This window comes from Streptomyces sp. NPDC058086, assembly GCF_042885015.1.
GTDB lineage: Bacteria > Actinomycetota > Actinomycetes > Streptomycetales > Streptomycetaceae > Streptomyces.
Map to the genome: position 1 here is coordinate 1 of NZ_JBHVST010000003.1, position 56,322 is coordinate 56,322.

The window sequence follows — 56,322 nt, forward strand, 5'->3', positions numbered from 1 at the left end:
TTATATTTTCGTGGCCCGCTTAATTTGTTTATTAGACACTTCTTCTGCCGGTCCCCATTCGGGAATGTGGGGGGGGGGCGGTTTCCCCCCCCCGCCCCCGTCGTATACGAACCCGAACGCCCCCCGCGGTCACAACGGCTGCTGGAGGAAGGCGATGAGTGCGGCCGTGAGTTCCGCGGGGGCGTCCTCCTGGACGAGGTGCCCCGCTCCGGCGATCGGTTCGAATTCGGCCCGGGCGATCTGCCGGTGGAAGGCCGCCTGGCCGGGGCAGTCCAGCCAGGGCTCGCTCGAAGACGTCGGCGTGCTCGCCGACGAGCCGGTAGAACGGGGAGCCCCACGGTGCCGGCGCGACCGGATCCACCAGGGCGAGGGCCCGATAGCGAGCGCCATGCAGCAGATGGGTCCGAAGGGCGACGGCACCGCCGAAGTCGTGGGCGACCACGAGCGGTTCCGTGAGGCCCCAGTGGCTCAGGAGCTCGATGAAGACCCGGTCCTGGGCGGCCAGGGACACGTCCTGGCCCGCGGCCTTCTCGGAGGCCCCGTAGCCGGGCATGTCCCAGACGAACACCTGATGGTGCCGGGCGAGCGAGCGGGCGAGCGCACGCCGGTCGTACGAGGAGAAGGGGGTGTCGTGCAGCAGGACGACCGGTGGCCGGCCGGGGTGGCCCAGCCGGTCCCAGCGGACGTCACCGGAGGCGCTGGTGAAGGTTCGGGTCAGTCGCCAGTCGGTTTCGGGTGCCACGCCCCTCCTGGTTCAGTCGCCCAACCGGTCCAGCAGGGCGCGGCGCCACCGTTCGGTCTCGGCGATCTGGTTGAACGTGAACACATGCAGGCCCGCCACCCCGGCCGAGGGCGCGGAAAGCGCCTCGGCACTGCGGGCGAGCAGCCGGTCGGGCGAGTAGCCGCCGGGGGTCGCGAACCGCAGGAACCACGAGGCGTGCTTGGTGAGGAAGCGCGTCGACTCCCCCACCCCGATCTTCGTCGCCATGGCCAGCAGCTTCGCCCGCTGCACGGGCCCCGCCACGCCCACATGGACGGGCAGGGTGACGTCGCGGCGCCGTATGCGGCCGACCCAGTCACCCAGCACGCGCGGATCGAAGCAGAGGTTGCTCACGATGTACGTGGCGTGTGCACGCTTGTCCCACATGGCCTGGATGGTGAGGTCGTCGTGGATGAGCGGATGGCTCTCGGGATAGCCGGTGATGCCGACGCGCGCGAAGGGGCTGCCCAGCTCGCTCAGCCTGCGCAGCACCGGTAGCGCCCCGTCGTAGGCCCCGGCCGGCGGATCGGCGTCGCCGGCCGGGACGAAGACGTCGTCGACACCCGTCTCCCGGAGCCGGTCGACGACATCCTTCAGATGCGCGTCGTCCCGCAGCAGCCGCGCGGGCACGTGCGGGACGACGCGGTAACCGTGCGCCGCCAGCCGGCCGACGAGGTCGAGCGTCGGCTCCAGGCCCTTGACCGGAGACGCCGTCACGGTGACGACGACGTCGCGCGGGACATGGGCGAGGACCTTGTCCTCGGTCGCCTTCGCGGGCAGTACCTCGTAGCGGACGCTCGACAGCAGCGCCCTGAAGTGTTCGCCGTCCAAGGGTTACCCGGCCTGCTTCTGGGCGTCGCGGTACCGGTAGTACGCGGCCTTGGAGGCGGGCAGCGGCTCCTTGCCGAGGATGAGGTCGGCCGCCTTCTCCGCGATCATCATCACCGGCGCGTAGATGTTGCCGTTGGTGACATAGGGCATCACCGACGCGTCGACGACGCGCAGCCCCTCCACGCCATGCACGCGCATGCTGGTGGGGTCGACGACGGACATCTCGTCGGTGCCCATCTTGCAGGTGCAGGAAGGGTGCAGGGCGGTCTCGCCCTCCTTGGCGACCCAGGCGAGGATCTCCTCCTCGCTCGCCACGGACGGGCCGGGCGAGATCTCACCGTCGTTGTACGGGGCCATGGCGGGCTGGTTGAGGAGCTCGCGGGCGACCCGGATCGACTCGACCCACTCGCGGCGGTCCTGCTCGGTGGACAGGTAGTTGAAGCGCAGCGCCGGGTGTTCCTGCGGGTCCTTGCTCTTGATCTTCACCGAGCCGATGGCGTCGGAGTACATGGGCCCGACGTGCACCTGGTAGCCGTGGCCGCCGGCCGGCGAGGAGCCGTCGTAGCGGACCGCGATCGGCAGGAAGTGGAACATCAGGTTGGGGTAGTCCACGTCCTCGTTGCTGCGGGCGAAGCCGCCGGCCTCGAAGTGGTTGGTCGAGGCGGGGCCCTTGCGGAAGAGCCATTGCAGGCCGATGAAGGGCGCGCGCCACTTCGCCATGTACGGCTGCATGGAGACGGGCTGCTTGCAGGCGTACTGGATGTACACCTCCAGGTGGTCCTGCATGTTCTCGCCGACGCCCGGAAGGTCGTGGACGACGTCGATGCCGAGCGCGCTCAGTTCCTCGGCGTTGCCGACTCCGGAGAGCTGGAGCAGCTGCGGGGAGTTGATCGCGCCGCCGCAGAGGATGACCTCGCGGGCGCGCACCTGCTGGACCTTGCCGCGGCGCCGGTACTCGACGCCGACGGCCTTCTTGCCCTCGAAGAGGACGCGGGTGACCAGGGCGCGGGTGGTGATGGTGAGGTTGGGCCGCTTCTTCACGGGCTTGAGGTACGCCTTCGAGGCCGACAGCCGGCGGCCGCGGCTGACGTTGCGGTCGAAGGGGGCGAAGCCCTCCTGCTGATAGCCGTTGACGTCGTCGGTGCGGGGGTGGCCCGCCTCCTGGACGGCCTTGAGGAAGGCGGTGAACAGCGGGTTGGAGGCGGGGCCGCGTTCGAGGACGAGAGGGCCGTCGTGGCCGCGGAACTCGTCGTCGGGGTCGGCCGCGAGACAGTTCTCCATCCGCTTGAAGTACGGCAGACAGTGCGCGTAGTCCCAGGACTCCATGCCGGCGTCGGCCGCCCAGCGCTCGTAGTCCATGGGGTTGCCGCGCTGGAAGATCATGCCGTTGATGCTGCTGGAACCGCCCAGCACCTTGCCGCGCGCGTGATAGATGCGCCGGTCGCCCATGTGCGGCTCGGGTTCCGACTCGTACTTCCAGTCGTAGAACCGGCTGCCGATCGGATAGGTCAGCGCCGCGGGCATGTGGATGAAGACGTCCCACGGGTAGTCCGGCCGGCCCGCCTCCAGGACCAGCACCTGGTTGCCCGGGTCGGCGGAGAGTCGGTTCGCCAGTGCGCTGCCGGCGGATCCACCGCCGACGATGACGAAGTCGTATTGCAGGGGAGCCATGGTGCCTCGTCTCGCTCGCGCCGTAGATACGCGAGGCATGCTAGTACGAGTATCGCTATACGCACCAGGTTGCGAGCAACGCAACTTGCAAGGTCTGCGTTTCCGCGCTGTTACTTGCGCTGGTGTTGTTTACTGCGCGTATAGTTTCGCTGTGAGCAACTACAGTCCAGATATTGAAACGACAGGTTCGCAGTCCGGCGGGGTGCAGTCCGTCGACCGCGCCATCAGCGTGCTGGAGATCCTGGCCCAGCGCGGCGAGGCCGGCGTCAGCGAGGTGGCCGCCGAGATCGATGTTCACAAGTCGACCGCGTTCCGACTGCTCGGCGCCCTGGAGGCGCGCGGTCTGGTGGAGCAGGCGGGCGAGCGCGGCAAGTACCGCCTCGGCTTCGGCATCGTACGCCTGGCCGGCGCGGTCACGGGACGCATCGACATCACCCAGCAGGGCCGCCAGGTCTGCGAGCGCCTCGCCGAGGAGATCGGCGAGACCGTCAACATCGCCGTGATGCAGGAGCACTACGCGATCAACCTCTACCAGGTGCGCGGCCCGGGGGCCGTCACCGCGCACAACTGGGTCGGCCAGCTGACCCCGCTGCACGCCACCTCCAGCGGCAAGATCCTGCTGGCGCACCTGCCCGCCAAGGAGCGCACCGCGCTGGTGTCCGAGGCCGGCCTGAAGAAGGTGACCCCGCACACCCTGACCTCGAAGACGAAGCTGGAGAAGAACCTCGCCGAGGCCCGGGAGCGCGGCTACGCCTGGACCCTGGAGGAGCTGGAGATCGGGCTCCACGCGATGGCCGCGCCGGTGCGCGACCGGGACGGCGAGGTCATCGCGGCACTCAGCGCCTCCGGACCCGCGTACCGGTTCACCGAGGAGCGCCTGCACGAACTCGCTCCGGTGCTGGTCAAGGGCGCGGAGGAGATCAGCCATCGGATGGGTTACCTGGGCTGACCCGCCCAACTACGGCCGGGGAGTACCGAGGCGCTCGTTCACCCAGTCGTGGAAGGCGCCGATGTGGTGTTCGCTGGGCACCAGCACCCCGCCCTTGGCGTACATCCGGGAGCTCATCCCGGGCTGCGTGCGCTCGCACGCGTCGAAGTCCTGGCGGTTGACCCGGTCGAAGAGTTCCACGGACCGGCTGACGTCCTTGCCGCTCTCGACGACGTGCGGAAGATACAGCCAGTCGCACTCGACGATCGTGCGGTCGACGGCCACCGGGTACATCCGGTGGAAGATCACGTGGTCGGGGACGAGGTTGATGAACACCTGCGGCTTGACGGTGATCGCGTAGTAGCGACGGTCCTGGTCCTCCGCCACCCCCGGGATGCGGTCCAGGCCCTCGGAGCCGTCGACAGTGAAGCCCTGGACCTCCTCACCGAACTCTGCACCGTGACCCACGTAGTACTGAGCCGCATAACCGTCCGCGAACTCGGGGAGCACCTCGGTGAGTTCGGGGTGGATCGTGGCGCAGTGGTAGCACTCCATGAAGTTCTCGATGATGAGCTTCCAGTTCGCCTTGACGTCGTAGACGATCCGCTTGCCGACCGAGAGGTTGTCGATGTCGTAGTGCTCGATCGACTCCACGTCGCCGAGCCGGCCGACGACCTCGCCGATGACGTCGTCCTCGAAAGAGGGCGGGTTCTCCGTCAGGCAGACCCAGACGTAGCCGAGCCATTCGCGGGTGGTCACGCTCACCAGGCCGAACTCGGTGCGGCCGACGTCGGGCATCTTCGTGAGGTTGGGCGCCGCGACGAGCTTGCCGTTCAGGTCGTACGTCCAGGCGTGGTACGGACACTGGAAGGCACGCTTGACCTCGCCGGCCTCCTCGGTGCAAAGCTTGGCACCGCGGTGCCGGCAGACGTTGAAGAAGGCGCGTACGGAGTTGTCCCGCGCACGCGTGATCAGGATGCTCTCGCGGCCCACCTCTACGGTCCGGAAGGCACCGGGCTTGGCCAGGTCCGAGGAACGTACGGCGCAGAACCACATCGTTTCGAAGATGCGCTCCTGCTCCTGGGCGAAGATCCCCGGATCCGTGTAGGAGGAGCCGGGGAGGGTGGCGATCAGACTGTCCGGCAGGCTGGTCGAGGTCACGGTGCACTCCTCGGGAAACGTCGTGGAGGGGCCATTCACGCGCCGGGAAGAACGACTCCGGACGGCGTTGTGCATGGAGCAACGCTGCGTGCCATGTGCAACCGCAGCATGAAATGACTCAGGGGCCGTGTCAAGAGCTCGCGGCGGCGAGCTGCTTGCGCCAGCGGGTGAACAGCCGAGGCTGGTTCATCCCGAGCACGGCGACCGGAACTCCGGCGCGCCGGTAGACGGCCAGGACGTCGCGGTCGTCCGCGGCGCCCGCCTCGATGGTCACACTGTCGGCGGCTGCCGCGTGACCGGCGAACTGGATCTTCACGCCGTACTGGTCGGACCAGAAGTACGGCGGCCGGGGCACACCCGGTTCCACCGCTCCGCCCGCCAGCAGTGTGGCGATCGCGGCGTCGGGACGCTCGCGCGCACCGGTCCAGTGCTCGACGCGGCGGTGGGCGCCCGCGCGGGGGTCGTACCAGTTGGCGCAGTCGCCGACCGCGACCACGCCGGCCAGGCTGGTGCGGCCGTCGGCGCCGCACTTGACGCCGTTGTCGAGTTCGACGCCGGATCCTTCCAGCCACTCGACACACGGGCGTGCGCCCACACCGACGACGACGAGGTCGGCGGGGATGCTGCGGCCGTCCTCGAGCAGGACGGCCTCGACCCGGGCCTCCCCGCTCAGTCCCTTGACGCCGACGCCGCACAACAGCCGTACGCCATGGTCCGCGTGGAGGGCGGAGACGATGCCGCCCATGACCTCGCCGAGCGGTCCGGCCAGCGGCGTCGGGGCCGCCTCGACGACCGTCACGTCCAACCCGAGGGCGTAGGCGGTGGAGGCGACCTCGGCGCCGATGAAGCCGCCGCCGATCACCACCAGCCGTCCGCCGCAGGCCAGTTCGTCCCGCAGGGCGCGGGCGTCGTCCAGGGTGCGCAGGGTGTGCACTCCGGCCAGGCCTTCGGACCCGGGCAGAGTACGCGCCACTGCGCCGGTCGCGATGACGATGCCGTCGGCGCGGACCTCCTGTCCATCGGCGAGCCGGACGGCACGGTCCGCGCGGTCGAGTCCGGTGGCGCGGATGCCGAGCAGCCACTCCGCCCGCAGGTCCTCGTCGTCGGCCTCCAGGGCGAGTTCCGCCTCGCCGAGGGTGCCGGCCAGGAACTCCTTGGAGAGCGGGGGCCTGTCGTACGGGCGGTGGAGCTCGTCCCCGATGATGACGAGCCGCCCGCCGTAGCCCTGCTTCCGCAGCGAGCGCGCCGCCGACAGACCGGCCAGCGAGGCACCCACCACGGCGACGGTCCTCACGCGGAACCCCCGGCCAGCCGGGCTGCGACGCAGGGCGGCAGGTTGGGTGCCTCCGTGGACAGCCGGACGTAGATCACGCCGTCCTCGACGACGACCTCGTGTGTCCGGACCGGGAGCTTCGCCGGCGGGGAGTCGACCGCGCCGGTCCTCAGGTCGAACTTCGAAGCATGCAGCGGGCATTCCACCTCGCAGCCCTCCAGCCAGCCGTCGGCGAGCGAGGCGTCCTGGTGGGTGCAGGTGTCGTCGATGGCGAAGAGTTCGCCGTCGTCGGTGTGGAACACCGAGACCGGCGGATCTGTGTCGAGCCGGTGGGCCTCTCCTCGCGGGAGATCCGCGAGACGGCACGCGGGAATCATCATGACACCTCGGTGCGTATAGCGAAACGGATTGCGGTAAGCGCAACATCAGTTTGAGGTCGGCCAGAACCCTTGTCAAGGCATCCAGAGGGCACTCCGAGCCGTTTATCACGTTGCGTAACACGGAACTCAATTCGCATAGAACAACAACAGCCCGCCGCATCGGCTCGCGACGGAGGCGAGCCGAGGGCGGGCGGGTGAGGGGCGCGAGTGGGCGTCAGAAACCGCGGCCGATCCACTCCTGGAGATGCGGGGCCTCGCCGGCGACGGTGGTCGTCCCCCCGTGTCCGGTGTGCACGACGGTGTCACCCGGCAGCGTCAGCAGCCGGTCCCGGATCGACTCGATGATGGTCGGGAAGTGGCTGTACGACCGTCCCGTCGCCCCCGGTCCACCGGCGAACAGCGTGTCGCCGCTGAAGAGGGCCGTCAGGGCCGGTGCGTACAGGCAGACCGCGCCGGGCGCATGGCCCGGCGTGTGCAGCACGGTCAGCTCGATGCCGGCCACCGTGAGGCCCTGGCCGTCGGTCAGTTCGGCGTCCGGCGCCTTGTCGGGGTGGGTCTGCTTCCACAGCGGCAGGTCGTCCGGGTGGAGCAGGATCGGGGCGCCGGCGCGCTCCGCGAGTGCGGGCGCGGCGTCGATGTGGTCGTTGTGGGCGTGGGTGCACACGATCGCCCGCAGGGTGCGCCCGCCGACGGCGGCGGCGATGGCCTCGGCGTCGTGCGCGGCGTCGATGACGATCACCTCGTGGTCGTCGCCGACGATCCACACGTTGTTGTCGACGTCCCAGGTGCCGCCGTCCAGGGAGAACGTTCCCGAGGTGACGAGGTGTTCGATGCGGGCGGCCATCAGAGGACCACCACCGAGCGCAGCACGTCGCCGCCGTGCATCCGCTCGAACGCCTTCTCGACCTCGTCCAGCGCGATGGTCTCCGTGACGAACGCGTCCAGGTCCAGCCGACCCTGCTGATAGAGGTCGACGAGCAGCGGGAAGTCGCGGGAGGGCAGGCAGTCCCCGTACCAGGAGGACTTGAGCGCTCCGCCGCGGCCGAAGACGTCCAGCAGTGGCAGTTCCAGTTTCATCTCCGGGGTGGGCACACCCACGAGGACGACCGTGCCGGCCAGGTCGCGGGCGTAGAAGGCCTGCTTGTACGTCTCCGGGCGACCGACCGCCTCGATCACGACGTCGGCGCCGAAGCCGCCGGTCAGCTCGCGGATCGCCTCGACCGCGTCGGCGTTCCTGGAGTTGACCGTGTGGGTCGCGCCCAGCTTCTTGGCCGTCTCCAGTTTGTGGTCGTCGATGTCGACGGCGATGATCCTCGCCGCGCCCGCCAGGTTCGACCCGACGACCGCCGCGTCCCCGACGCCACCGCAGCCGATGACCGCGACCGTGTCACCGCGGCCGACGTTGCCGGTGTTGATGGCCGCACCGATGCCGGCCATCACGCCGCACCCCAGCAGACCGACGGCGGCCGCCGACGCGGCCGGGTCGACCTTGGTGCACTGTCCCGCCGCCACCAGCGTCTTCTCCGCGAACGCGCCGATGCCGAGCGCCGGGGACAGCTCGGTGCCGTCGAGCAGAGTCATCTTCTGCTTCGCGTTGTGGGTGTTGAAGCAGTACCACGGCCGTCCGCGCAGGCACGCCCGGCACTGCCCGCACACCGCACGCCAGTTGAGGATGACGAAGTCGCCGGGTGCGACATCGGTGACACCCTCCCCCACCGACTCCACGACACCCGCGGCCTCATGGCCCAGCAGGAAGGGGAAGTCGTCGTTGATGCCGCCCTCGCGATAGTGCAGATCGGTGTGACAGACCCCGCAGGCCTCGATCTTCACCAGAGCCTCGCCCGGTCCCGGGTCGGGCACGATGATCGTTTCCAGGCTGACGGGGGCGCCCTTGCCCCGCGCGACGACAGCACGAACCTGATGTGTCATGGCCACTCCTCGGCTGGTCGAGACTTGAATCAGATGTTGCTCATTACGGCACACATCTCATGTGCCGCAACACAGCATCGTGGAGTGCCGACCGGGGGTCAAGGAGCCCGACGGGAGTTCCCGCAGCTGGGCGGCTTCGCGGGTCCGATGCGGAGTTCGAAGTCGCCGTCGTACTGCTCATGGCCGGCCATGACGGTCGTTTCGATGGCCTCCTTGCCCTTCCGCCCGCGGATGATGAGCGGGTCGTGGCGCAGCTCGCGGGTGAGCGCGATACACAAACCGACCATCAGCAGAGTGAAGGGGGCCGCCGCTGGATGGTGAGGTTCTGCAGTCCGGTGAGCGCGTCGCCCCCGCCACCGCCGACGAGCAGCATGACCGCGGCGACCACCCCGGTCAGCACACCCCAGAACACCACGACGGCCCGCGTCGGTTCCAGGGATCCGCGCTGCGAGAGCGTCCCCATCACGATCGAGGCGGCGTCGGCGCCGGAGACGAAGAAGACAGCGACGAGGATCATCACGACGACGCTCGACACCGTGGCGATCGGGTATTGCTGAAGCACGTCGAAGAGCCGGCCCTGGGCTGTCGCGGCCTCGCCGAGGGCCTTCTCGTCCCGCGGGTGCATGGCCGAGCCGCCGAAGATCGCGAACCACAGCTGGCTGACCGCGCTGACCACCAGGATGACGCCGCCCACGAACTGCCAGATGGTCCGGCCCCGGCTGATGCGCGCGATGAACATGCCGACGAAGGGCGTCCAGGAGATCCACCGGGCCCAGCGGAAGGCCGTCCAGCCGGACGTCCAGTCGGCGGCTCCCTCACCGCTCGATGCCTCGGTACGCCCTGCCGTCTGGGTCAGATCGCCGAGCAAGGCGCCGATGGAGGTGGGCAGCAGATCAAGGATGAAGATCGTCGGCCCGACGAGGAACACGAAGACCGCCAGGGTCACCGCCGGCACCATGTTGATGTTGGACAGCCACTGGAATGCCCTCGCCGATCTCGGACAGCGCCGAGGCGGCGAACGCCACGGTCAGCACCGCGATCACCGCGACCAGCAGGCCGGTGCCTACAGATCCCATTCCATCCAAGTCCGGTGATGCCTCTGCCGATCTGCAGGGCGCCGAGCCCCAGAGAGGCCGCAGAGCCGAAGAGGGTGACGAAGATGGCGAGGATGTCGATGGCCCGGCCGCCCCAGCCGTTCGCCCGCTTCTCACCGATCAGCGGGGTGAACACGGCGCTGATCAGCTGTCGGCGCCCGCGACGGAAGGTGCTGAGGGCGATGGCCGGGCCCACGACCGCCTACATCGCCTACGGGTGGAGCGTCCAGTGGAAGAGGGGGGTGACCATGGCGGTCTCCAAGATCCAGAACGTGCGGATGCCCACCGCGAGTTCACCCGTGCCGCGGTCGGCATCGACCCAGCCGATGCCGCCGCAGTACGGGCCGCGCGGCACGGTCTCCAGTGCCTCGATGACACGCAGCGCGCTGGACTTGGGGGCGCCCGTCACGGACTCTGGCGGGAACGTTCCGGCGAAGAGTTCCGGCCATCCGACGCGTTCGGCGAGTTCGCGGTCCGGCCGGTGCCCTTGATGGGGCCGGACTCCACTGTGCGGCCGGCACGGCGGAGGAAGAGTTCGGGCGAGGCCGTCGCGATCTCCACACCATGCGCCGGCAGGCGCACCGTGCCGGCGTACGGGGCTGGATTGCCGCGTGCCAGCAGGGCGGTGAGGGCGTCGACGTCCGCGTGCTCCGGGTCGGGCAACGGCGCGGACAGGACCCGGCACAGGTTGGCCTGGTAGACCTCACCGCACGCCGTACGTCCCCGAAACGCGCGCACACCAGGCGCCCCTCGAAGTCCGCGACCACGGCCCAGAAATCGACGGAGTCGAGGGCCGCGGGATCGCTGGTCACGTCCCGGAGATCGGTGGCGACGAGTCGCCGAAGCGGGCCAGAGGGGCAAGACCGTACGCTCTTCCGCTCATCGGTCACACCTCCCTGTACATCAGGCCGGTTCGAGCCGGACGACGATGGACTTCGACGTGGGCGTGTTGCTGATGTCCGCCGTGGAGTCGAGGGGCACCAGGACGTTGGTCTCAGGGAAATAGGCGGCACAGCACCCCCGGGGCGTCGGGTACGAAACCGCCCGGAAGGCCGGTGCCCTGCGCTCCACGCCGTCCCCGTACTCGCTCACGATGTCGACGAGGTCCCCGTCGGCCAGGCCTCGGTCGGTGAGGTCGTCGGGATGCAGGAAGAGGACGCGTCGCCCCTGGTGGATGCCGCGGTAACGATCGTCCAGGCCGTAGATGGTGGTGTTGTACTGGTCGTGGGAGCGGAGCGTCTGCAGCAGCAGCCGGCCTTCGGGGACGTGCGGTCTCTCCAGCGGGTTGGCGGTGAAGTTGGCCAGGCCGGTGGAGGTGGTGAACCGGCGCTCGTCGCGCGGCGGGTGGGGCAGCGCGAAGCCGCCCGGCTCCCGTACCCGGGCGTTGAAGTCCTCGAAGCCGGGGATCACGCGTTCGATGCGGTCACGGATGCGGTCGTAGTCCGACTCCAAGTTCTCCCACGGCACCTGGGAGCCCGCTTCCCCGAGGGCCGCCCGTGCCATACGGCAGATGATCGCGACCTCGCTGAGCAGGTGCTCGGAGGCGGGCTTCAGCCGCCCCCGGGAGAGGTGCACCATGCTCATGGAGTCCTCCACCGTCACCAGCTGCGGCCCGGCCGGGCGCAGATCGGCTTCGGTCCGGCCGAGGCAGGGCAGGATGAGCGCCTGCTCCCCGGCGATGACGTGCGAGCGATTGAGCTTGGTCGAGATCTGGACGGTGAGGCGACAGCGCCTGAGCGCCTGTTCGGTCAGGTCGGTGTCGGGGGCCGCGGCAACGAAGTTGCCGCCCAGCGCGACGAAGACCCGTACCTGGCCGTCGCGCATGGCACGGATGCTCTCCACCGCGTCGTGGCCGTGGTGGCGCGGGGGCGTGAACGCGAACTCGGTGCCGAGCGCGTCCAGGAACGCGTCGTCCGGCTTCTCGTAGATGCCCATCGTCCGGTCGCCCTGCACGTTGGAGTGACCGCGTACCGGGCAGAGGCCGGCGCCCGGGCGGCCGATGTTGCCGCGGAGCAGAAGGAAGTTCACGACGTCCCGGATGGTGGGCACCGAGTGACGGTGCTGGGTGAGCCCCATCGCCCAGCAGACGACGATCTTCTCGGCGGCCAGGACATGGCCGAACGCGGCCCGTATCTCTTCCTCGGGCAGACCGGTGGCCTGAAGGATGTCGTCCCACGAGGCCTTGCGGGCTTGCTCGGCGAACTCCTCGAAGCCATGCGTGTACCGGTCGATGAAAGCGGTGTCGAGGACCGTGCCGGGCGCCTCGTTCTCCGCCTCCAACAGCATGCGGTTGAAGGCCTGGAACAGCGCCTGGTCTCCACCCAGCCTGATCTGCAGGAACTGGTCCGCCAGCCGGGTGCCGCCACCGAGGACACCGGAGGGCCGCTGGGGGTTCTTGAACCGGAGCAGCCCGGCCTCGGGCAGGGGGTTGACCGCGATGACGCGGCCGCCCCGCCGCTTGGCCTCCTCCAGCGCGGAGAGCATACGGGGGTGGTTGGTGCCCGGGTTCTGGCCGACCACGAGGATGAGGTCGGCCTCGTGGAGGTCTTCCAGGCTGACGCTGCCCTTGCCGATGCCGATGGTCTCCGTCAGAGCCGATCCGCTCGACTCGTGGCACATGTTGGAGCAGTCCGGCAGGTTGTTGGTGCCGAGCATCCGGACGAAGAGCTGATAGACGAACGCGGCCTCGTTGCTCGCCCGTCCGGAGGTGTAGAAGGCGGCCTGATCGGGGTGATCGAGCGCGGCGAGTTCCCGGGCGACGACTGCGAACGCGTCGTCCCAGGAGATCGGCCGGTAGCGGTCGCTGCCCGCCGGGCGGTACATGGGGTGAGTGAGGCGCCCCTGCTGCCCGAGCCAGTAGTCGCTACGGGGCAGGAGTTCCTCCAGGGTGTGCTCGGCGAAGAAGTCCGGGGTGACACGGCGGACGGTGGCCTCCTCGGCCACCGCTTTCGCGCCGTTCTCACAGAACTCCGCCCGGTGCCGGTGCTCCGGCTCGGGCCAGGCGCAGCCGGGACAGTCGAAGCCCTTCTTCTGGTTGACCTGGAGCAGAGTGAGCAGGCCGCGGCGAGCCCCCATCTGTTCGCCGGCGTGCCGCAGCGAGGAGGTGACCGCGGGGATACCGGCGGCGTACTCCTTCGGTGGGCCGACCCTCAGACGGGCGTCACCGGGGTCCTCAGCAGGTGGCTTACGGGTCATCTGTAGCGCTACTCCGCGGTGTAGGGAACCAGAGCCATGCCAGTGCCGTCGCCGGGCATCGCGGCCCGTCGCGCGGAGAGCCGCAACCGAAGATCAGGCAGTTTCACATTGAGCAACAGTAGCGTTATACGCAACTAGTCCAAGGAAGCCCTACCGACGACCTCCTGTCAAGGCCGATGACCGCGAAGGCGGTGTCGAGTCGATCCACTCGCTGTCCGAGATGAACGAGCGCGTGGTCACCGGCACGTGCCCCTTCGCGGCCGACGTGCTGGGGGTGACGATGCTGGTGGAATGCGGCGGCACAAGATGATCACGGTAGGGCGTGAGTACAACCGCCTCGAGAGATGTACGGCGAGCTGTAAGAGCGCCCGAGGGCCCTTGTGTACGTGCTCCCGCCGGGCAAAAACCCATGGCGGAGGAGGATGGACGACCGGCTGGCCGATGGCCGACGAGTTCGAGTCCATGGCCCATGGCCCATGGCCCATGACAACCCTTGGCACTGGATCGTGGCCAGTACGGCTTGAAACGTGCCGGTCGGGCAGGTGGGCACCATCACGGTGACCGTCTCACGCTCGGTCAACCTGTCTCTTCCGCTGCCCGGCGTCCCTGATGCCCGCACCCTCACGTCGACCGCAGCCTCCGTCGTGCACCAGTACCGGCAGGTCGCACGAGAGCTGTTCGCCGCCCAGGACGCCTGCACGGGCGAGCGGCAGATGGTGATCCTCGCCCGTGCACCGGGGCACGACTACCTCCGGGACGGAGGTAGAGGCGCCCACGGCCTTGAAATCGCCTTCACCGACGCGGAGTCAGCCGACTTCTCCATCGACCGAGCGGGGCGCAAACACGTCGGCACAGCCTGCCGGGCCGGTCGCGTGCGAGAAGGTCCCGTTGGCCGCAGCAAGCAGCGGAGCCCCGTCAGTGGCGGGTGGTAGTCCAGGAACCGGTCGACAGAGCGCGTGACGAAGGGCTGGGGACTGTGCGGAAGCGAGCCCTGGAGCACGCTGGGGACGAGGACTTCGCCCCGTCGGTAACCCACCGCCCATGACGCATGGATCGCGCAAGAATTTGCGCGCCTTGCGTTCGCTTGCGTTCTCGGAGCGCAAGCCCGCAACCGCCGCCGAGTCGCGGACCGGACCGTGCGGGCCGGTAAAGCTGGCCCCGACGCCTGCCAGTTGACCGCTTCAGCGGCTCGGATGTGGAGCCCGCGCCGCCATCACTCCTGAGTGATGGGTGATTCTGGTGAATATTGTGCCGTTCCGGCTGTAGACCCACCCATATTGCTCTGCAATATTTCGATGAAACAACGCAAAATACTGCCTCGCGGTGCCCTTAGAAGATCTTCTCCGTCAGGTCGGCTCCTGCCGCCTGAGCGCATTGCACCCCGCTCCGCACTGATCGTCCTGCACCTTTCTGCACCACTCCGCCAGGAATGAGCCGCCCTCGCCGCCCCACCGGCGCGCGAGCCTCCGCAGGAAGTGACCCCGCATGACTCGACACAAGCAGAGATCCACAAGGCGCCGCGCGGCGACCGCCGCGCTCGCCTCCGTCGTCATGGTTCTGGGCCTGCCCGCCGTCGGCGCACACGCTGCCGGCGGCCCCAACGCCGCCGCGGAAGCCGTGACCACGGCGGGCAGCACCCGTGGCGCGCACGCCGCCGCCAACGTCACCGACGGCGACACCGACACCTACTGGCAGGCCGGAAAGAAGTCGGCCCAGTGGGTGCAGACCGACCTCGGGCGGAGCAAGCGCGTCCGCCAGGTCGTGCTGCGGCTGCCCGAGCACTGGCAGACCCGTAAGCAGACGCTGGCGCTCCAGGGCAGCGCCGACGGGAAGAGCTTCGCCACGCTCAAGTCGTCGGCGCAGTACGTCTTCAGCCCCGGTAACGACAACACGGTGAAGGTCTCGATCCCCGCGACTCTCGCCCGGTACGTACGGGCCGACTTCAGCGCCAACTCGGTCGCCGGCACCGGTCAGCTCGCCGAGTTGCAGGTCCTCACGACCGCCGCCACGACCCCCAATCTCGCCCAGGGCAAACCCTTCAGCGAGAGCGGGCACGCCGACGTCTACGGCGCGGCCAACGCCGGTGACGGCAACCGCGACACCTACTGGGAGAGCACGAACAACGCCTTCCCGCAGTGGCTCCAGGTCGATCTCGGCTCGTCGGTCAAGATCAACCAGGTGACGCTGCGGCTGCCCAGCGGCTGGCCGAGCCGCAGCCAGACCTTCAAGGTCCAGGGTTCGACCGACAACCAGAACTTCACCGACCTCACGGCCTCGAAGGCGTACACCTTCGACAGCACCAACGACCAGTCGACGGCCATCTCCTTCGACACGACCACCACGCGGTACGTGCGCGCGCTGTTCACCGCCAACACCGGCTGGCCCGCCGGGCAGGCGTCCGAGCTGGAGGTCTACGGGCCGGCGACCGGCGACACCCAGGCGCCCACCGCTCCGTCCAACCTGAGCTACACCGAGCCTGCCACCGGGCAGATCAAGCTGACCTGGAGCGCGGCCACCGACGACACGGCCGTGACCGGCTACGACATCTACGCCAACGGCCAGTTGCGGGCGAGCGTCGCCGGGAACGTCCTGACCTACACCGACACCCAGCCGGCCGGCAGCGACATCACGTACTTCGTGCGGGCCAAGGACGCGGCCGGCAACGTCTCCGCCAACAGCAACAGCGTCACCCGCAAGGGATCGAGCGGCGACACCCAGGCCCCGACCGCGCCCGGCAACCTCGCCTACACGCAGTCGGGCAGCGACGTGAAGCTCACCTGGCAGGCATCGAGCGACAACGTCCAGGTGACCGGCTACGACGTCTACGCCAACGACCAGCTCGTCAAGTCCGCGGCGGGTGACGTCACGACGTACACCGACACCCCGTCGCCGACGGCCACGGTCACCTACTACGTGAAGGCGAAGGACGCCGCCGGGAACGTGTCGGTGGCGAGCAACAGCGTCACCCGGGCCGGTTCCGGTTCCGGCTCCGACCTCGCCCAGGGCAAGCCCATCGAGGCCTCCTCGTACACCTTCACCTACGTCGCCACGAACGCCAACGACGGCCAGGTCAGCACCTATTGGGAGAGCGGGGGCGGCGCCTACCCGGCCACTCTCACCACCAAGCTGGGTGCCAACGCCGACCTCAGCCAGGTCGTCGTCAAGCTCAACCCCGATGCCGCCTGGTCCACGCGCACGCAGAACATCCAGGTGCTCGGCCGCGACCAGGACGCGACGGCGTTCACCAGCCTCGTGGCCGCGAAGGACTACACGTTCACCCCGGCGAGCGGCAACACGGTGACCATCCCGGTCTCCGGCTCCGCCGCCGACATCCAGCTCAAGTTCGCCTCCAACACCGGTGCCCCCGGTGCGCAGGTCGCCGAGTTCCAGGTCATCGGCACCCCGGCCGCCAACCCGGACCTCAAGGTCACCGGCATCACCAACTCGCCCGCGGCCCCGGTCGAGTCGGACGCCATCAGCCTGACGGCGACCGTCACCAACAGCGGCAGCAAGCCGTCCAAGGCCACGGACCTGAACTTCACGCTCGGCGGCACCAAGGCCGCCACCGCGGACGTCCCGGCCCTCGCGGCCGGCGATTCGACGACGGTCACGGCGAGCATCGGCACCCGGGATGCGGGCAGTTACCCGGTCGGCGCCGAGGTGGACCCGTCGAACAAGGTCATCGAGCAGAACGAGGCGAACAACGTCTTCACCCGCTCCGACGCCCTCGTCGTCAAGCCCGTCTCCAGCTCGGACCTGGTCGCCGCTCCGGTCGCCTGGACGCCTTCCAGCGCCTCGGCGGGCGACGACGTCTCGTTCACCGTCGCGATCAAGAACCAGGGGACGGCGGCCTCGGCCTCCGGCGCCCACAACGTCACGCTGACGGTCCAGGACTCCAACGGCGCCACCGTCAAGACGCTCACCGGCTCCTACAGCGGCGCCATCGCGTCCGGCCAGACGACCGCACCGGTCGGCCTCGGCTCCTGGACGGCCGCCAACGGCAAGTACACCGTCAAGACGGTGATCGCCGACGACGCCAACGAACTGCCGGTCAAGCGAGCCAACAACACCACCACGCAGGCCCTGTTCGTCGGCCGCGGCGCGGACATGCCGTACGACATGTACGAGGCCGAGGGCGGCACCGTCGGCGGCGGCGCCAAGGTCGTCGGCCCGAACCGCACGATCGGCGACATCGCGGGCGAGGCGAGCGGCCGCAAGGCGGTGACCCTCACCGGGACCGGCCAGTACGTCGAGTGGACCACCCGGGCGGCCACCAACACCCTGGTGACCCGCTTCGAGATCCCGGACGGCACCGACACGACGCTCAATGTCTATGTGGACGGCCAGTTCCTCAAGCCGATCGACCTCACATCGAAGTACGCCTGGCTCTACGGCAACGAGACCTCTCCGGGTAACTCGCCCGGCTCCGGTGCCCCGCGCCACATCTACGACGAGGCGAACCTGCAGCTCGGCAGGACCGTTCCGGCCGGCTCCAAGATCCGGCTCCAGAAGGACGCGGCCAACACCTCCACCTACGCCATCGACTTCATCAACACCGAACAGGCGACGGCGATCCCGAACCCGGACCCGGCCGCCTACACGGTCCCGGCCGGCTTCTCCCACCAGGACGTGCAGAACGCGCTCGACAAGGTCCGCATGGACACCACGGGCAAGCTCGTCGGTGTCTACCTGCCCGCCGGTGACTACGAGACCTCCAGCAAGTTCCAGGTCTACGGCAAGGCGGTCAAGGTCGTCGGAGCCGGGTCGTGGTTCACCCGATTCCACGCCCCCGCCTCGCAGGAGAACACCGACGTGGGCTTCCGTGCCGAGGCCACCGCCAACGGCTCGTCGTTCACCGGCTTCGCCTACTTCGGCAACTACACGTCCCGGATCGACGGTCCGGGCAAGGTGTTCGACTTCTCCAACGTCTCGGGCATCACCATCGACGACATCTGGGTCGAGCACATGGTGTGCCTCTACTGGGGCGCCAACACCGACAACATGACCATCAAGAACTCCCGCATCCGTGACACGTTCGCCGACGGCATCAACATGACGAACGGTTCCACGGACAACCACGTGGTCAACAACGACGCCAGGGCCACGGGCGACGACAGCTTCGCACTCTTCTCGGCGATCGACGCGGGCGGCGCCGACGAGAAGAACAACCTCTACGAGAACCTGACGTCGACGCTCACCTGGCGCGCGGCCGGTATCGCCGTCTACGGCGGCTACAACAACACCTTCCGCAACATCCGGGTCGCCGACACCTTGGTCTACTCCGGCATCACGATCTCCTCGCTGGACTTCGGCTACCCGATGAACGGCTTCGGGACCGATCCGACGACGATCGAGAACGTCTCCCTGGACAGAACGGGCGGCCACTTCTGGGGCTCGCAGGTCTTCCCGGCCATCTGGGCGTTCTCGGCCTCCAAGGTCTTCCAGGGCATCCGGGTCAACGACGTCGACATCGACGACTCCACCTACGGAGGAGTGATGTTCCAGACCAACTATGTCGGCGGCCAGCCGCAGTTCCCGGTGAAGGACACGATCTTCACCGACATCTCCATCACCAACTCCAAGAAGAGTGGGGACGCGTTCGACGCGAAGTCCGGGTTCGGCATCTGGGCCAACGAGCTGCCCGAGCCCGGTCAGGGACCCGCCGTCGGTGAGGCCACTTTCCGCAACTTGCGGATGAGCGGCAACGCGGAGGACATCCGCAACAAGACCACCACCTTCCAGATCAACGTCCAGTAGCTCCCGACAGCACCGCATCGACCGGGGCCGCCCTTCACAAGGGCGGCCCCGCTTCGCCATGACCGTGGCGAGCTGGAGAAGTACCTGGGTGTCGCCTATGTCGGCGGTCTTCCGGGCGAACCGTTCAGCCGCTATTCGGTCCGGTGCGATCGACACGTCCTTCCGCGCCGTCGGCGTGCCGGCCGGCCCCTTGGCGAGGACATCGAGTGGGTCCGGGTGCCCGACCAAGCGCTCCAGCTCTTCATCGGATCTGCCCGTGGGCTGGTGGGTGCACGGTCGGTGGCCGAGAGGCTGATCGTGAACAGGCCGGCGGCGACCAGTAGTTGGCTCACGGCGAAAGCGGCGAGGCACGCGGTCAGGCCGGCCGGGTGCGGCGAGCCGGCAGCAGGCGCAGGGGCGCGCCGGCCCTGCGCCGGAGCAGTTCGAGCGCTGCCGCCAGTTCCGCCGCGCGCACGTCCTCCGGATCGGCGGCAGAAGGCCCACTCTCCGTACCGCGTGCGCGCAGAGCGCTCGTGACCTGCTCGCTCGGCCCAAGACAGCGTCCACCCGCTCGCGTTCCGGTGATCCGACGGGCGCGAGTCCGTCGACACGCGCCCGCAACGAGGCCCGCGCGACAAGCGTGCTCGGCCCCGCGGCTTCAGCCGCACCGGCGGGAGTTCGGGGCGGGCAGCGGAGCGCCGTCACGGCCCCGTCCACTTCCCCGAAGCGAGTCCCCTCCAGCCGGCCCTTCCGACCGCCCCCGATGCCCTGCTGGGAGCGCCCGATGCAGTTCACGACGAGGGCCTCGCGGCCATCGAGCAGCAGCTCAGCCGCGCCCCCACCGGCATTCATGACCACATCCGCCGGCTACCCGTCGGATCCGCCGTGGACATCACCGTGCGACTCCGCCGACCCCAGTTGGACCAGACCAATCCTGTCCGAATCGTTGACATGTACGTCACCCGCCGCAATTCTGAGAGCGCTCTCAACGAGAACCGGACGGCTCCACTCCGCCGGAATCCACCTCGTTGGAATCCCCCCACCCAAGGAGAGAGCGAGTGCCCAGAAGGCTCAGGAGTCTCAAATGGCATGCCCTGGCTGTGGCTGCGGCCACCGCCACCACGGCGCTTCTCACGTTCGGCGCCCCCTCCGACGCGAACGCGGCCGTCCCGACGACGATCCCACTGAAGTTCACGAACAACTCCGGCCGCAGCGAACCCGTCTACATCTACGACCTCGGAACACTCCTCTCGACGGGCCAGCAGGGCTGGGCCGACGCGAACGGCACGTTCCACGCCTGGCCCGCCGGCGGCAATCCGCCGACGCCCGCGCCCGACGCCTCGATCACGGGACCGGCCAACGGTCAGTCGATGACGATCCGGATGCCCAAGTTCTCCGGCCGGATCTACTTCTCCTACGGCCAGAAGCTCGACTTCCGTCTGACCACCGGCGGTCTGGTGCAGCCGGCCGTGCAGAACCCGAGCGACCCCAACCGCAACATCCTCTTCAACTGGTCCGAGTACACGCTCAACGACTCCGGGCTGTGGATCAACAGCACCCAGGTCGACATGTTCTCGGCCCCGTACGCCGTCGGGGTCCAGCTCGCCGACGGCAGTACCAAGAACACCGGCCACCTCAAAACGGGCGGCTACACCGGGTTCTTCAACGCCCTGCGCGGTCAGCCGGGCGGCTGGGCCAATCTGATCCAGACCCGGTCCGACGGCACCGTCCTGCGGGCACTGGCTCCCGGTCACGGCATCGAGGCGGGCGCGCTGCCGGGCGCCGTCATGGACGACTACGTCAACCGCGTGTGGCAGAAGTACAGTTCGTCGACGCTGACGGTGACGCCGTTCGCCGATCAGCCGAACACGAAGTACTTCGGGCGGGTCTCCGGTGACGTCATGAACTTCACCAACAGCGCCGGAGCGGTCGTCACCAGCTTCCAGAAGCCCGACTCGGACAGCATCTTCGGTTGCTACAAGCGGCTGGACGCCCCCAACGACCTGGTACGTGGCCCCATTTCACGCACCCTGTGCGCGGGCTTCAACCGCTCCACGCTTCTCACCAACCCCAACCAGCCGGACACGAGCTCGGCGAGCTTCTACCAGGACACGGTGACCAACCAGTACGCCCGCAAGATCCACGCGCAGATGGCCGACGGCAAGGCCTACGCGTTCGCCTTCGACGACGTCGGCAACTACGAGTCCCTCGTCCACGACGGCAACCCCCAACAGGCGTACGTCACGCTGGACCCGTTCAACTGACGGATGCCGAAAGGCTAGTCGGACACCGGGCAGGTGGTCCGCTTCACGAGGTCGTGCCAGCCGGACTCCAGGCGTTCGAGGGGCATCCCGCACTGTCGCGTCAGGTGGTGGATCAGGGCGGGTTCCAGGTAGCCCATGAGGGTCTGGGCCAGAAGAACGCTGTCCGCGCCGGGCACGGCCTCGCGCAGGAGCATGGCGACGTGCGTGAAGCGGACGCGGTACGGGGCGGAGCTGAAACGGCGGGAGGCGTCCGGCTCGGCGGCGATGTACAGGTCGAGCCGGTCGTGGATCTCGCGCAGGACCCGGCAGCCGAAGGCGTGCAGGCGGTCCGCCGGTGACGCGCCGGGGCCGAGAGGTGGCGGGCCGCTGAGGAAGGCGGCCTGGAACCGCTGCTCGGTGTGGTCGAGCAGGGCCATCAGCAGGCCGGTGCGGTCACCGAAGCGCCGGAAGACGGTTCCCTTGCCCACCGAGGCCGCGACGGCGACGGCCTCCATCGTGACATTGGCGACCCCGTGCTCCTCCACCAGGCGGGTGGCGGCCTCCAGCAGCCGCGCGCGGTTGCGCGCGGCGTCGGCGCGGAGCTGCGGCGCGGCAGGCCCGACGGTCAGCTCCAGCGGGACCGGAGCTCCCGAGGGTTCCTGCCCCCTCGGGAAGGGCGGAAGTGGGGTGGACATGAACACAGCGTAACGGCAGACGGGGGCAACTGGACCCTGGTCCGTTTAGCTGCTACAACATTAAACAGACCAGCAAGCGGACCTCGGTCCGCTTTATTGCCGCAATGTTTCGTCCCCGGGAGTTCCCCATGTCCGTACGCATCCTCGCGCTCGTCGGCAGCCTTCGTGCCGGCTCCCACAACCGCCAGCTCGCGGAGGCGGCCGTCAAGCTCGCCCCCGAGGGCGCGGAGATCGAGCTGTACGAGGGGCTCGCCGAGGTCCCGTTCTACAACGAGGACCTTGACGTCGAGGGCAAGGTGCCTGCCGCCGCCACCGCCCTGCGCGAGGCCGCGGGCCGCTCCGACGCCTTTCTGCTCTTCTCGCCGGAGTACAACGGCACGATCACGGCCGTCCTGAAGAACGCCATCGACTGGCTGTCGCGTCCGTACGGCGCCAGCGCCTTCACCGGCAAGCCCGCCGCCGTGGTCGGCACCGCGTACGGTCAGTTCGGTGGCGTCTGGGCGCAGGACGAGGCCCGCAAGGCCCTCGGGATCGCGGGTGCCGCCGTCCTGGAGGACCTCAAGCTCTCCGTTCCCGGCTCCGTGGTCCGCTTCGCCGAGACCCACCCGGTCGACGACGCCGAGGTCGCCGCCCAGCTCACCGAGGTCGTCGCCCGCCTGCACAGCGAGATCGACGCGCCCAGCGCCTCCTGACACGCCTCCCCAGGGCCGGTCCGGTGCACCGGACCGGCCCTTCGCGCGTTCCCGGCAGCCGCCGAACCGCCCCCATCGGTCCCCGGATGTCAGCGATCTTGGCGGAACCAAACCCTCCGGGCCAAGATGCCCGCATGAAGGGTGATCTCTTTTCCAGTGACCACATGGTGCAGCCCGCCGTCACGCCGGGCATGACCATCCAGAACGCCAAGTCGATCAAGTACGCCGTCAACGGCCACATGCTCGCGCGCCAGGGGGCGATGATCGCCTACCGGGGGAATCTGCAGTTCGAGCGCAAGGGCCAGGGCGTCGGCGGCATGCTCAAGCGGGCGGTCACCGGCGAGGGACTGCCGCTGATGACGGTGCGCGGGCAGGGCGAGGCCTGGTTCGCGCACGAGGCGCAGAACTGTTTCATCATCGACATCGAGCCTGGCGACCTGTTCACCGTGAACGGGCGCAACGTCCTGTGCTTCGACTCCACGCTGTCGTACGAGATAAAGACCGTGAAGGGCGCGGGCGTCACCGGCGGCGGCATCTTCAACAGCGTCTTCAGCGGTCACGGCAGACTGGGGCTGATCTGCGAGGGCAACCCGCTGGTGATACCCGTCTCACCGCAGCAGCCGGTGTACGTCGACACGGACGCGGTCGTCGGCTGGACCGCGCAGCTCCACACCTCGCTGCACCGCTCGCAGTCGATCGGCTCGATGATCCGCGGCGGCTCGGGCGAGGCCGTACAGCTGAAGCTGGAGGGCGACGGCGTGGTCGTCGTACGGCCGAGTGAGGCGACTCCGCAGAAGGCACAGCAGCACTGACGCCGGGAGAACGGCCGAAAGGGGCCCCGCCGCCGGGCGGGGCCCCTTCTTCTTGTTCTTCTTGTTGTTCTTGTCCCGTCCGTCAGCGCCCTGCGGCCGGGGTGTTGGCGGTGGTGACATTGACGGCGGCCCACGCCGCGTCCACCGTCCGGTACTCGGTGCTGGTCGCCCCGTACATGTCGGCGGCGGCCTTGAGGGTCGCGGTCCGCGCGTCGTGGAAGTCGGTCGTGGAGACCATGTAGCGGGTCAGCGCGCGGTAGAAGATCGCGGTCGCCTTGGCGCGTCCGATGCCGGTCACCAGCGAGCCGTCGTACGTCGGCGAGTCGTACTTCACACCGCCGATCGTCTTGCGGCCACTGCCCTCGGCGAGCAGGTAGTACGCGTGCGAGGAGACGCCGGAGCCGGCGTGCACCTCGGTGTCGTACGTCGCGGGCGACCAGTAGTCGATGGTGCCCTCCAGCTTGTCCAGGGAGGGGTGGTCGAGGCGGCGCAGGAACTTCTGGGCGAGGCCCAGCTTCTCGCCCATGAGGTAGTTGGGCGGGTTCTTCGGGTTGTTGGCGGAGAACTCGACGTTGGACCCGAAGATGTCGGCGAGGGACTCGTTGAGTGCGCCCGGCTCGCCGTACTGGTTGCCGTGCGCGTCCACCCGGGTGGGTTCGAGGGCGGCGGTGGCGTCGACGACGCCGTGGGTCAGCTCGTGGCCGGTGACGTCCAGGACGACCAGCGGCTTCTTGAACATGTCGCCGTCACCGTCGCCGTAGAGCATGCAGCCGCACGTCGAGTCCCAGAAGGCGTTGCCGACCTTGCGGCCGAAGTGGACCATCGCGCGGGCGCCGGTGCTGTTGTTCTTGATGCCCTTGCGGCCGAAGGTCTTCTTGTAGAAGTCCAGCGTCTGGGTGATGCCGTACTGGGCGTCGACCGCGGTGGTGGTCCGGTTGGCGGTGGTGCCGGTGCCCCACTTGTTGGTGGTGCTGGTGAACTTCGTGCCGCGCGAGAAGGCTTCCAGTTCCGCGCCCTTGGCGTCCCGGGTCTCGGTGTTCCACCGGGTGGGGTCCTTGAGGAGGAAGCTGGTGCGGGCGGTCTGCGTGGTGGTCAGCGTCACCTTGCCGGCGAAGAGGGAGGTGCCGCTGCCGGTGGCCTTGACCGGGTAGCGGGCGGCCGCCGTCACGCCGAGGAGGCCGGACGGCTGGGTGGCCACGCCCGTCACCGGGCTCGCCGTCTCGCCCTTCTCGCGCAGCGTCTTCTCCAGGCGCGGCGAGATGAACTCGTCGCTGTCGGGGGTGTTGCTGCGGATCCGGCCGTTCTGCGCGTCCACGACGACCGTGCGGGAGCCGCCGGCCTCGGTGGTGTCGCTGTCCGTCACGCGCACCTGGTAGGCGAGGGCGGCGGCGCCGTCGCGGGCGTCGACGACGAGTGCGGCGCTGCCCGCGTCGCCCTGGGCGACCGCGGCGGCCTTCTGCTCGGCCTGCTGGGGCGTCAGCTTCGCCTCGGTCGTGGCCGGCTTGACGGCGTGGTCGGCGGCCCGGGTCACGCCCAGGTAGGCGGACTGCTTGCCGAGGTGGACGACGAGGTCGCCGCCGAGCACCGGGAGCCCTTGGTGGCTGCGGACGAAGCGGACGTGCTGCTTGCCGTCCGGGTCCGTCATGACGTCCGTGGCCCGCAGGGTGTCACCCGGGCCGACACCGGTGGCCGGGGCGTGGGCGAACGCGGCGGCCCGGGCGGCCTCCACCGGCGAGGAGGCCGAAGTCGCGGTGCGGGCGGGCGAGTCGGGCGCCGCGAAGGCGGGGCCCATCGGAAGCGTGGCCGCCGTCGTCACCGCGACGGCGATCGCCACGCGGCGTATGTGGGGTCTACGCACTGAGTTCCTTCGAACGGGGGCGGTCGGCGTCGCCAACCGCCCTGAGGCACGGCGCCGTTGAACGCCGTGGGGGCTGTCGGGCCCTCCCGACAGATGCGACGAGGGGGGCGGTGGTTGCCCGACGAGGTCCACCAACCCGCACATGTGATCGACGTCGCAGCGCCTCCGGCCCACAGTGGGGGGAGCCGGAGGCGGGCAGGTGTCAGATCGTGCGGTGGGCGAGGGAGGAGAGGAGCGTCCGCAGGTCCGTGGCGGGACGTGGGGCCAGGGAGGCTTCCGTCAGCAGGGTGTCCGCCGCGGTGAGATGGCGGCGCGCCGCGCCGAGGGCCGCCGAACGACCGCCGGCCCGCTCGATCAGGGTCGCAGCCCGGCGTACGGCGCCGTCGTCGAGGACGGCGGCGGAGTTGAGGAGTTCGGCGAGCGCGGAGCGGCCCGGCGCGGCCAGGGCGGCGAGAACGGGGAGGGTCTTCTTCCCGTGCCGCAGATCACCGTGCACCGGCTTCCCCGTGACGGCCGGATCGCCCCAGATGCCGAGCAGATCGTCGGCGATCTGGAAGGCCACCCCGAGATGGCGTCCGGCGCGGTCCAGGGCGGCGGCGGTCTCCCGCGGCGCGCCCGCCAGCCCGGCGCCGAGGGCCAGCGCGCAGCCGAGCAGGGCACCCGTCTTGTGCTCCGCCATCGCCTCGTACTCCCCCGCACTCACCGCGTCGGGGCCGGTCCACGGGCGGTGGGCGAACAGGAGGTCGTCGGCCTGACCACGGACCAGGTCGCGCGAGGCCCTCGTCAACCACCGTACGGCCGCCGCGGCCTGGGAGTTCGCGGGCGCCGCGGTGAGGGTCTCGACGGCCAGGGCGAAGAGCGCGTCGCCGGCGAGGACAGCTGGGCCGGTGCCGTATGCCTTCCACACCGCTGGGCGGCCGCGGCGCATCACGTCGCCGTCCATGATGTCGTCGTGCAGGAGCGAGAAGGTGTGCAGCAGTTCCACCGCCACCGCGCCCGGCACGCCCGCCTCGGCGGAGCCTCCGGCCGCCTCGGCCCCGAGCACGGCGAGTGCCTGCCGTACGCCCTTGCCCTGGCGATGGGTCGCGGGGGCGCCGCCGACCTCGCAGCGGCCCAGCGCGTAGCCGGCCATCTCCGCCACCCAGGGGTGCAGCCCGTCGATCGCCTCCGCGAGGGCCGGGGCGACCAGTTCGCGGCAGCGCGCCAGGATCTCCGGGGCGGCGGGCGGTGCCGTCAGGACCGTACGGGGAGAGGTCATCGGGCGGCCTCCGTGTCCGCGCCCTCCGCCGGGGCGAGGCCGAGTTCCGTCCGCGCCCGTTCGACCATCGCCCGGGCGTGGCGCAGCCCGATGCCCTCCAACACCTTGGCCAGTTCGGTGAGTTCGGCGGCGGTCTCGGCGTGATCGCGGCCGAGCCTGGCCAGGGACTTGACCAGCCCGAGCCGGGACAGCGCCCGTCCGCGCGGCTCGCTCATCGCCTCGAACTCCGCCAGTGCCTGCGCGTAGAGGTCCCGGGCCCGCTCATAACGCCCGGCCCGGTAGAGGACGTTGCCGCGCATCTTGTGGTTGTAAGCGAGCGCCCCGGACAGGTTCATCGCCCGGCAGGACACCTCGGCCTCGCTCAACAGTGCCAGCGCGCGGTCCGGGTCCCGGTCGCGTACGGAGACGATGTCCGCGAGGCCGCGCAAAGCCCAGGCGTGGCCGCGCCGGTCCTCGGCGCGCGCGGAGATCTCGGCCGCTTCCTCAAACATGGCGTACGCGGTGTCGTAGGCGCCGGTGTTGCGGTGTATCTGCGCGATGCCCTCCAGGGCCCACACGGTGTGGCGGGCCTCGCCGCGGCTGCGGGCCTCGGCCAGCAGCTGTTCGTGCAGGGCGGTCACGGCGGCGTAGTCGCCCTGGATACGGCCGGTCTCCGCCATGCCCGCCAGGGAGTAGCCGCGTACGACGACGTCCCCGGCCTGCTTGCCGAGTTCGGCGGCCAGTCGCAGCAGCCGCCAGGCCAGCGGGAACGCCCCGCGCTGGCGGGCCAGGGTGCCGCCGCTCCACAGCGCCCATGCCATCGCGCCGGTGTCCCCGGCCTCGCGGGCGGTGCGGTAACTCGCCTTCCACGCCCGGTCGGCGTCGGCCACCTGTCCGAGCCTGCGGTGCGCCTCGGCGACCGCCAGGCCCGAACGGGCCGCCTCGGCACGGGCACCCACGCGCTCGGCGGCGCGCAGCTGCTCGGTACCCGCCGCCAGGACATCGGTCAGCGAGGAGTTCACGGACAGGGTGGTCAAAGCGCCCTGGTATTCCGGGGCGAAGGCCTTGCCGTACATGGATCCCTTTCGATCGGCCGACTTTCACGGGTAGGCGGCATCCGGCGACTCGACTATGCACCTCACGTATACACGCCTTGTATACACGGAGCGTATAGTGTGCTGGATTTCCACTCGGGAATCCGTGCTCCGTCGCGGTTGTCACGTCGCCCACCCGTTGCCGATCAAGACGGCGACGGCGTGCGCCAGGTTGCCTGCCGCGAAAAAGAAGCGCGAACCGCCCTCGTCGCAGGCATAGTTGGGCCCCGTGTCAGACAGAGAACCAGAAGCGCAAACGATCCCCGAAGGCCCGATGCGTCCCGGCGAGTTCCCGATCGACGCCTCGCTCGTGCGACGACTGCTGGCCGCGCAGTTCCCACGGTGGGCCGAGCTGCCCCTGAAGCGCTTCCCCTCGGCGGGTACCGTCAACGCCCTGTACCGGCTCGGCGACGACCTGGCCGTACGCCTCCCCCGGATCGCAGGGGGCGCCGAGGACGTGGGCAAGGAAGCGCACTGGGTGCCGCGGCTCGCCCCACTGCTCCCGGCCGCCGTCCCCGAGATCCTCGCCACCGGCACCCCCGGCGAGGACTACCCGTGGCCCTGGATGGTGCAGCGCTGGCTCGACGGCGAACCCCCGCGTGCCGGCCGTCTCACCGATCCGCTGGCCCTGGCCGCCGACCTCGGCGCCTTCGTGGCCGCGCTGCGCCGGGTCCGGCTGCCCGACGGGCCGACCGCCTACCGGGGTGTGCCCCTGTCCACCGTCGATGCCACGACACGCGCCGCGCTCGACGAGCTGCGCGGCACGATCGACACATCTGCCGCCACGGCCGCCTGGGAGGCGGCGCTCGCCGCGCCCGCGTGGACCGGTCCGCCCATGTGGGTCCACTCCGACCTGATGCCCGGCAATCTGCTCGCCCGCGGGGGCCGGCTCGACGCCGTACTGGACTTCGGCACCGTCGGCGTCGGCGACCCGGCCTGCGACCTCATCCCGGCCTGGAACCTGCTCCCCGCCAAGGCGCGGGACACCTTCCGGCAGGCGGCGGGCGCCGACGACGCCACCTGGGCACGGGGGCGCGGCTGGGCCCTGTCCATGGCGCTCATCCAGCTCCCGTACTACCGCGTCACCAATCCGGTGATCGCCGCCAACGCCGAGCACGTCATCCACGCGGTCCTCACGGAGGCCGACATCCTCGCGGAGGCCGGTGTCAGGCCCTGAGCATCACAATGGAACGTATATTCGAATACGGAGTACGCTGGGGGCATGTCCACGCACCTCCAGGGCTCGCTGTTCGACCAGACCGACGAGCTCCACCTCAGTCAGTTGAACGCGCTGCGCCGGACGGCCCTGGGCGACGGGGCCTGGATCGACCTGTTGCCCGGATGGCTCAGCGGCGCCGACGCCCTGTTCGCACGGCTCGTCGACGAGGTGCCGTGGCGGGCGGAGCGGCGGCAGATGTACGAGCACGTGGTGGACGTACCGAGGCTGCTCGCGTACTACCGGGCGGGCGACGCGCTGCCGCACCCGATCCTCGACGAGGCGCGACAGGCGCTGTCCGAGCACTACGCCCGTGAGCTGGGCGAACCGTTCACCACCGCGGGCCTGTGCTACTACCGGGACGGCCGCGACAGCGTGGCCTGGCACGGGGACCGGATCGGGCGGGGCGCTCGGGAGGACACCATGGTCGCGATCCTCTCCGTGGGCGCTCCGCGCGACCTGTTGCTGCGCCCGCGCCGCGGCGGGGAGACCGTACGGCGCCCGCTCGGACACGGCGACCTGATCGTGATGGGAGGCTCCTGCCAGCGCACCTGGGAGCACGCCATTCCCAAGACGGCGCGGGCGGCGGGGCCTCGGATCAGCGTCCAGTTCCGTCCGAACGGCGTGAACTGAGACGGAGGCGGGCGTTCGTGTCCGGCAGCGCCCTTCGCCTCACGGCGTCAGGAGGGCCTGGACCGTGGGGCCGTACCGGTCGACGATGTCCTCGATCGCGGTCGCGCGCAGCCGGGTGCCGCGTGCGATGCCGTACATCGCGCCGAGGCCGAGCAGTGTGCCGACGGCGAGTTCGGCGCGCAGGTCCGCGTCGGGGCCGCTCAGCCGCAGGGCGAGGCGGTCGCTGACCTGGGTGCGGAAGTTGGCGCGCATGATGTCGCCCTGGTCGCCCTGGCGCGGGGCGAAGATGATCCGCAGCACGGGGTCGGCTCCTCGCTCGGTCTGGCCGACGAGCACCTGGCGGACCATGTGGGGCCCGAGGCGGTCCAGGGGTGCGTCCAGGAGGGCGGCGGCGTCCGTCTCGAAGGACATCACGCGCCCGAAGAGCGCGTCCTTGTTCCCGAAGTACTTGAGGATCAGCGGAGCGCTCACCCCCGCCCGGTCGGCGATCGCCTTGAGCGTGATGTCCGCGTGGGCGTGCCGGGCCATCAGATGGCGGGCCGCGCGGAGGATGGCCGCCTTCGTGGCCTCGGCGTCGCGGCGCGGTGGGGCGATCGGGGTCGCGCTGAGGCCGGGGGGCGGAGTGGACACGGTGCTCAGGCTCCTTCGAATGCCTCGTCCCGAGGCGCGTCCGAACTGCCGGAGGCCCGTCGGGTGTCACGGAGGGTGGGGTCGCCGGGTATGACGAGGGCGGCGGCACAGGCCACCAGTGCGACCGTACCCGCCATGGCGAAGGCCAGCAGATAGCCGTGCAGCGTGGGGATCGGGGCGCCGCCGACGAAGCTGGTGTGGTGGACCAGGATGGCGGCGACGGCGGCGCTGCTCACGGCCTGGCCGACGGTGCGCATCAGCACGTTGACACCGTTCGCGGACGCGGTCTGCCCGGCGGGCACGGCGCGCAGGATGAGGGTGGGCAGCGCCGAGTAGGAGAACGCCGTGCCCATCGCGCAGACCGCGGAGCCCAGCAGGATCACCAGCAGGCTGTGGCTGTTGATGATGCGTATGCCGTAGCCGGCGGCGATGACCAGGGTGCCGAGGGCCAGCGTCACCCGGGCACCGCGGGCCGCCGAGATACGCGCCGAGACCGGCGAGAGCAGCAGCATGATCACCCCGCCGGGCAGCATGACCAGGCCCGTCGCCACGATGGACAGTTCGAGGCCGTAGCCGGTCGCCTTGGGCGCCTGTACCAGCTGCGCCGTCACCAGGGAGTTGGCGTAGAAGGCGAAGCCCGTCAGGAGCGCCGCGATGTGAGGCAGGGCGACGCGGGGGCTGGTCGCCAGTTTCAGGTCGACCAGGGGGCGTGCGGCACGCAGTTGCTGAGCCCACCACAGGCCGAGGACGCAGACGCTCCCGACGAACAGGCCGAGGATCCGGGGGCTGGTCCAGCCCCACTGGCCGCCCTGTGACACCCCCAGCAGCAGACAGGAGAGCCCCAGGGCCAGGCCCAGCGCGCCGGTCATGTCGAAGCGGCCCGGCTCGCGGACGGGCGACTCGCGCACCGCCCACCAGGCCAGCGCCGTCCCGACGGCGCCGATCACGGTCGTCCCCCAGAACATGACGTGCCAGCTGGCGTACTGGACCACCATCGCGGCGATCGGGAGGCCGAGGGCGGCGCCGATCCCGACGGTGGAGCTCATCAGCGCCACCGCGGAGCCCGTGCGCTCGGGCGGCAGTTCGTCCCTCAGGAGACTGATCGACAACGGTACGACGGCGGCCGCGGCCCCCTGCAGGGCTCGGGCCGCGATGAGTATGCGGATGTCGGACGTGAGGGCGCACATGAGCGAGCCGACCGTCATCATCCCCAGGGCGATCAGCAGCACCTTCTTCTTGCCGTACATGTCGCCGGCGCGGCCCAGCACGGGGTTGAGCACCGCTCCGGTCAGCAGCGTCGCCGTCACCATCCAGGACACGGCACCCGCCGACGCACCCGTCAGCCGCGGCAGGTCGGGCAGCAGCGGCACGACCACCACCTGCATGACGGCCATGAGACTCCCGCCGAGCGCGAGGACCGGGACCGTCAGTCGGTCACGCAGTGCCACCATGAACTCTCCAGAAGTCGGCGCGAAGAGGGGGGTGAATAGCAATTCACCATAGCTGGTGAATCGCCATTCACCCAATGGGCTCCCTACTTCAGGGGCACGGCTTCGGCGTAGTCGGATGGCGTCCGATTCATGGCTGAGCGAGGTCGACTTCGGCAAGATCGAAACCCTTCGCATCGCGCCATGCCGCGGGAGGGGCGGCGGTATCCCACCATGGTGCGAAATCGCCGCCCGCCCTCCGACCCAACCCTTGCTACACCTATCGAGATTCGATAGATTCCCATCGTAGCTCGATGGAAGGATGGGTCATGGGAAAGCTGACAGTGCGCGCGCTGCGCGCCGTGCTCGTGGTGGTGCTCACCGGCACCGTGTTCGTACAGGCATTGATGGTGTGGGCGTTGGTCAGCGGGAGCGACCCGGAGGACGGCTCGCTCCCGCTGACCCCGCTGCGCGTGATCACGATCCTGGGCATCGGGGCGGCCCAGGTCGCCCTGGTCTGTGTATGGCGACTGGTGACGATGGTGCGACGCGGAACCGTGTTCTCCCACGCCGCCTTCCGGTACGTGGACGTCATCATCGGCGCGATCGTTGCGGCTGCTCTCGTGTGGTTCGCGGTCACGGGCATCAATGCGCCCGGCCAGCGGGACGACCCGGGCGTCACCCTCATCATGGGCGGGGTCGGCGTGGCCATCCTGGGGGTCGCGCTCATCGTGCTCGTGCTGCGGATGCTGCTCGCCCAGGCCGTCGCGCGCGACGTCGAAGCGGCGCAGATGCAGGCCGAGTTGGACGAGGTGATCTGATGCCGATCGCCGTCGACATCGACGTGATGCTGGCCAGGCGGAAGATGTCCGTGGGCGAGCTCGCAGACCGCGTAGGGATCACGCCCGCCAACCTGGCGGTACTCAAGAACGGCCGCGCCAAGGCGGTGCGCTTCGCGACGCTCGCCGCGCTCTGCGAGGTGCTCAAGTGCCAGCCGGGCGACCTGCTTCGCTGGGAGGCCGAGGACACCGCGGGCGAATGAACCGTGGCTGCCGACACGTCATCGCCGATCCCGCTTGCCTTTGACCGACTCCGCGAGCATCCCGGGGCCGCACCCGGGGAGATCCCGGGCCTGCTGGAGCGTCTGGCCGAGGTGCCCGACCCTCGCGATCCGCGCGGCGTACGGCACGCTCCGGTCGTCATGCTTGCGCTGACCGCGTGCGCGGTTCCGGCCGGAGCGACCTCCCTGTAGACGGTGATGTCGCGGGACGGGTCCTGGCGCTTCATCAGGTCCTGGCACTTCATCAGGATCGAGAAGTACAGGCTCGCGGGTCCGCCACCGACGCACGCGATCTTCACGCGCACTCCCATTCCTCACGTAAAGCGGTCAATTGATCACGTAGAGTGACAAGCGGGTGCGACCCCCGCGGTTCGCGCCAGCTTGCGGGCGTGAGCCGCGCCACCCACCGCCGGCCGGCCCGGGAAGATCATCGCCGGAGCGTCCACCGGCCGGAGGAATTCCGCCTTCCGGTCGCTCGCGGGCACCCTCACAACAAGATCATCTTCGTTCAACCTTGCACGACATTTACTTAATTGTCCTGATCGTGGCCAACCGACATCCGGCGATTTCTCCCGCTCTCCGACGAACCGATAGGCATATCGGGTCATCGACCGAGCTTGATCGCAGGAGGTCTCCGCATGCCGGAACTCACCCGCCGCCGTGCCCTCGGGGCCGCGGCCGCCCTCGCCGCCGCGGCCGGCACCCAGACCGTCACCGTGGCCAGGGCCTCGGACATCGGACACCACGGCGGGCCCGAGGCCTTCGACGAGGTGTACCGGGGCCGTCGCATCACGGGCCGTGCCGCCGGCGGCGGCGGCCACCACCATGAACACGGCGCCGGGTACGCGGTGTTCATCGACGGGGTCGAGCTGCATGTGATGCAGAACGCCGACGGCAGCTGGATCAGCGTCGTCAGCCACTACGACCCGGTGCCCACCCCGCGCGCCGTCGCCCGCGCCGCGGTCGTGGAACTCCAGGGGGCACCTCTCGTCCCCCTCGGCATGCCCATGCCCATGCCCATGCCCATACCTCAGCAGTGACCCAGCCCCGTCAGCGCACCGTGGAGTCCCGCACATGACCGTACGCAAGAACCAGGCGAACCTGACCGCCGACGAGAAGCGGCGTTTCGTCGACGCGCTCCTCCAGCTGAAGCGCAGTGGCCGGTACGACGCCTTCGTCACCACGCACAACGCGTTCATCCTCGGTGACACGGACAACGGCGAACGGACGGGCCATCGTTCGCCCTCCTTCCTGCCCTGGCACCGCAGATTCCTGCTGGAGTTCGAGCGGGCGCTGCAGTCCGTGGACGCCTCCGTCGCCCTCCCGTACTGGGACTGGAGCACCGACCGTTCGCCCCGTTCCACCCTGTGGGCCCCCGACTTCCTCGGCGGCACCGGGCGCAGCCTGGACGGCCGGGTGATGGACGGCCCCTTCGCGGCCTCCGCGGGCAACTGGCCGATCAGCGTGCGCGTCGACGGCCGTACGTATCTGCGGCGTTCGCTCGGCAGCGGCGTCCGTGAGCTGCCGACCCGCGCGGAGGTGGACTCCGTGCTCGCCATGGCGACGTACGACATGGTGCCCTGGAACAGTTCCTCGGACGGTTTCCGCAATCACCTCGAGGGCTGGCGCGGCGTCAACCTCCACAACCGGGTGCACGTCTGGGTCGGCGGCCAGATGGCCACCGGTGTCTCCCCCAACGACCCCGTGTTCTGGCTGCACCACGCCTACATAGACAAGCTCTGGGCCGACTGGCAGCGCCGCCACCCCGCCTCCGGCTATCTGCCGCTCTCCGGCACTCCCGACGTCGTGGACCTCGACGAGACCATGAAGCCGTGGAACGACGTGAAACCGGCGGACCTGCTGGATCACACCGCGTTCTACACCTTCGACACCGTCTGACCGCGCGTTCACAGACCCGTTCCCGGTCGCCTCTCCTCACCGGGAGGGGCGACCGGGCCTCACACCTCTCGTCCACGCGTCCTCCACCAGCCAGCCGTCCGCGTACCCGATCCGTACGTACGTCGCGGTCGTGGCCGTCTCGCCCTGACGCGGCAGGACAACGGGGCGCTCGGTGAGGACGACGGCGCCCTCCAGGCGCCACCAGGCGCCCACCTGGTACAAGGCCTCCTGCAGGGCTTCCAGCGCGCGTGAGCCGGGCAGCCCGGCGGCGGCGAGCATGCGGCGCCAGTGGATCAACTCCCTTACGGCGGACCAGCTGTCCAGCCTGCCGCCGAACTCCTGCCAAAAGCCCGGTCCGCAGCCGTCCGTCGCCCGCCGCCGGGAGTTGCCCGCGCATCCGTTCCTCCGCCCGCCGCGCGAACTCCGGCGCGAGCCGCAACGGCGGACCGGCGACGAGGTCGGTGAACAGTGTCCCGTCGAGCCGGTCCTCCCCTCCCGCCCGTGGCACAGTACCCAGGAGGCCGGGGCGCCGCCCAGCGGAGAGTCCCCACCGTCCGCGTCGGCCACGGCGGGCGAGGAGTACACGGCCCCGCTCGGGCGAACCGTCCGGGTCGGCGTCGACCACACCGGCGGTGAACACGCGGTTCACCCGTCGGGCCGCGGCGACCTCCCGGGCGGCCCGGCGCCGGAAGTCACCGTCGTCCGCCAGTTCCGGGCACACCACCTTGACCGCGACCGCCCGCCCTCCCGGCGAGCGCCCAGGTAGACGCGCCCCATCCCGCCCGCACCGAGCCGCGCCACGATCCGGCATCGCCCCGCGTGTCGCGGGTCCCCCGCCTCCGGCGCCTCGAACGCCTCCACACAACCCCCTGCCAAGGCCCCACGCACTTCGGGGGCTGTCCGCCGAGTGTTCGGCGGACAGCCCCCGAAGGAGACCGAAGCAGGGAAAGTACTAGGCGTTGCTCGGCTCGGCCGTACGGCACTCGGGGTGCCCCCAGCCCTGGCCGTTCTTGGCGATGGACTCGCCCGCCGCGTAGGAGCGGCCGCAGACGCAGCGGCCCGGGAACTTGGCCTTGATCGTGCGGGCCGACGTGCCCTGCCTGGGTGTCTTGGCGGAGGCCGTGGCCGTGGTGCGACGGCGGCCGGCGCCGGAGGGGGCCGGGGTGTCGGGGGACGGCGGGGGCTCCGGGGAGCCGAGGTCGCTGCCGGCGGGCTGCTGGACGATGGCGGCCTGGCTCGCGGCGCGGTCGGCGAAGTCGTTCAGCCGGTCGCCGTCGACCTGGTGGGCGGGGACGTAGCGGAACTCCACGGTGCGGCCGTCGAGGAGTTCGTCGATGCGGGCGACCAGTTCCTGGTTGGCGACCGGCTTTCCGGAGGCCGTCTTCCAGCCCTTGCGCTTCCAGCCGGGCAGCCAGGTCGTGACGGCCTTCATCGCGTACTGGGAGTCCATCCGGATCTCCAGCGGGACGTCCGGCGCGATCGCCGTCAACAGGCGCTCCAGCGCGGTGAGTTCGGCGACGTTGTTCGTCGCCGTGCCCAGCGCTCCCGCCTCCCAGCGGGTCGGCGTCTCCGCGCCGTCGGCCACGACCCACGCCCATCCGGCCGGTCCCGGGTTTCCCTTCGAAGCCCCGTCACAGGCGGCCACCACACGTTCAAGCATGTCCCCGATCATGTCACGGTCCGGCGGCGGCTCCCCGCATGGGCCGCAGCAGGCTCTCCCGGACCCGGGGGCTGGTGCCGAGCAGCCGCAGACCCAGCACCGTCGCCGTGTGCAGGACGTATTTGCCGTCACGGTGGCTGGCGACCAGTCCCCCGTCGCGCAGCACGCCGATCTGGTAGCTGGCGCTGGGCAGCGCGATCCCCACGGCCTCGGCCACCTCGGAGGTGGTGCGGGCACTCTGTCCGGCGACCTCGGTCAGCACGGCGGCCCTGGTGCGGCCGAGCAGGCGCTCGACCCCGTCGTCCGTACCGTCCGCGACGGCGAGCGGAGTCTTCGCCACCGGGTAGACGAGCACGGGATCCAGACCGGGGTCCGCCAGCGCGGTCGGTCTGCGCCAGCAGAAGTAGGAGGGCACCAGGAGAAGTCCTCGGCCCTCCAGATACAGGTCGCGCTGGACGGGATAGTCCACTTCCAGCACCGGGGCACTCCAGCGCGCGACGGGGCGCAGGCTCTCCAGCAGTGCCTGGGTACCGCCGTCGAGGAGGGCTCGGGCGCGCACCCCGACATCGTTTCCCACCGCCGTGCGGATGTGCGGCCAGTGCGGTTCCAGCAGACCGCGGAAGTAGATCCCCAGGGAGTTCGCCAGCACCTTGAGCGCGTCGCTGCCCGGTCTGCCCAGCGAGACGGTCCAGTTCGGGACCGGGCGCGACTCGGCCAGCCGCGTCAGTTCGCGGACCAGTTGCACACGCGGTGTGCGCAGCACTTGGTCGAGTCCGGCGGAAAGACCGCCGCCGGTGACCGGCGGGGTGAGGAAGTCCGGAATGTAGCCGGTGGCGGGAATCAGGGCGCGCAGCGGGCGCAGTGCGCGGCCCAGGTTCGAGTCGCCGGAGAATCGTTGCCGCGCCGAGCGGCGCCAATGTCCGAATTCCAGCGGTCCCTGGCCGGTTTCCAGACGGCAGACACTGCACATCAGTTCCCACAGGGGATCAGGCTGCCGGGCCACTCGAATGTTCTGCAGATCGTCCGAAGTGAAGTGAATGCGGAGCATGGGGTCTCTTTCGCTCGCAATCCTTGTGGGGGGTTCGGCCGCTCGAACGTGCCGCAACCACAAGAGGGGACGAGCACCGCATGCGCATGGTTGCCCCGGAGACAAGAGGCCCCGGCCCGCCCCGGAGGAATTCCGCCATTCTCCGGGGCGGCCGGTCCGCGGGGGTTCCGCGGTCCGTTCAGGGCCGGTCCGCGGGGGTTCCGCGGTCCGTTCAGGACACGTCGGTCGCCTTGGGCATCGCGCCCTCTGTCGTCTTGACGTCGATCACGGAGAACGCCGCGCCCTGCGGGTCGCTGAGCGCGGCGAACCGGCCGAACGGGCTGCTCATCGGCCCGAAGCGGAGAATCGCGCCCCGTTCGGTGGCCTTCGCGACCGCGGCGTCGCAGTCCTCGACGGTGAAGTACACGTTGAAGTACGGCGGGACCTCGGGCGGGAAGTCGTCCGTCATCCGCATCCGGCCGAGGACCGGATCCTCGCCCAGGTCGTACAGCCTGAAGTCGACGGCGGCGTCGTCCAGCTGCTTCATGCGGTACCCGAAGACGGCCGAGAAGAAGGTGTCCGACTTCTCGGGCTCACGGGTGAAGACCTCGGCCCAGCAGTACGCGCCGGGCACACCCCGGGCCTCGAAGCCCTCGTGCCGGCCGGCCTGCCAGACGCCGAAGACGACCCCGCTCGGGTCCCGGGCGATCACCATCGTGCCGAAGTCGCCCACCTGCATCGGCTCCATCAGCACCTCGCCGCCGTCGGTCCGGATCTTCCGGGCGGTGGCGTCGACGTCGGGCGACGCGAGATACAGACACCAGGCGGACTGGCCCTCCTGGCCGGGCATCGGCGGGACGACGGCGGCCACCGCCTTGCCGTTCGCGTAGGCCTGGGTGTAGTTGCCGTACTCCGAGGACGACTCGCCGAACGTCCAGCCGAGCACCTCACCGTAGAAACTCTTCGCTCCCTCGACATCGCTGAACATCGCGTCCGCCCAACAGGGCGTTCCCTCGGGCTGTACGGCCATGGCGTTCCACTCTTCCCGTTTCGTCATGATTCATTCAGGTTTCACGCTAGCCAGCCTCCGTCCGGGCCGCGCGCCGAGCGGGGTGCCCTGGACGACACTGGAGAGTGGCCTCGGGTGGTCGTCGACGGGACGGGGACACGGGATGATGCACGCGTGGGAAGTCGGTCGGCCCGGGCCGATCGAGGGGGAACCGCTGCGTTTCGTCGAGCGGCCGATCCCGGTGCCGGGGGCCGACGAGCTTCTCGTGCATGTGCGCGTGTGCGGGGTGTGCCGCACCGACCTGCACGTCAGCGAGGGAGACCTGCCGGTGCGGCGGCCCCGGGTGACGCCGGGCCACGAGGTCGTCGGTGTGGTCGCGGCGACGGGCGAGGACGTGCTCGACCACGCGGTCGGCGACCGGGTGGGCGTGGCCTGGCTGCGCCGTACGGACGGCACGTGCGGGTACTGCGCGCGCGGGTCCGAGAACCTCTGCGCGGCCTCGCAGTACACGGGCTGGGACGCCGACGGCGGCTACGCGGAGTACACGACCGTCCCGGCGGCCTTCGCCTACCGGCTGCCCGGTGAGGTGGACGACGTCGCGCTGGCTCCGCTGCTGTGCGCGGGCATCATCGGCTACCGCGCGCTGCTGCGGGCCGCGCTGCCGCCCGGCGGACGGCTCGGCCTGTACGGGTTCGGGGGCAGCGCCCATCTGTGCGCGCAGCTGGCCCTCGCGCAGGGCGCCACCGTGCACGTACTGACGCGCGACCCGGCCGCTAGACGGCTCGCGCTGGAACTCGGGGCCGCGTCCGCCCGGGGCGCGTACGACGAGCCGCCCGAGCCACTGGACAGCGCGATCCTGTTCGCGCCGGTCGGCGATCTGGTCCCGGTCGCGTTGCGGGCCCTCGACCGGGGCGGGATCCTGTCGGTCGCCGGGATCCATCTGAGCGACACCCCGCCACTGCACTACGAGAGCGACCTGTTCTACGAGAAGGAGCTGCGCAGCGTCACCTCCAACACCCGCCGGGACGGGCAGGACTTCCTGGCACTGGCGGCCCGCCACGGCGTACGCGCCACGACGCACGCCTACCCGCTGTCCGAGGCACAGCAGGCCCTGCGGGACCTCAAGACCGGCCGTTTCGACGGGGCGGCCGTGCTGGTGAACGACTTTCCGCCGCGCACCTGAGCATGCGCGCCCGCGACGCGCGTGCGTGGATGGACCTCAGACGTGTGTGCGACGGTGGAGGTGGCATGACGGGCCGAGGCGGTGAGGACGCTACGGGGGCGGGGGCGTCGTTCGCCGCGATGGAGGACGCCGTCGAGGCGATCGGCACCACCCTGGACGAGCGGACCACCTGCAAGGAGCTCGCGGAGTTCGTGTGCCGGGAGGTCTGCGACGCCGCCGCGGTGGATCTGCTGCCCACCGACGTCCCGGCCGCAGAGCACTCGCACGAGCCGAACCTGACCCGTGTCGCCACGGGTGGCCGTTCCGAGCTGCTCACCCCTTGGACCGCGCACGGCGCCCGGCCGCTTTCCGTCCAGGCGCTCGACGAGGGGCTTCCGATCACGGCGTCGCTCGACCTGTCCGGCACGGTCCCCCGGGAGGTCATGACGGTGCCGCTGCTGGCACACGGCCACCTGTACGGAGTGCTGCTGGCCGTCCGACAGGGGCAGGCCTTCAGCGACCGGGGCACCGCCGTCACGCACTACGCGGCACGGCTCGCGGCCGTCCACCTCGGCCACTCACGGCAGCACGACGCCGTACGCGACACCGTGCTGTCCCTGCAGCGGGCGCTGCTGTCCGAACCGGGCCGCCCGCATCCCAACCTCGACCTCGCCACCCGCTATCTGCCGTGCGGCAGCAGCGTCCTGGTGGGCGGGGACTGGTTCGAGACCGTACGGCTGCACTTCGGACGCACCCTGCTGGTGGTGGGCGACGTCATGGGGCACGGGCTGGACGCCGCGGTGGACATGAACGCGTACCGCTCGATGCTGCGCTACGTCGCCTCCACGGATCTGCCGCCACACCGGGTGCTGCGCCGCCTGGACGCGGCCGTGTCCGAGGACGGCGCCCGGCGCCCGGCGACCGCTCTGCTCGTCCAGGTCGATCCGGCCCGCGGCACGGCCGTGCTGGCCAGCGCCGGGCATCTGCCGCCGGTCGTGTTCGCCGGGGACGGCACCGGGGAACTCCTGCAGCTGACGGTCGGGCCGCCGCTGGGCACCGGCGTGGGCGGCTACGAGGCGGTCTCGCGCGCGCTCGCTCCCGACGACACCCTGGTGATGTTCACCGACGGTCTGGTGGAGCGGCGCGGCGAGGACATCGACGCCTCGCTCGCCCGGCTGGCCGGGCTGCGGCTGCCTCCCGGGACCGGTGTCGACGCGGCTCTCGACACGGTCCTCGTATGGCTCGACGCCCGGCACGCGGAGGACGACGTGGCGCTGCTGGCAGCCCGCATCCGCCACCGCCCCCCGGTCTGAGGCCCGACGCCGCCGTGACCGACGTACGTCTTCCGCCTTCTGCCCCGCTGTGCTTGCCTGGGGACCCTTTTCGGCGGGCGGGGCGGGGGTTGCTTCATGCGGAGGCCGTGGATCGTGGGGGTGTTGTTGGCCGGGCTGCTGCTCGGCGCGTGCGGGGATCCCGCGTCGGGACCGGAGCAGTCGCCGCCGGATCCCGCGTTGCCCACGGCCGCTCCGTCACTAGCCACGACCACCCGCCAGCGCCCCGCCGCCTCACCCACGGCTCCCATCACAGTTGACGCAGCGGCGAAGGCGCCCACCGTTGTCTACCTCGGGGATTCGCTCGCCATGGAGAGCCAGAAGGTGCTCGGGCAGTCGCTCCGGGAGGAGGTGAGCGCCCGTTACACGAGCGCCCCCTACTCCGGCACCACCCTCTGCGACTACCTGGAGGGGACCGGTGAGCGATCCCTCGTACCGCCCCCGGACAAGGCCGCCGCGCTGGTGCGCTCGCTGCGGCCGGACTTCGTGGTGCTCCAGTTCTGGGGCAACTCCTGGGGCTACACGCCCTGCATGGACGGCATCACGTACGACAAGGAACCGGCGACGTACTTCAAGCGGTACGAGGCGGACATGAAGCGGCTGACCGAACAGATCGCGGACGCGGGTGGCGCGCGGCGGCCCCGGATCGTCTGGGTGTCGCAGGGCCCGGACCCGATCACCCCCGAGCGGATCCGGAGCGTGAACGCGCTCTACAAGGCACAGGCCGCGGCCTCCCACGACCTGCTCGCCGACGCCGGGAGGACGGTGAGCCCGGCGACGGCCCGCTACACGTGGGCGCAGTACCTGCCGTGCACCGCGTACGAGCACGACCATCCGGCGTACTGCACCGCGCCGGGCCGCGACCGCACCGCCCTCCACCGCGACGACGACTATCTGCACTTCTGCCTGGCGCCGACCACGTCCACGCCGAAGCCCTGCCCGGTCCGCTCCCCCGGCATCGTGCGGATCACGCGCGAGATCACCCGGGTGATAGCGGACCGCGTCGGCTGACGGTCCTCAGGGCTGCCCCGCCGGGGTCTTGTGGCGGGGCCGGTCGGGGTGCGGCGGCAGGTGTTCCTCGGCCCAGACCGCCAGGGCTGCGAGCGGGATGAGGAAGGCGTTGCCGTGCGGGGTGAGGGTGTACCGCGAACGCAGCGGTGGTCCGTGCTGGACGGTTCGGGTGAGGAGTCCGGCGACGGCCAGTTCGTGGAGGCGGTCGGCGAGCATGCGGTCGCTGATGCCGGGCACGCGCTCGCGCACCTCGCCGAATCCGGCGGGGCCCTGGGCGAGTGCGACGAGGAGCAGGCCGTTCCAGCGTTTGCCGAGCAGGGCGAAGGCGCGGGTCAGGGCGGGGATGGTCGGGGAGAGTTCGGGTTCCTGGGGGTCCGTTTGAGCGTATGGGTTCGTCATGGTGCGCTCCAGCGGCGGGAGGACCGTGCCCGCCCCGCGGCGCGTGGCCGCGGGGCGGGCACGGTTTTCCCTGTCCGTCCGTCGTGGTGATGCCGGGGTGGGCGTCAGCCCATGTGGACCGGGGCGGCGCCTTCGGTGTGCTGCTGCTTGCCGGCGTTGATGGCGAACGCGGTGACGAGCAGACCGGCCAGGAACATGACCGCGGCGGCGAGGAAGGCCATCGTGTAGCCGTGGGTCAGTGCGTCCCCCGCCTTGGTCACCAGGGCGAAGTCCTTGGTGGCCAGGCCCCGGTAGAGGGAGCCGGCCGCCTCGGGCAGCTTGTCGTCGGCCGCGGAGGTGGAGATCGTCGACAGGATGGCGAGGCCGAGCGCGCCGCCGATCTGCTGGGCGGTGTTGAGCAGTGCGGAGGCGACACCGGTGTCCTGGTGGGAGACGCCGCTGACCGCTCCGAGTGTCATCGGGACGAAGCTCATGCCCAGGCCCAGGGCGGTCACGAACATCGCCGGCATCAGATGCGCGGTGTAGGAGGAGTCCGGCTCCAGGGTGGCGAACCAGAACATGCCCACGGCCGCGACCAGCAGGCCGGGGCCGGCGATCAGGCGCGGCGCGAGGTGGGCGACCAGCTTGGAGCTGACGCCCGCTGCCATCGCCATGCCGAAGCTGAACGGCAGGTAGGCGAAGCCGGTCCTGACGGGGCTGTAGCCGAGGATCAGCTGCATGTAGAGGGTCAGGAAGTAGAAGGTGGCGAACATGCCCGCGCCGATGAACAGCATGGTGGCGTAACTGCCCGACCGGGTCCGGTCCTTGAAGAGGCGCAGCGGCATCATCGGGTCGGCGGTGCGGGCCTGGAGGAACAGGAAGGCGGCCAGGAGTACGGCCGCGGCGGCGAAGGAGACGAGGGTGAGGCCGCCCGTCCAGCCGTCCTCGCCACCCCGGGTGATGCCGTAGACCAGGGCGATCAGGCCGCCGGTGCCGGTGATCGCGCCGGGGACGTCGAGGCGGCCGGGGTGGCGCTCCGCCTCGACCAGGGTGCGGGTGCCCGCCAGAACGGCCAGGCCGATGGGGATGTTGACGAAGAACACCCAGCGCCAGTCGAGAACATCGGTGAGCGTGCCGCCGAGCAGCAGGCCGACGGTGGCGCCTACACCGCCCATCGCCGCGTACACGCCCATCGCGGTGTTGCGCGACTTTCCGGCCGGGAACGTCGTGGTGATCAGGGCCAGGGCGCTGGGCGCGGCGAGTGCGGCACCGACGCCCTGCAGGACGCGCGCGCCGATCAACAGGCTCTCGTTCGGGGCCAGTCCGCCCAGTAGGGAGGCGAGGGTGAAGACGGCTATGCCGACCTGGAACATCTTCCGCCGGCCGAAGAGGTCACCCGCCTTCCCGCCGAGCAGGAGCAGGCCTCCGAAGGCCAGCGCGTAGGAGTTGACGACCCAGGCGAGGTTCGCGTCGGAGACGCCCAGGTCGGTCTGGATGGCGGGCAGGGCGATATTCGTGATCGTGGCGTCCAGGACGACCATCAACTGGGCCGCGGCGATCACGAAAAGAGCCAGGCCGAGATGCCTGCCTCCGGACGAGGAACCGGACGTATCCGGCCCCGCGGGGGCAACAGCGGTCACGCTCTCAGCAGACATGAATCAAGTACTCCAGGGAGTGCGCAGGAATCAGTGCCCCCGACCACGCCGCAGACATGAAATGCCGGTGCCGTGATCGGGGAAACGAAAGAGTGAACGGAGTCTGATGAAACGGAACACTCGCTGTGCAATCCGAGGCCAGGGTGCCGATGCGGCACGCGATCCGGACTCGGGACGAGGCTCAACCGTAGCATTCTTTCGACGCCGCTCCGGGCGCGTTCAATCCATTTGAATATTGTCGATCTCGTACTTGACGAACAGCTCCGAAGTGTGGGCACGGAAAGGCGCGCAAATCCCGTGCCCACACTTTTTCGGAAAAGGCAAATGGGAATTCCGTGCCGGGCGCGCAATTCCCCGCGCGCCGGGGATCAGTCCGTGAGATCGACGCGCACCGTCGTCAGACCGGCGCCCATCGCCCGCACCGCGGCGCTGTTGAACCGCGGCAGGCTCTTCAGTCGCGCGCGGGCGTCGTCCTCGGGCATCACATGGGCGGTCCCGGTGTACCAGCGGCCCCGGACGCGGACCCGGACCCGCGGGTCCGCCTGGATGTTGCGCACGTACTGCGAACGCTCGCCGTACTCGCTGACGAACCAGAACTCCCGTCCCGTCAGACGTCCGCCGACCGGGGTCCGGCGCGGCAGCCCCGATTTGCGTCCCGTGGTCTCCAGCAGGGTCTGGATCGGCAGGCGCTTCAGGAGCGGATTGCCGATCCACCGCTGGAACGATGTGACGACGCGGTATTTCCGTTCGGGGTTGCGGGACATGCGGGGGTCCTCCTGTTCGGTGCCGGGCACCATTGTGCGGGGCCCCACGACCGTCTCACGACCGCCGTCGGAGTTCCGTTTCGATCAGACGGTTGAGGTGGCGGCGCGCATCCTCCGTGCTCGGCGGGGGTGCCTGCCGCAGCCGTTGCGGGGCGAGATCGTCGGCGAGGGCGGGGCAGCGGACCGTGCGGCCGTCCAGGTCGTCGGAGCTGAACTCCCCTTCGGCGACACCTCGTTCGGCCAGCTCGCGGATCCCCGGGTGTAAGGCGCTGCGCCCGGGCAGCGGGGGCGCTGTTGTGACGGGACGGCCATGTTCGTACCGTTTATTCGTCCACACCCCCCTTGCGGCCGTCCTGGGCAAGGCGCCGCCCACCCGACGCGTCTGCGAAGGAGTGAAGCGCCGGAGGGTGGGTGTGCGCCGGGTAGGGCAGGGCGGGGACAGGCTGTGGATGATGCCCGTCGCAACGCGTACAACCGCGCCGCGCCCCTGCCTTTGGTGGTGTGTGCTCGTGGCTGCGGGCGCAAGGGGCCTTCGCCGAGACGGCCACTCCCTCAAGGCTCGGCCCGGCTCCTGACCGGTCCGGCCGGCCTCGGGATCACGACACTCAGAGCATCCCTTCGTGAACTTCGCGCCCAGAAAGTCTTGTTGACCTCGTTGACATGCCGCAAGCACTCGCGTTTCACTCAACTCTCGTGCATGGCAACGTTGTCAGGCCGTCGGAGCGACCGGCGCCGTTGCCCACCGCTGGCGTTTTCCGTTCCCCGGGGACGTCAGCACCGATGTGCGAAGCGCCAACCGCTGCGGAGGCAACCGATGGTCAGACCTCGACGTTCAACGGCGCCACGTGACCGAATGAGATTCCGCCAACGCCTGGCGGTGGTGTCCGTCCTGGGCATCGCCGTACTCCCACTCCCGGCGATCGGGGGCGCGCATGCCGCGAGCGCCGCGACGCCGACCCTGGTGACGGACCCCGCGTCCCTCGTCAACCCCCTCATCGGCACCTCCGGTGCGGTGGACACCTTTCCCGGCCCCGACATGCCCGCCGGCATGGTGCAGTGGGGTCCCGACACGACGCCCGACCGCCCCTCCGGCGGCGGCTACGAGTACAACGACAACAAGATCTCCGGCTTCAGCCTCACCCATGTCTCGGGCCCCGGCTGCGGCGTCGCGGGCGACCTGCCCGTCCTGCCGGTGACCGGCGCGCTGTCGGGCAAGCTCGGCGACACGTCCGTCGGCTTCAGCCACGACGACGAGCAGGCGGGCGTCGGGTACTACAAAGTCACCGACGCGAACGGGGTGAAGACCCAGCTGACCGACACCACCCGTGCGGGGCTGGGCACCTTCACCTTCCCCGCGGGCCGGCAGGCGAACCTGCTGTTCAAGCTCAGTGGGGGTGCCACGCAGGTGGACGGAACCCGAGTCCAGGTGGTGAACAAGAAGGAGATCAGCGGCTCGATCGACAGCGGTCACTTCTGCGGCGCGAGCAACAGGTACACGCTGCACTTCGACATCAAGTTCGATCGGCCGTTCACCGCGAGCGGCACCTGGGTCGGCAGCACCATCAACCCCAGCGCGACGTCGCTGAAGGCGGGCAGGGCCCAGCAGACCCTGCAGACGCACCCGTCGAAGCCGCTCAAGGAGAAGCACTTCACCGTTCCCGCGGCGCCCTCCCCGACCGTGCACGGGAGCGGCACCACATCCTCGAGCACGCCGTCCCCGGCGCCCAGCGCCGACGCGAGGTCCGGGACGTCCACCGCGAGCAAGGCTGCCGTCGAGCCCCCCACAACGGGCGCGAACGGCATGTACCTGACCTTCGACACCTCCTCGACCCCGACGGTGAGCGCGAAGGTCGGCATCTCGTACACGAATGACGCCAACGCCGCGGACAACCTCACCACCGAGATCAAGAACTGGAACCTCGGCGCCGTCGAGCAGGCGAACCACGACGCCTGGAACGCGGTACTGAACAAGATCCGGACCGGCGGCGGGTCCTCGGACCAGCAGGTGCAGTTCTACACCGCGCTCTACCACGCGCTGCTGCACCCCAACGTCTTCTCGGACGACAACGGCCAGTACATGGGCATGGACAACCAGGTCCACAAGCTGGCAAAGGGCCAGCAGGCCCAGTACGCCAACTACTCGGGCTGGGACACCTACCGCTCCCAGACCCAGCTGATGGCGATGGTCGAGCCCAAGGTCACCAGCGACGTCGTCACCTCGATGCTCAACGGCTACGACCAGACGGGCCTGCTGCCCAAGTGGGCCTCGAACAACGGCGAGAGCTATGTGATGGTCGGCGACCCCGCCGCCGGCATCGTCGCGGACGCGTACGCCTTCGGCGCCCGGAGCTTCGACACCGACAAGGCGCTCGCCGCCTTGCAGCACGAAGGCACCGCCCCGAACAACGACCGCCCCGGTGAGTCGGTGCGGGACACGAAGGGCTATCTCCCGCTGGACGAGAACGACTACGGCTGCTGCAACTTCTACGGCCCGGTCTCCACGCAGCTGGAGTACGACTCCGCCGACTACGCCGTCGCCGCCTTCGCGAAGTCGCTGGGCAAGACGGCCGTGTACGAGAAGTTCGCCACTCGCGCCCAGGACTGGATGAACGTCTTCAACCCGCAGACCGGCTATGTCCAGGGCAAGAACAAGGACGGCCAGTTCGCGACCGGTTTCACCCCCGGCACCTCCAACGGCTTCGTGGAGGGCACCTCGGCCCAGTACACGCCGATGGTCCCGTTCAACCTGCAGCAGCTCATCCAGGCGCGCGGCGGTGCCAAGGCGTACTCGTCCTTCCTGGACAGCCTGCTCGACAACATCACGCGCCCCGGCAACACCGACGCCGACCTGAGCAACGAGCCCAGCGTGGAGATCCCCTGGGAGTACGACTACACGGGCCAGCCGTGGAAGACCCAGGCGGCCGTGCGCAAGGCCCAGCAGAACCTGTACTTCAACGCTCCGGTCGGCTCGTTCGGCAACGACGATCTCGGCGCGATGAGCTCCTGGTACGTCTGGTCCGAGCTCGGCATGTACCCGGAGACGCCGGGCACGGACACCCTGGCGCTCGGCAGCCCGGCGTTCCCGGTGGCCAAGGTGACCTTCGGCAACGGCAAGTCGGTGCAGATCAACGCGCCGCAGGCCGCGCCCGACGCGCCGTACGTGCAGTCGCTCGACGTCAAGGGCAAGGAGTGGAACACCTCCTGGCTGACGTACCAGCAATTCGCGGGCGCGGGCACGGTCGACTTCACGCTCGGCACCGAGCCCGACAAGTCCTGGGCGTCCGACCCGTCGGCGGCACCGCCGTCGGACACCACGGGCGGCGACCGGGTACTGGCGGCGACCGGCCCCTCCAGCGACGGCCTGGTGCTCCAGCCGAGCGCGTCCGGTGACGGCACGCTCGACCTGACCAACCTCGGCAGCAAGGCCGTCACGGTCGACTGGAAGGCGACGGCGCCCTCCGGCGTCACGCTGGACACGGCGTCCGGCTCGGTGGCGGTGCCCGCCTCGGGCAGCGCCGAGGCGAAGGTCCACGTGACGGCGGGCGCGGACGAGGGAACCTTCCCGGTCACCTTCGCGCTGACCGACCACAGCACCGGTACGGCCGTGAGCGGGGCCACCCTCCGCGTGGCGGTGGCCAAGGCCGGTGCGCTGTGGCCGTACGACACCAACGAGGGCATCTACCCCGACGGCGCCGGCTACTCGGGCGGCTTCGACGGCGGCGGTTGGGCGTTCTCGCAGAACGCGCTGTCGGCGGCGGGTGTCACGAGCGGGTCCACCGTCACGGTCGACGGCGTCTCCTACACCTGGCCGACGGTGACGTCCGGTCAGCTGGACAACCTGGAGATGGCCGGCCAGACCATCCCGATGCCGGCCGGCACGTCGGGTGCGTCGCTGGGCCTGCTGGGCACGGCGGCCAACGCGCCGACCGACGGCAGCGGGGTCTCGGGCACGGTGACCGTCACCTACACCGACGGCACCACCTCCCAGTCGACCGTCGGCTTCTCGGACTGGACACTGAACGGCGGGTCGAGCAAGCCGCTCGCGGGTGACACGACGGCCGTCACGACGGCCTACCGGAACACCGGGAGCGGAGGCCGGGACAACGTGAAGACCTACGTCTTCGCCACGAAGGTCCCGCTCGACGCGTCCAAGCAGGTGGCGTCGATCACGCTGCCGGTGACGGGCTCGACGGGCACCGACCACCTGTTCGCCTACGGCTTCGGCCAGTAAGAGCTCGGCACGCGCTGACGCAGACGGGCCGGTTCCCGAGCTCATGCCCGGGAACCGGCCCCACGCGGGCGCAGCCCCGCCCGGTGCACCACTTGAGCAGGTAATAACGCCACGAACGCCCGCGTGACATGCAACGGTCCGTAGAAGTCGGTCTCGAACTCGCGGCGCACGTCTTGATCGAGTACCGGGAGAGCTACTCGCCGGCCTTCTGCCGCGGCTGTGTCCTGTCCTCGTCCTCGTCCTCTATGGCGCGTACGAGATCGATGGCGCGGCCCAGGGTGGTGAGGCGGGCTTCCAGGGTGTCCCCTGCCGGATAGAAGCGGACGGTGTCCACAGCGGCGTCGCGCCAGATCCGCAAGCGGTCGCGGACCATCTGCTCGGTGCCGATGAGGGTGGTACCCAGCACCATGTCGTCGGTGACCAGATCGGCGGCACCCTCACGGTCGCCGGACTGCCAGCGTTCGCGCACAGCCGTCGCGACATCGGCCCAGCCCTGGCGGCTGTAGGCGTCGTTGTAGAAGTTGGTGCTGCCGGAGCCCATCCCGCCGAGGCTGAAGGCGAGTTCCTTCTTGCGGGGGGCGATGAGCGCGCGCAGATGTTCCTCGTCTTCGGCGAAGTTGACCTCCGCACCCTGGCAGATGTCCAACTCGGTGCGGGAGCGGCCGGCCGCCGCCAGGCCGGCGTCGAGGTGGTCGAAGTAGGCTTCCTTGGCCCCTTCGGGGACGAAACTCGTGCCCAGCCAGCCGTCCGCGACTTCACCGGTGAGGTGAAGCATCTTCGGGGAAAGCGTGGCGAGGTAGATGGGGATGTCGTGCTCGGCGCGTGTAGACAGGCGCATGGGCTTGCCCTCGCCACCGGGCAGCGGGATCTGGAACTCCCGCCCCGAGTAGGTGATCTTCTCGCCTGTCGTGGCCTGCCGGATGATCTCCACTGTCTCCCGCGTCCGCGACAGCGGGCGGGCGAACGGAACGCCGTGCAGGCCCTCGATGACCTGCGGCCCGGAAGGGCCGAGACCGAGCAGGAAGCGTCCCTGGGAAATCTGGGAGAGAGTGATCGCGGTGCGGGCGATCACTACGGGGCTGCGGGTGGCGAGCTGGATGATGCCGGAACCGAGCAGGAGGCGATGGGTGCGGGCGGCAAGGTAGCCGAGCGGCGAGGGGGCGTCGGAGCCCCATGCCTCAGCCACCCAGCAGATGTCCATGCCGAGCTTCTCCGCCTCGGTGACGAAGTCGACCGTCTCCTGCCACGAGCCGCCAGAGGCTTCGATGGTGGTCGCCGTGCGCATCAGGCACCCGTCCTTCCGGTGGTTCCCGCCTCGGCGCGCTGTTTGATCGCCGCCAAGGTGCTGGTGATGCCGGTCTCGAACTCGCGCATCCGCACGAAGACGATCTTCTGTTCCTTCTCCGGCATCCGGTCGATCGCGAACGACAGCCCCGAGCGGCCGGGTCCCATCCGCATCCACTGACTCAGCTGCGTACCGCCGTTGCGTGACTGGAGGGAAAACCGCCACAGCGCGGTGGGCCGGTCGGGGTCCTCCACGGCCCAGGCGAACACCCGGAGCGGTTCGTACTCCACGATGTACGAAGTCGTCTCCCACTCGCCGAGGGCGTCGTGCTTGCTGTGGCCGATGAACCGGGCGCCCAGCGCTGGGCCTGAGCGCCCGTCCTGCCACCGCACTGACTGCAGCTCGGCACTCATGCTCGGCATCAGCTCGACATCTGACACCAGCGCCCACACCCGCTCCGGGGGAGCGTCGATCCAGGTGTCCACCTCGACCGTCGGTGTATCCGCGTACCGTGCGCCTGTCCACTCCATCTGCCGCTCAGCCTCCCTGCTTTTGCGCCTCTGACCTTGAGAGTTTCGTAGATAGACTTACGTGTCAAGGATCGCCCGACGGTGACGGACCGCATCCTCGCAGTCGCGACCCTCGCAATCGGCCGGGCGGATCGCCGCCCGATCACCGGTTGGCCCGAAGGCCGCCCCGGCGGGCCTACTGCCCTTGAGGGGAAAGGAAGAGGTCCGCCAGGACATCGAGGCGCCTGGCCGGCGAGCCGAGCAATGTGCGCCGGGCCCGGGCCCGCCTCAGCAGGACGTGCGCCGAATGCTCCCAGGTGAGACCGATGCCGCCGTGAGTCTGCAGGGCGTCAGCAGGCGCCGCGTCGGCCGCGTCGAGAGGCCGTGGAACAGCCACCCCAGGCGGGCGGAACCGGATTGTCCGAGGCCGCATCCGCCGACAACCGCTCGGCGGTCCGGCCCAGTTCGACTTGCTCATCGGTCGGCGCGAAACCCATCGACTCCTCCTGGAACTCGACCGTCGTCCGATACGCCGCTCAGCATTGACCAGTGAGTCTATCTACGCAACTGTTCTGCCCAGACCGCTTAATTGAGACACCGGGAGGTCACAGTGGTGGTGCGGCACGGCACGGAGCGAGCCGAAGGAATTCGGTGCAGAGGTGCGCGCCGGGTGAGAGCCGCAGTCGCACAAGGGTGGCGTTCCTCGGGGCCATAGAGCGGCACCGGGTGGACCACCTCTCCAATGCGCCCCCGATCGCGCTGCAACTCGCCCGCAGTCCGCTGGTGGACGACTTCGACCTGAGCGGTCTCGACTTCGTGCTGTCCGCTGCCGCCCCGCTCGACGCCGCCCTGGCCCAGTCGCCGGCCAAACGGCTGAACGCCACCGTGCTCCAGGGCTACGGGCCGACCGAATCCAGCCCGACACTCACCGGCATTCCCGTCGATCGACCCGACGTCGACCGCGGATCGGTCGGAATCCCGACGAGATCCAGGCGGCCGCCCGCGTCGCACCCCACAAGAAGATCCGCACCGTGGAGTTCATCGACGAGATCCCCAAGTCGCCTGCGGGCAAGATCCTGCGAAGGAACCTGCGCGGGCCCCGGGCGGTCGACGCCCTGCATGAGAATGCGGATCATTCTGGCGCCCGCGTTTCACCCGCGGGGTAGGCGCCGTCGCGTCATGGCGTGAAACGGCGCCGGATGTCCGGACGCTCCGCCAGGTGCGGCGGGTACCCGGGGCCCATCCGCGGACGCGTGTCCGCCGCGGTCATGGGTTCCTTGCACTCACCGCACACGACTTCCGGCTCGCCCTGGTGTCCGCAGCGGTCGTGGTGAAAGACGACGGGAGCCCCCTGCTCGCCGGCCAGCCACCGGTTGCCCCAGCCGTTCATGGCTGCCAGCACGCCGAAGAAGTCACTCCCCATCTCGGTCAGGACATAGTCGTAGCGCACCGGATCCTGTTGGTAGGAGCGCTTCTCCATGAGGCCCTCGTCGACCAGGCGTCGCAGCCGGTCCGCCAGGGTGTTCCGCGCGATCCCGAGCTCCTGCTGGAACTCGTCAAAACGCTTGATTCCGTAGAACGCCTCACGCAGCACGAGAGGAGTCCACCAGTCTCCAAGCAAGTCCATGGTGCGCGCGATGGAGCAGGGCCAGTTCGCGAACGAAGTCCTTCTCATCCCCCCAGCATATGAGAGTCGCGAAAAGAGACCCAGCAGCTGAGTGGGGGGAGTGGAAGCCCAGGCAACGAATCCGGGGCGTGGCCGCCGGAGCGCCCGGCGTGCGTACCCGGTGTGACCCTGCGGCTACTGCGGGAGAAGCGCAGGCCACCTCGGCGCTGGACACGCACGCGGTGGCCTCCGGGAGATCGGCTCGCCCGAGGAGCCGCCGCGCCGGGGTGGCGCGTACCCGGCGCTGCACAGCGGCCGGCTCCCCTGATCCCCGCCCGGGGCGAGGACGCGGGCCGGCCGCCGTGCCGGCGGTTCGCTACTCGCCCGCGTACGCCTTCTCCAGGGCCGCGATGTCCAACTTGGACATCTTGTACATCGCCTGGGCCGTCCGGGCCGCCTTCTCGGTGTCCGGGTCGCTGATCAGTTCGATGAGCCGGCTCGGGACGACCTGCCAGGACAGTCCGTACTTGTCCTTGACCCAGCCGCAGGGGCCTGCCTCGCCGCCGTCCTCGACGAACCTGTTCCAGTAGTGGTCCACCTCTTCCTGGTCGTCGCAGTGGATCTGGAACGAGATGGCCTCGTCGAACGTGAACTGCGGGCCGCCGTTCAGCGCGACGAACTTCTGTCCGTTGGCCACGAAGTCGACGGCCATCACGGAACCGGCGGTGCCGTGCTCGGACTCGGAGAAGCGGGCGATCCTGCCGAGCCGGGAGTTCTTGAAGATCGAGACGTAGTAGTGCGCGGCCTCCTCGGCCTGACCGTCGAACCACAGACACGTGGTGAATCCGTCGGCGGACATACGTACCTCCTGCGGCGGGAAAAGTTTCGTCACCTCTGTCGACCGATCGTCGTCCCAAAACTCATCGGCGTCGCGCGGGAATCCTTTCGCCGCGGGACGGTGGCAGCCGACCGCGTCATTCCTCGCGCCGTCCAAGGGGCGCTATAGCATGCGCGGACATGACTTCCTCCGCTGATTCCTCCACGCCTTCCTCCGTCTCGGACAGCGCGCGCATCGAGCCGTTCCTTGTCGACTTCCCGCAGAGCGACCTCGACGACCTGCACCGACGACTCGACAGCACCCGCTGGCCCGACGAACTGCCGGGGGTCGGCTGGGCCTACGGCGTCCCGCGGGAGTACCTGCGTGAACTCGTGCGGTACTGGCGGCACGACTACGACTGGCAGGCGGCGCAGGCGCGGTTGAACGCATGGCCGCAGTTCACGACGGAGATCGACGGCGCGCGGATCCACTTCGCGCACATCCGTTCCCCGGAACCGGACGCGACCCCGCTGGTCATCACGCACGGCTGGCCCGGCTCGATCGTCGAATTCACCGACGTCGTCGGCCCGTTGACGGATCCGCGCGCGCACGGCGGCGATCCGGCCGACGCGTTCCATCTCGTCGTGCCGAGCATTCCCGGGTTCGGGCTGTCCGGGCCCACCCGGGACACCGGCTGGGAGTTCCAACGGGTGGCCGCCGCCTTCGCCGAGCTCATGACACGGCTCGGCTACGAGCGGTTCGGCGCCCAGGGTGGCGACTGGGGCGGGGCCATCTCCCGGGAGCTGGGCCGGGCGTTCCCCGAGCGGCTCATCGGTGTCCACCTGAACCTGCTGCCCGGATCGTCAGCGGCCACCGAGCCGACTCCTGACGAACTGGCCGCGCTGAGCCCCGAGGAGCGCGAGCGCGCGCTGCTGTCGTGGCGGCGGGGTGTGGAATGGCGCCGCGAGGAGGCCGGGTACGCCGAACTCCAGGGCACCCGCCCACAGACCCTGGCCTATGCGCTGACGGACTCCCCTGTCGGTCAACTTGCCTGGATCGCCGAGAAGTTCTGGGCGTGGACGGATGCGAAGGACCGCCCCGAGGAAGCCGTCGACCGGGACCTGATGCTGACCAACGTGATGCTGTACTGGCTGACCGGTACGGCGGGGTCCTCGGCCCGCATCTACTACGAGCGGGCGCACGCGGACTACTGGGGCACACCGCCCGAGCCGTCGACCGCGCCGACCGCGCTGGCCGTCTTCCCGCACGAGCCCCTCGTAGCGCTGCGACACATCGCGGACCGTACGAACAACATCGTGCGGTGGACGGAGTTCGACCGGGGCGGACACTTCGCCGCGGCGGAGGAGCCCGAGCTGCTCGTCGGGGATGTGCGGTCCTTCTTCCGGGACCTGCGCACCGACGCCTGAGCACTGCTCGGACACCTGGACCCCGGTCCCCCGCCGGGGCCGCCGGGGCCGCCGGTGACGTCGGGGCCGCCGGTGACGCCGGGGCCGCCGGGGCCGCCGGGGCCGCCGGTGACGTCGGTGCGCGCCGGTGACGGCAACCCCGTGTCCCTCTGCTCGTGGCGAATCTGCTGCGGGCCGAGAAAGCTGATCCGGGAGGGCCTTCGGTCCGAGAGTGGAGATCGCGGCGACGACAGCCGCGCCACGACGAGGAGGACCGATGACTCCACTCATCACCGGCCGGTACCCGGCCCACGCACCGCGCGCCGAGGAGGGCGACACCCCCGCGACCCGCTTCGACGACCATCTGGCCGCGCAGCTGCTCGCGCAGCGGATCGTCCTGCTCGGCACCCAGGTCGACGAGGTGTCCGCGAACCGGGTCTGCGCCCAGCTGCTCGTGCTGTCTGCGGAGGACCCGCGCACCGACATCAGCCTGTACATCAACAGCCCGGGCGGATCGGTGACCGCGGGGCTCGCGATCTACGACACCATGCGGCTGATCCCCAACGACGTCTCGACCCTCGCCATGGGATTCGCCGCGAGCATGGGGCAGTTCCTGCTCAGCGTCGGCACGCAAGGCAAGCGTTACGCGCTGCCCAACGCGCGGATCATGATGCACCAGCCGTCGGCGGGCATCGGCGGCACCACCGCCGACATCGAGATCCAGGCGCAGAACCTGGAGTTCACGAAGAAGGCCATCGAGCGGATCACCGCGGAGCACACCGGCCAGAGCGAGGAGACGATCTCCCGGGACGGCGACCGCGACCGCTGGTTCACGGCCGAACAGGCCAAGGAGTACGGCATGGTGGACCGGGTCGTGGAGTCGCTCGACGACGTCCGCCCGGCCGCGTCACGGCGACGGATGGGGCTCTGACATGGGTACGTACACGATTCCGAACGTCGTCGAGCGGACCCCGCAGGGCGAGCGGTCCTACGACGTCTTCAGCCGGCTGCTGTCCGAGCGGATCATCTTTCTCGGCACCGAGATCGACGACGGGGTCGCCAACGTCGTCATCGCCCAACTCCTCCATCTGGAGTCGTCGAACCCGGAGAGCGAGATCGCGATCTACATCAACTCGCCCGGTGGGTCGTTCACTTCGCTCATGGCGATCTACGACACGATGACGTTCGTACAGGCGCCCATCTCGACGTTCTGCGTCGGCCAGGCGGCCTCCACGGCGGCGGTGCTGCTGGCCGGCGGCGATCCCGGGCGGCGGTTCGTGCTGGAGCACGCGCGTGTGCTGCTCGGCCAGCCCGCGAGCGGCGGCCGGCAGGGGACCGTGTCCGACCTCGCCCTCCAGGCCAAGGAGATGCTCCGTATCCGCGCCCAGGTCGAGGAGGTCCTCTCCCGGCACACACACCACGACGTGCCGACCCTGCGCGCGGACATGGACCGCGACAAGGTGTTCACCGCGCAGGAGGCCGTGGCATACGGGCTCGCGGACGAGGTGCTCAGCCGCCGACTCGCGACGGTCTGACACCGGGCCACCGCCAGGGCCCGCGTCTCCGCCAGGATCGACCGGACAGGCCCTGGCCGGTCGGCCCGGTCAGGCGGCGAGGCACATGCCGTCGTGGTGCGAGGCCGACGGGGTGCGGCGGCCGGCGGGCCGCACCTGGGCGAGGCGGGTGAGTTCGCCCTGGGCCAGCGACAGCAGATCGGTGAGCCCGAGGCCCAGGGCGCGCGCGGCGGCCGCGAGGACTTCGGAGGAAGCCTCCTTGCGGCCGCGCTCCAGCTCCGAGAGGTACGGCATCGAGATCCTGGCCGCGTCGGCCACGTCCTTGAGCGTCCGCTCCTGCGCGAGCCGCTCGCGCCGCAGGACGTCACCCACCAGGTCGCGCCACAGCGGCTCCCTGCTCCTGGGCGCCGGCGGCGTCTGCCGGGGCGCTAGGGCCGGGCGGGGCCGCTGGGGCGCGTCGGCCACGGGGGCGGCGGGGCCGGTGGGACGGGTCGCCGGGCCGA

48 protein-coding genes and 4 pseudogenes (1 of these 52 only partly in view) are annotated in these 56,322 nt (G+C 70.0%); 22 read left to right on the plus strand and 30 right to left on the minus strand.

Annotated features, from left to right (window positions below; genetic code table 11):
• Nucleotides 1–129 precede the first annotated feature (129 nt).
• The 3 genes and pseudogenes from ACFVWD_RS02830 to betA form a co-directional block, all read right to left on the minus strand.
• Nucleotides 130–742 (minus strand): annotated as a pseudogene (locus ACFVWD_RS02830) (alpha/beta fold hydrolase).
• A gap of 12 nt (nucleotides 743–754) precedes the next feature.
• Nucleotides 755–1,591 carry a 5,10-methylenetetrahydrofolate reductase gene (locus ACFVWD_RS02835; RefSeq protein WP_389593555.1) on the minus strand — a complete coding sequence of 279 codons (837 nt, stop codon included), beginning with the start codon at nucleotides 1,589–1,591 and terminating at the stop codon, nucleotides 755–757.
• 3 nt (nucleotides 1,592–1,594) lie between these two features.
• Nucleotides 1,595–3,262, minus strand: a complete 1,668-nt coding sequence (betA, locus tag ACFVWD_RS02840; protein ID WP_389593556.1) for a choline dehydrogenase — start codon at nucleotides 3,260–3,262, stop codon at nucleotides 1,595–1,597.
• 202 nt (nucleotides 3,263–3,464) lie between these two features.
• On the opposite strand from betA, the gene ACFVWD_RS02845 reads away from it, so the two are divergent.
• Nucleotides 3,465–4,211 (plus strand): IclR family transcriptional regulator, encoded by a 747-nt coding sequence (locus ACFVWD_RS02845; RefSeq protein WP_389593837.1) that lies wholly within the window; start codon nucleotides 3,465–3,467, stop codon nucleotides 4,209–4,211.
• A gap of 9 nt (nucleotides 4,212–4,220) precedes the next feature.
• Here ACFVWD_RS02845 and ACFVWD_RS02850 read toward each other — a convergent pair whose 3' ends face one another.
• The 8 genes and pseudogenes from ACFVWD_RS02850 to ACFVWD_RS02885 all read right to left on the minus strand — a co-directional run bounded on the left by ACFVWD_RS02850 (nucleotide 4,221) and on the right by ACFVWD_RS02885 (nucleotide 13,222).
• Entirely contained in the window at nucleotides 4,221–5,351 is a 1,131-nt protein-coding gene (locus ACFVWD_RS02850; protein ID WP_389593557.1) for an aromatic ring-hydroxylating dioxygenase subunit alpha, read from the minus strand.
• Between the two features lie 130 nt (nucleotides 5,352–5,481).
• A complete protein-coding gene (locus ACFVWD_RS02855) occupies nucleotides 5,482–6,645 on the minus strand; it encodes an NAD(P)/FAD-dependent oxidoreductase (protein ID WP_389593558.1) in 1,164 nt (387 codons plus the stop codon).
• A complete protein-coding gene (locus ACFVWD_RS02860) occupies nucleotides 6,642–7,004 on the minus strand; it encodes a bifunctional 3-phenylpropionate/cinnamic acid dioxygenase ferredoxin subunit (RefSeq protein ID WP_389593559.1) in 363 nt (120 codons plus the stop codon). The genes ACFVWD_RS02855 and ACFVWD_RS02860 overlap by 4 nt, the downstream gene beginning before the upstream one ends.
• Before the next feature lie 214 nt (nucleotides 7,005–7,218).
• Complete coding sequence (locus tag ACFVWD_RS02865; protein WP_389593561.1) at nucleotides 7,219–7,848, minus strand: MBL fold metallo-hydrolase; 630 nt, start codon at nucleotides 7,846–7,848, stop codon at nucleotides 7,219–7,221.
• Nucleotides 7,848–8,933: an S-(hydroxymethyl)mycothiol dehydrogenase gene (locus tag ACFVWD_RS02870; protein ID WP_389593563.1), complete on the minus strand. Its 1,086-nt coding sequence runs from the start codon at nucleotides 8,931–8,933 to the stop codon at nucleotides 7,848–7,850. The genes ACFVWD_RS02865 and ACFVWD_RS02870 overlap by 1 nt, the downstream gene beginning before the upstream one ends.
• Nucleotides 8,934–9,031: 98 nt before the next feature.
• Nucleotides 9,032–10,289 (minus strand): annotated as a pseudogene (locus tag ACFVWD_RS02875) (BCCT family transporter); the annotation flags it as partial.
• Nucleotides 10,290–10,910 (minus strand): annotated as a pseudogene (locus ACFVWD_RS02880) (chorismate-binding protein); the annotation flags it as partial. It lies immediately after the preceding pseudogene.
• 20 nt (nucleotides 10,911–10,930) lie between these two features.
• A complete protein-coding gene (locus ACFVWD_RS02885) occupies nucleotides 10,931–13,222 on the minus strand; it encodes an FdhF/YdeP family oxidoreductase (protein WP_389593565.1) in 2,292 nt (763 codons plus the stop codon).
• A 527-nt stretch (nucleotides 13,223–13,749) separates the two neighbouring features.
• Here ACFVWD_RS02885 and ACFVWD_RS02890 point away from each other — a divergent pair.
• The 3 genes from ACFVWD_RS02890 (at nucleotide 13,750) to ACFVWD_RS02900 (ending at nucleotide 21,222) form a co-directional block, all read left to right on the plus strand.
• Nucleotides 13,750–14,154 (plus strand): hypothetical protein, encoded by a 405-nt coding sequence (locus ACFVWD_RS02890; RefSeq protein WP_389593566.1) that lies wholly within the window; start codon nucleotides 13,750–13,752, stop codon nucleotides 14,152–14,154.
• Nucleotides 14,155–14,707: 553 nt separating this feature from the next.
• Entirely contained in the window at nucleotides 14,708–18,979 is a 4,272-nt protein-coding gene (locus ACFVWD_RS02895; protein ID WP_389593567.1) for a discoidin domain-containing protein, read from the plus strand.
• 1,079 nt (nucleotides 18,980–20,058) lie between these two features.
• Complete coding sequence (locus ACFVWD_RS02900; protein WP_389593569.1) at nucleotides 20,059–21,222, plus strand: glycoside hydrolase family 64 protein; 1,164 nt, start codon at nucleotides 20,059–20,061, stop codon at nucleotides 21,220–21,222.
• A 14-nt stretch (nucleotides 21,223–21,236) separates the two neighbouring features.
• Here ACFVWD_RS02900 and ACFVWD_RS02905 read toward each other — a convergent pair whose 3' ends face one another.
• Nucleotides 21,237–21,896 (minus strand): TetR/AcrR family transcriptional regulator, encoded by a 660-nt coding sequence (locus tag ACFVWD_RS02905; protein WP_389593571.1) that lies wholly within the window; start codon nucleotides 21,894–21,896, stop codon nucleotides 21,237–21,239.
• A gap of 128 nt (nucleotides 21,897–22,024) precedes the next feature.
• Between ACFVWD_RS02905 and ACFVWD_RS02910 the strand changes: the two genes are divergently transcribed.
• Together ACFVWD_RS02910 and ACFVWD_RS02915 are read left to right on the plus strand one after the other, a co-directional pair.
• The gene (locus tag ACFVWD_RS02910; protein WP_389593573.1) at nucleotides 22,025–22,588 is read left to right on the plus strand and encodes an NADPH-dependent FMN reductase; all 564 of its coding nucleotides are present in this window, start codon (nucleotides 22,025–22,027) and stop codon (nucleotides 22,586–22,588) included.
• A gap of 134 nt (nucleotides 22,589–22,722) precedes the next feature.
• Nucleotides 22,723–23,400: an AIM24 family protein gene (locus ACFVWD_RS02915; RefSeq protein ID WP_389593574.1), complete on the plus strand. Its 678-nt coding sequence runs from the start codon at nucleotides 22,723–22,725 to the stop codon at nucleotides 23,398–23,400.
• An 82-nt stretch (nucleotides 23,401–23,482) separates the two neighbouring features.
• On the opposite strand, the gene ACFVWD_RS02920 is transcribed toward ACFVWD_RS02915, so the two are convergent.
• The 3 genes from ACFVWD_RS02920 to ACFVWD_RS02930 form a co-directional block, all read right to left on the minus strand.
• A complete protein-coding gene (locus ACFVWD_RS02920) occupies nucleotides 23,483–25,258 on the minus strand; it encodes a M4 family metallopeptidase (protein WP_389593576.1) in 1,776 nt (591 codons plus the stop codon).
• 202 nt (nucleotides 25,259–25,460) lie between these two features.
• Entirely contained in the window at nucleotides 25,461–26,516 is a 1,056-nt protein-coding gene (locus tag ACFVWD_RS02925; protein ID WP_389593578.1) for a polyprenyl synthetase family protein, read from the minus strand.
• Nucleotides 26,513–27,571: a tetratricopeptide repeat protein gene (locus ACFVWD_RS02930; RefSeq protein WP_389593580.1), complete on the minus strand. Its 1,059-nt coding sequence runs from the start codon at nucleotides 27,569–27,571 to the stop codon at nucleotides 26,513–26,515. The genes ACFVWD_RS02925 and ACFVWD_RS02930 overlap by 4 nt, the downstream gene beginning before the upstream one ends.
• Before the next feature lie 292 nt (nucleotides 27,572–27,863).
• Here ACFVWD_RS02930 and ACFVWD_RS02935 point away from each other — a divergent pair, with 292 nt between their 5' ends.
• Both ACFVWD_RS02935 and ACFVWD_RS02940 read left to right on the plus strand, forming a co-directional pair.
• Nucleotides 27,864–28,766, plus strand: a complete 903-nt coding sequence (locus tag ACFVWD_RS02935) for an aminoglycoside phosphotransferase family protein (protein ID WP_389593838.1) — start codon at nucleotides 27,864–27,866, stop codon at nucleotides 28,764–28,766.
• A gap of 45 nt (nucleotides 28,767–28,811) precedes the next feature.
• A complete protein-coding gene (locus ACFVWD_RS02940; protein ID WP_389593582.1) occupies nucleotides 28,812–29,438 on the plus strand; it encodes an alpha-ketoglutarate-dependent dioxygenase AlkB in 627 nt (208 codons plus the stop codon).
• Between the two features lie 39 nt (nucleotides 29,439–29,477).
• Here the strand turns inward: ACFVWD_RS02940 and ACFVWD_RS02945 are convergent, their stop codons facing one another.
• Both ACFVWD_RS02945 and ACFVWD_RS02950 read right to left on the minus strand, forming a co-directional pair.
• A complete protein-coding gene (locus tag ACFVWD_RS02945) occupies nucleotides 29,478–30,077 on the minus strand; it encodes a TetR family transcriptional regulator (RefSeq protein WP_168505580.1) in 600 nt (199 codons plus the stop codon).
• Complete coding sequence (locus ACFVWD_RS02950; protein WP_389593584.1) at nucleotides 30,074–31,519, minus strand: MFS transporter; 1,446 nt, start codon at nucleotides 31,517–31,519, stop codon at nucleotides 30,074–30,076. The genes ACFVWD_RS02945 and ACFVWD_RS02950 overlap by 4 nt, the downstream gene beginning before the upstream one ends.
• A gap of 305 nt (nucleotides 31,520–31,824) precedes the next feature.
• Between ACFVWD_RS02950 and ACFVWD_RS02955 the strand changes: the two genes are divergently transcribed.
• The 5 genes from ACFVWD_RS02955 to ACFVWD_RS02975 all read left to right on the plus strand — a co-directional run bounded on the left by ACFVWD_RS02955 (nucleotide 31,825) and on the right by ACFVWD_RS02975 (nucleotide 34,454).
• Nucleotides 31,825–32,316: a DUF2975 domain-containing protein gene (locus ACFVWD_RS02955; protein WP_389593586.1), complete on the plus strand. Its 492-nt coding sequence runs from the start codon at nucleotides 31,825–31,827 to the stop codon at nucleotides 32,314–32,316.
• A complete protein-coding gene (locus ACFVWD_RS02960) occupies nucleotides 32,316–32,537 on the plus strand; it encodes a helix-turn-helix transcriptional regulator (RefSeq protein ID WP_054237256.1) in 222 nt (73 codons plus the stop codon). Before ACFVWD_RS02955 ends, ACFVWD_RS02960 begins: the two co-directional genes overlap by 1 nt.
• 111 nt (nucleotides 32,538–32,648) lie before the next feature.
• Nucleotides 32,649–32,747 (plus strand): transposase family protein, encoded by a 99-nt coding sequence (locus tag ACFVWD_RS02965; RefSeq protein ID WP_389593839.1) that lies wholly within the window; start codon nucleotides 32,649–32,651, stop codon nucleotides 32,745–32,747.
• A gap of 446 nt (nucleotides 32,748–33,193) precedes the next feature.
• The gene (locus ACFVWD_RS02970; protein ID WP_389593588.1) at nucleotides 33,194–33,595 is read left to right on the plus strand and encodes a tyrosinase cofactor; all 402 of its coding nucleotides are present in this window, start codon (nucleotides 33,194–33,196) and stop codon (nucleotides 33,593–33,595) included.
• Nucleotides 33,596–33,629: 34 nt separating this feature from the next.
• A complete protein-coding gene (locus ACFVWD_RS02975; protein WP_389593590.1) occupies nucleotides 33,630–34,454 on the plus strand; it encodes a tyrosinase family protein in 825 nt (274 codons plus the stop codon).
• A gap of 36 nt (nucleotides 34,455–34,490) precedes the next feature.
• Here the strand turns inward: ACFVWD_RS02975 and ACFVWD_RS02980 are convergent, their stop codons facing one another.
• The 5 genes and pseudogenes from ACFVWD_RS02980 to ACFVWD_RS03000 form a co-directional block, all read right to left on the minus strand.
• A complete protein-coding gene (locus ACFVWD_RS02980) occupies nucleotides 34,491–34,751 on the minus strand; it encodes a hypothetical protein (RefSeq protein ID WP_389593592.1) in 261 nt (86 codons plus the stop codon).
• 298 nt (nucleotides 34,752–35,049) lie between these two features.
• Nucleotides 35,050–35,231 (minus strand): annotated as a pseudogene (locus ACFVWD_RS02985) (serine/threonine protein kinase); the annotation flags it as partial.
• Between the two features lie 175 nt (nucleotides 35,232–35,406).
• Entirely contained in the window at nucleotides 35,407–36,126 is a 720-nt protein-coding gene (locus tag ACFVWD_RS02990) for a ribonuclease H (RefSeq protein WP_389593594.1), read from the minus strand.
• Nucleotide 36,127: 1 nt separating this feature from the next.
• The gene (locus ACFVWD_RS02995; RefSeq protein WP_389593596.1) at nucleotides 36,128–37,162 is read right to left on the minus strand and encodes a helix-turn-helix domain-containing protein; all 1,035 of its coding nucleotides are present in this window, start codon (nucleotides 37,160–37,162) and stop codon (nucleotides 36,128–36,130) included.
• A gap of 211 nt (nucleotides 37,163–37,373) precedes the next feature.
• Nucleotides 37,374–38,171 (minus strand): VOC family protein, encoded by a 798-nt coding sequence (locus ACFVWD_RS03000; RefSeq protein WP_389593840.1) that lies wholly within the window; start codon nucleotides 38,169–38,171, stop codon nucleotides 37,374–37,376.
• A gap of 145 nt (nucleotides 38,172–38,316) precedes the next feature.
• On the opposite strand from ACFVWD_RS03000, the gene ACFVWD_RS03005 reads away from it, so the two are divergent.
• The 3 genes from ACFVWD_RS03005 to ACFVWD_RS03015 all read left to right on the plus strand — a co-directional run bounded on the left by ACFVWD_RS03005 (nucleotide 38,317) and on the right by ACFVWD_RS03015 (nucleotide 41,654).
• On the plus strand, nucleotides 38,317–39,333 hold the full coding sequence (locus ACFVWD_RS03005) for a zinc-binding alcohol dehydrogenase family protein (RefSeq protein ID WP_389593841.1): 1,017 nt from the start codon (nucleotides 38,317–38,319) through the stop codon (nucleotides 39,331–39,333).
• 65 nt (nucleotides 39,334–39,398) lie between these two features.
• Nucleotides 39,399–40,625, plus strand: coding sequence for a PP2C family protein-serine/threonine phosphatase (locus tag ACFVWD_RS03010; RefSeq protein WP_389593597.1), 1,227 nt, complete (start codon nucleotides 39,399–39,401; stop codon nucleotides 40,623–40,625).
• A gap of 96 nt (nucleotides 40,626–40,721) precedes the next feature.
• Entirely contained in the window at nucleotides 40,722–41,654 is a 933-nt protein-coding gene (locus ACFVWD_RS03015; RefSeq protein WP_389593599.1) for an SGNH/GDSL hydrolase family protein, read from the plus strand.
• Between the two features lie 6 nt (nucleotides 41,655–41,660).
• Here the strand turns inward: ACFVWD_RS03015 and ACFVWD_RS03020 are convergent, their stop codons facing one another.
• From ACFVWD_RS03020 to ACFVWD_RS03030, 3 genes are all read right to left on the minus strand, one after another.
• Complete coding sequence (locus tag ACFVWD_RS03020) at nucleotides 41,661–42,053, minus strand: winged helix-turn-helix transcriptional regulator (RefSeq protein WP_389593601.1); 393 nt, start codon at nucleotides 42,051–42,053, stop codon at nucleotides 41,661–41,663.
• A gap of 104 nt (nucleotides 42,054–42,157) precedes the next feature.
• Nucleotides 42,158–43,687 (minus strand): MFS transporter, encoded by a 1,530-nt coding sequence (locus ACFVWD_RS03025; protein WP_389593602.1) that lies wholly within the window; start codon nucleotides 43,685–43,687, stop codon nucleotides 42,158–42,160.
• A 368-nt stretch (nucleotides 43,688–44,055) separates the two neighbouring features.
• On the minus strand, nucleotides 44,056–44,451 hold the full coding sequence (locus ACFVWD_RS03030; protein WP_101408399.1) for a nitroreductase/quinone reductase family protein: 396 nt from the start codon (nucleotides 44,449–44,451) through the stop codon (nucleotides 44,056–44,058).
• Nucleotides 44,452–44,548: 97 nt separating this feature from the next.
• On the opposite strand from ACFVWD_RS03030, the gene ACFVWD_RS03035 reads away from it, so the two are divergent.
• Both ACFVWD_RS03035 and ACFVWD_RS03040 read left to right on the plus strand, forming a co-directional pair.
• A complete protein-coding gene (locus ACFVWD_RS03035; RefSeq protein WP_389593604.1) occupies nucleotides 44,549–44,716 on the plus strand; it encodes a hypothetical protein in 168 nt (55 codons plus the stop codon).
• A gap of 588 nt (nucleotides 44,717–45,304) precedes the next feature.
• On the plus strand, nucleotides 45,305–48,682 hold the full coding sequence (locus tag ACFVWD_RS03040) for a lectin (protein ID WP_389593606.1): 3,378 nt from the start codon (nucleotides 45,305–45,307) through the stop codon (nucleotides 48,680–48,682).
• Nucleotides 48,683–48,875: 193 nt separating this feature from the next.
• Here the strand turns inward: ACFVWD_RS03040 and ACFVWD_RS03045 are convergent, their stop codons facing one another.
• Entirely contained in the window at nucleotides 48,876–49,967 is a 1,092-nt protein-coding gene (locus ACFVWD_RS03045) for an LLM class flavin-dependent oxidoreductase (protein WP_389593608.1), read from the minus strand.
• Nucleotides 49,967–50,497 carry an SRPBCC family protein gene (locus tag ACFVWD_RS03050; protein WP_389593610.1) on the minus strand — a complete coding sequence of 177 codons (531 nt, stop codon included), beginning with the start codon at nucleotides 50,495–50,497 and terminating at the stop codon, nucleotides 49,967–49,969. The genes ACFVWD_RS03045 and ACFVWD_RS03050 overlap by 1 nt, the downstream gene beginning before the upstream one ends.
• Nucleotides 50,498–51,202: 705 nt before the next feature.
• On the opposite strand from ACFVWD_RS03050, the gene ACFVWD_RS03055 reads away from it, so the two are divergent.
• Entirely contained in the window at nucleotides 51,203–51,664 is a 462-nt protein-coding gene (locus ACFVWD_RS03055) for an AMP-binding protein (RefSeq protein WP_389593842.1), read from the plus strand.
• On the opposite strand, the gene ACFVWD_RS03060 is transcribed toward ACFVWD_RS03055, so the two are convergent.
• A complete protein-coding gene (locus ACFVWD_RS03060; RefSeq protein ID WP_389593611.1) occupies nucleotides 51,654–52,103 on the minus strand; it encodes a winged helix-turn-helix transcriptional regulator in 450 nt (149 codons plus the stop codon). The two genes, ACFVWD_RS03055 and ACFVWD_RS03060, sit on opposite strands and share 11 nt — an antisense overlap.
• Nucleotides 52,104–52,458: 355 nt before the next feature.
• The gene (locus tag ACFVWD_RS03065) at nucleotides 52,459–52,941 is read right to left on the minus strand and encodes a VOC family protein (protein WP_389593613.1); all 483 of its coding nucleotides are present in this window, start codon (nucleotides 52,939–52,941) and stop codon (nucleotides 52,459–52,461) included.
• A gap of 158 nt (nucleotides 52,942–53,099) precedes the next feature.
• Here ACFVWD_RS03065 and ACFVWD_RS03070 point away from each other — a divergent pair, with 158 nt between their 5' ends.
• The 3 genes from ACFVWD_RS03070 to ACFVWD_RS03080 all read left to right on the plus strand — a co-directional run bounded on the left by ACFVWD_RS03070 (nucleotide 53,100) and on the right by ACFVWD_RS03080 (nucleotide 55,840).
• Nucleotides 53,100–54,326 (plus strand): epoxide hydrolase family protein, encoded by a 1,227-nt coding sequence (locus ACFVWD_RS03070; RefSeq protein ID WP_389593615.1) that lies wholly within the window; start codon nucleotides 53,100–53,102, stop codon nucleotides 54,324–54,326.
• A 256-nt stretch (nucleotides 54,327–54,582) separates the two neighbouring features.
• Nucleotides 54,583–55,236 carry an ATP-dependent Clp protease proteolytic subunit gene (locus ACFVWD_RS03075; protein WP_168488842.1) on the plus strand — a complete coding sequence of 218 codons (654 nt, stop codon included), beginning with the start codon at nucleotides 54,583–54,585 and terminating at the stop codon, nucleotides 55,234–55,236.
• A gap of 1 nt (nucleotide 55,237) precedes the next feature.
• Entirely contained in the window at nucleotides 55,238–55,840 is a 603-nt protein-coding gene (locus ACFVWD_RS03080) for a ClpP family protease (protein ID WP_054233833.1), read from the plus strand.
• 69 nt (nucleotides 55,841–55,909) lie between these two features.
• Here ACFVWD_RS03080 and ACFVWD_RS03085 read toward each other — a convergent pair whose 3' ends face one another.
• Nucleotides 55,910–56,322, minus strand: partial view of a helix-turn-helix domain-containing protein gene (locus ACFVWD_RS03085; RefSeq protein WP_389593617.1) — the 3' portion only. The gene runs 70 nt beyond the window's last position; only the last 413 of its 483 coding nucleotides appear in the window; its start codon lies beyond the right edge, outside the window; the stop codon is at nucleotides 55,910–55,912.

Bases quoted from the DNA above. Each gene is read 5' to 3' on its own strand.
- betA (WP_389593556.1), bottom strand. From the start codon at position 3,262: ATGGCTCCCCTGCAATACGACTTCGTCATCGTCGGCGGTGGATCCGCC.
- ACFVWD_RS02860 (WP_389593559.1), bottom strand. From the start codon at position 7,004: ATGATGATTCCCGCGTGCCGTCTCGCGGATCTCCCGCGAGGAGAGGCC.
- ACFVWD_RS02865 (WP_389593561.1), bottom strand. From the start codon at position 7,848: ATGGCCGCCCGCATCGAACACCTCGTCACCTCGGGAACGTTCTCCCTG.
- ACFVWD_RS02870 (WP_389593563.1), bottom strand. From the start codon at position 8,933: ATGACACATCAGGTTCGTGCTGTCGTCGCGCGGGGCAAGGGCGCCCCC.
- ACFVWD_RS02885 (WP_389593565.1), bottom strand. From the start codon at position 13,222: ATGACCCGTAAGCCACCTGCTGAGGACCCCGGTGACGCCCGTCTGAGG.
- ACFVWD_RS02895 (WP_389593567.1), top strand. From the start codon at position 14,708: ATGACTCGACACAAGCAGAGATCCACAAGGCGCCGCGCGGCGACCGCC.
- ACFVWD_RS02905 (WP_389593571.1), bottom strand. From the start codon at position 21,896: ATGTCCACCCCACTTCCGCCCTTCCCGAGGGGGCAGGAACCCTCGGGA.
- ACFVWD_RS02910 (WP_389593573.1), top strand. From the start codon at position 22,025: ATGTCCGTACGCATCCTCGCGCTCGTCGGCAGCCTTCGTGCCGGCTCC.
- ACFVWD_RS02915 (WP_389593574.1), top strand. From the start codon at position 22,723: ATGAAGGGTGATCTCTTTTCCAGTGACCACATGGTGCAGCCCGCCGTC.
- ACFVWD_RS02925 (WP_389593578.1), bottom strand. From the start codon at position 26,516: ATGACCTCTCCCCGTACGGTCCTGACGGCACCGCCCGCCGCCCCGGAG.
- ACFVWD_RS02930 (WP_389593580.1), bottom strand. From the start codon at position 27,571: ATGTACGGCAAGGCCTTCGCCCCGGAATACCAGGGCGCTTTGACCACC.
- ACFVWD_RS02935 (WP_389593838.1), top strand. From the start codon at position 27,864: ATGCGTCCCGGCGAGTTCCCGATCGACGCCTCGCTCGTGCGACGACTG.
- ACFVWD_RS02940 (WP_389593582.1), top strand. From the start codon at position 28,812: ATGTCCACGCACCTCCAGGGCTCGCTGTTCGACCAGACCGACGAGCTC.
- ACFVWD_RS02950 (WP_389593584.1), bottom strand. From the start codon at position 31,519: ATGGTGGCACTGCGTGACCGACTGACGGTCCCGGTCCTCGCGCTCGGC.
- ACFVWD_RS02955 (WP_389593586.1), top strand. From the start codon at position 31,825: ATGGGAAAGCTGACAGTGCGCGCGCTGCGCGCCGTGCTCGTGGTGGTG.
- ACFVWD_RS02960 (WP_054237256.1), top strand. From the start codon at position 32,316: ATGCCGATCGCCGTCGACATCGACGTGATGCTGGCCAGGCGGAAGATG.
- ACFVWD_RS02970 (WP_389593588.1), top strand. From the start codon at position 33,194: ATGCCGGAACTCACCCGCCGCCGTGCCCTCGGGGCCGCGGCCGCCCTC.
- ACFVWD_RS02975 (WP_389593590.1), top strand. From the start codon at position 33,630: ATGACCGTACGCAAGAACCAGGCGAACCTGACCGCCGACGAGAAGCGG.
- ACFVWD_RS02990 (WP_389593594.1), bottom strand. From the start codon at position 36,126: ATGATCGGGGACATGCTTGAACGTGTGGTGGCCGCCTGTGACGGGGCT.
- ACFVWD_RS02995 (WP_389593596.1), bottom strand. From the start codon at position 37,162: ATGCTCCGCATTCACTTCACTTCGGACGATCTGCAGAACATTCGAGTG.
- ACFVWD_RS03000 (WP_389593840.1), bottom strand. From the start codon at position 38,171: ATGGCCGTACAGCCCGAGGGAACGCCCTGTTGGGCGGACGCGATGTTC.
- ACFVWD_RS03005 (WP_389593841.1), top strand. From the start codon at position 38,317: ATGCACGCGTGGGAAGTCGGTCGGCCCGGGCCGATCGAGGGGGAACCG.
- ACFVWD_RS03010 (WP_389593597.1), top strand. From the start codon at position 39,399: ATGACGGGCCGAGGCGGTGAGGACGCTACGGGGGCGGGGGCGTCGTTC.
- ACFVWD_RS03015 (WP_389593599.1), top strand. From the start codon at position 40,722: ATGCGGAGGCCGTGGATCGTGGGGGTGTTGTTGGCCGGGCTGCTGCTC.
- ACFVWD_RS03020 (WP_389593601.1), bottom strand. From the start codon at position 42,053: ATGACGAACCCATACGCTCAAACGGACCCCCAGGAACCCGAACTCTCC.
- ACFVWD_RS03025 (WP_389593602.1), bottom strand. From the start codon at position 43,687: ATGTCTGCTGAGAGCGTGACCGCTGTTGCCCCCGCGGGGCCGGATACG.
- ACFVWD_RS03030 (WP_101408399.1), bottom strand. From the start codon at position 44,451: ATGTCCCGCAACCCCGAACGGAAATACCGCGTCGTCACATCGTTCCAG.
- ACFVWD_RS03040 (WP_389593606.1), top strand. From the start codon at position 45,305: ATGAGATTCCGCCAACGCCTGGCGGTGGTGTCCGTCCTGGGCATCGCC.
- ACFVWD_RS03045 (WP_389593608.1), bottom strand. From the start codon at position 49,967: ATGCGCACGGCGACCACCATCGAAGCCTCTGGCGGCTCGTGGCAGGAG.
- ACFVWD_RS03050 (WP_389593610.1), bottom strand. From the start codon at position 50,497: ATGGAGTGGACAGGCGCACGGTACGCGGATACACCGACGGTCGAGGTG.
- ACFVWD_RS03060 (WP_389593611.1), bottom strand. From the start codon at position 52,103: ATGGACTTGCTTGGAGACTGGTGGACTCCTCTCGTGCTGCGTGAGGCG.
- ACFVWD_RS03065 (WP_389593613.1), bottom strand. From the start codon at position 52,941: ATGTCCGCCGACGGATTCACCACGTGTCTGTGGTTCGACGGTCAGGCC.
- ACFVWD_RS03070 (WP_389593615.1), top strand. From the start codon at position 53,100: ATGACTTCCTCCGCTGATTCCTCCACGCCTTCCTCCGTCTCGGACAGC.
- ACFVWD_RS03075 (WP_168488842.1), top strand. From the start codon at position 54,583: ATGACTCCACTCATCACCGGCCGGTACCCGGCCCACGCACCGCGCGCC.
- ACFVWD_RS03080 (WP_054233833.1), top strand. From the start codon at position 55,238: ATGGGTACGTACACGATTCCGAACGTCGTCGAGCGGACCCCGCAGGGC.